The sequence below is a fragment of the Kitasatospora sp. NPDC057965 genome (genome assembly GCF_042887135.1).
Taxonomy (GTDB): domain Bacteria; phylum Actinomycetota; class Actinomycetes; order Streptomycetales; family Streptomycetaceae; genus Kitasatospora.
Map to the genome: position 1 here is coordinate 1 of NZ_JBHVPZ010000023.1, position 57,671 is coordinate 57,671.

The following is a 57,671-nucleotide window of genomic DNA, read 5'->3' on the forward strand; positions in this document are numbered from 1 at the left end:
GAAAGCTACACGGCAGGCCTGCACCTCCGCGGATCGATCATGTGGCTGAAGTCCCTGACTCCAGCCACATGATCCAAACCTTGAACAGCTCCTAGTGAGGGTCCTCGGGATGCGGCCCGGTGGCGTACGGGTTCGGCTCGCCCTCCGTGAGCACCCCCACGAACGGTTCGCCCTCCCCCGCGAAGGTGTAGGCACCGCCCTCGATCCGCCCGATCAGGCCGTGGGTCCACTCCGCCTCGCTGTCGGCCGAGTGCACCCACATGTTCATGATTTCGCCGATGTGCCCGAGCTGTTCGGGACCGTCCTGCGGCACGTAGTACTCGGTGACCTCGGCCCGCCACCGTTCGAGCCCCGCGATCCGCTCCTTGAGGAGTGCGACGGCCTCGGCCCGCGGCAGGTCGACGATGAACCCGAGGGCGGCCGAGAGCATGTCCCGCTTCTGGTCGTACGAGGTCAGGGCCTCGCGCAGCAGACCGAGGTACTCCGCGGTGCCCGCGTCGGTGATCTCGTACTCGACCCGGGGCGGGCCGCCGACGGCGCTCGGGGCGACCTCGTGCGCGACGAGGAGTCCCTGCTTCGCCATCTGCTTGAGCGCGTGGTAGATCGAGCCCGGTTTGGCGGTGGACCACTCGTGGGCTCCCCAGTACTCCAGGTCGTTGCGCACCTGGTAGCCGTGCGCGCGTCCGTGCTGACGGACCGCACCGAGAACCAGTAGCCGGATCGCGGACATGAGCGGCTCCTTCCTCATCCTGCTCGTGGGAGCCCAGGCTAATCAAATTTGACCAGTCATGCGAAACAGGCTACCTTCCCCGAGCTAGTCAAGTTTGATTACTGGCGGAGGGGAACGCTTTGACCGACCACTCGACCGACCACTCGGCCGACCACGACCCGACGATCGTGGTCGAGGGACTGCGGAAGAGGTACGGCGACAAGCAGGCACTCGACGGTCTCGATCTCACCGTCCACGGGGGAACCGTCCAGGGGATCCTCGGGCCGAACGGCGCCGGCAAGACCACGGCCGTCCGCATCATGTCCACGCTGCTGCGCCCCGACGAGGGCCGGGTGGAGGTGGCGGGGATCGACGCCGTGACCCGCCCCGACGAGGTCCGTGCGCGGATCGGACTGCTGGGCCAGTACGCCGCCGTCGACGAGGAGCTGAGCGGCCGGCAGAACCTGGAGATGTTCGGCCGCCTCCACCACCTGGGCGCGCGCCGCGCGACCGCCCGGGCCGAGGAGCTGCTCACCCGGTTCGGGCTCACCGACACCGGAACGAAGGCCGTCAAGCGGTACAGCGGCGGGATGCGGCGGCGGCTCGACCTGGCCGCCTCCCTCATCTCCGAGCCGCGGGTGCTCTTCCTGGACGAGCCCACCACCGGGCTCGACCCGCGCGGCCGCACGGAGGTGTGGAACGCGGTGCGCTCGCTGGTCGACGGCGGCACGACCGTACTGCTGACCACGCAGTACCTGGAGGAGGCCGATCAGCTGGCCGACCGGATCGCGGTGATCGACCGCGGGAAGGTCATCGCCCAGGGCACGGCGGACGAGCTGAAGACCAGGACGGGCGGCGACCGGATCGACGTCGTCCTGCACGACGCCGGCCAGCTCGCCAGGGCGGCCTCGCTGCTGCCCGGGGAGGCGAGCGTGGACGAGGACCGCCGGCTGGTCAGCGCCCCGGTCGGCGACCGGATGGCGGCGCTGACGGAGACCGTACGGGCCCTGGAGTCGGCCGGAATCGTGGCGGAGGACATCGCGGTGCGGCGGCCGACGCTCGACGAGGTCTTCCTGCACCTGACGGGCCCGACAGACCTGACGAAGGCGGAGGTGGAGGCGGAATGAGCACGGTCCGGACCATGAAGGCGCCGCACCGCACGGCGACCGCCGGCGGCACGGGCGCGGGTCTGCGCCGGGCCGCCGCCGACTCCTGGACGATGACCAGGCGCGAGCTGGCCCACTGGGCGCGGCAGCCCGTGCAGGTGGTCGTCGGGCTGGTCTTCCCGGTGATGATGCTGCTGATGTTCCGCTACCTGATCGGCGGCGGCCGGGGCGTCGAGGGGGACTTCAAGGACTACCTGGTGCCCGGCATGCTCACCATGACGATGGCCTTCGGCCTGGAGGCCACGATGCTCTCCGTCACCCAGGACCTGGGCAAGGGGATCGTCGACCGGTTCCGCTCGATGCCGATGGCGTCCGGTGCGGTCCTGGTCGGGCGCAGCGTCGCGGACATGCTGCAGTCGACGGTCGGGCTGATCGCGATGATCGCGGTCGGCTACGCGATCGGCTGGCGCTGGCACGGCGGTTTCGCCTCCTTCCTGGGCGCGGTGGGACTGCTGTTGCTGCTGCGGTTCGCGATGGTGTGGATCGGCATCCACCTGGCCATGGTCGCGGGCCGGCCGGAGCTGGTGCAGGCGGTGCAGATCCTGGTCTGGCCGGTCGGCTTCCTCTCGAACGCCATCGCCTCCCCGGAGTCGATGCCGTCGTGGCTGGGCGCGGTCGTGGAGTGGAACCCGATGTCGGCGACGGCCACAGCGGTGCGCGGCCTGTTCGGCAACCCGGGCGCGACCGGTGACTCCTGGGCCGCGACAAACGCGGAACTGCTCGCGGTGGCGTGGCCGACGGCCCTGGTCGCGACCTTCCTCCCGCTCGCGGTCAGCCGCTTCAGGGGCCTCAGCCGCTAGCGGAGGCTCCCTCGATCCGCGGTGCGGCCGGCTTCCCGGCCCACCGCGGACCGGGCGGGCGAGCACGGAGCGCCACGCCCTGAGGTTGACTTGCGCCGATCACAAGTTGAAGAATTCTTCACATTTGCAGATACCGCATTCTTCTATCAAGAGGTTCGGTGCGACCGGCCGCCGCGGCGGCCGCCCCGGGGAGGGCGACGATGAGCGACGTGTTCGACGAGGAACTGCGTGAGCAGCTGGCCGAGGCCCGCCAACTGCGGGACCAGGCAAGGGAGTCGGGCGACGAGGACGGCTTCCAGGCGTACGCGGGGCGGGTGGCGCACCTGCTGCGGATCGCCTCCCAGCACGACATCACCGTGGAGCACGGCGCGGACGAGGCGGAAGGGGACTGGACCGGAAGGGCTACCGACGCCCCCTCGTGACGGGATCACCCGCCCCGGCGTCGGCTCCGGGGCGGGCGATCGGCGGCAGGCGCTTCCGGCTACCCGTCGCATTGCAGATCTTAGCAGTTGCTAATATTGGAAAGTAAGGCACGGGACCGGAGTGGAAGGGGTGGCGGTGGGCATGCAGTGGGACCTCGAACGCGCCGGTGACATCGGCATCATGAAGCTGTCCGGGTTCCTCGGCGAGAACGTGGTGCACCGCTTCACCGGCGCCGTCGACTGGACCGGCGCGCGCTGCTCCGGGGCCGTCGTCATCGACCTCGCCGCGCTCCAGGGCTGGAACGGCGACGGTGAGGCCGCGATCGTCAACGCCGCCGGCCGCCTCGGCCCCGACCACGGCCTGCTGGCCGTGTGCGGCCTCGGCGAGCGGGCCGCACCCCTGCTCGCCACCGCCCACGGCCTGGGCCTGCTGCGGCTGTTCCCCGACACCGACACCGCGCTGGCCGCCCTCACCCCGCGCTGACCAGGCGGTTCGCGGCATTGCTACAGTCTGGAGCGATGATGCCCAGCCCAGCCGACACCCGACGCGGGCGGTGAATCCGATGACCGCCGACACCCCTCGCCGGCCCTCCGTCACGGCCGCACCGCTCTACCAGCACAAGGCCGAGTTCTTCAAGACCCTCGGCCACCCCGTGCGCATCCGCGTCCTGGAACTGCTCAGCGAACGCGAGCACGCCGTCGCCGAACTGCTCCCGGAGGTCGGCGTCGAGGCGGCGCACCTCTCCCAGCAGCTCGCCATCCTGCGCCGCACCGGCGTCGTGGCCTCCCGACGCGAGGGCACCTCCGTCGTCTACCGGCTCACCAGCCCCGAGATCGGCGAACTCCTGACCGTCGCCAGGTCCATCCTCGCCACCCTGCTGACCGACCGCGCCGAACTCCTCGACGACCTGCGCCCGGACACCGGTCCCGCGTCCGACGGCTGACCCCGTCGGCGGGCCGCCCGGCAGGTCGGACGTGCCGTCGGCCAGGTTGCCGGGCGGCCGAGCCGCCACGCCCTCCTCGGGGGACGGCACCCCTGGCGACGCGTCACCGCACTCCCGGACGGCGGTCGGTCATGCCCGGCACACCCAGTCCTCACCAATCAACGATCCTTCAAACAGCAGGAGAACAACCCGTCGCGGCTGGGAATTGGCGAGCGATGTTCAAAGGTTGATGTAGAATCATAGGCGTAAGGAGGCCTTGGGGCTGATGCTGAAGGCGTCGGCGGCCTCCCACCGGCAGGGGGAAAGACCGTCATGAACTACCACCTCGACACCGCGCGGGCCATCATCAACGAGCGGATGCGGGAGGCCGAGCAGCACCGCCTCGCCCACGCGCTCTACCTGAAGAACCGCGCCGAGGCCAAGTCCCGTCGGGCGCGTCTGCTCCTCGCCCGCCTCGGCGGCTGAGCACCGCGACCGCAGGCCGTCGACCCGGAAGCCGCACCACCGCGACCGCCGCTCTCCCCGGGGAGCACCGGCAGGTCAGCCGGGGTAGCCGTCGATCCGGTCGACGTGGGAGAGCACAGCACCGGCACCGTCCTCGGCCGCCATCAGCGCACCGACGGCGGCCGCGCTTCGGCGGACCGGCTCCGCCAGCGCCGCCGTGATCGCGGCGGCGAGGCGCTCGGCGGTGAGATCGGCGAACGGCACGGGCTCCGGGGCGACTCCCAACCGGTGCAGCCGTTCCGCCCAGAACGGCTGGTCGACCATGACCGGCACCGGCACGGCGGGAACGCCGGCCCGTAGCGCGGCGCCCGTGGTACCCGCTCCGGCGTGATGCACGACGGCGGCCGTCCGCGGGAACAGCCAGTCGTGCGGCAGGTCCCCGACGGACAGGACGTCGTCACCCGCCGCCTTCAGCCCGGCCCACCCGGCCTGGACCACCGCGCGCACGCCCGCCCGACGCACCGCCTCCGTCACCAGCTCACCGAGCCGCTCACCCTCCCCCGGCGCCATGCTGCCGAAACCGACGAACACCGGTGCCGGACCGGCCTGGAGGAAGTCGACCAGTTCAGCGGGAGGCTGCCAGTCCAGCGGCCGGGCGGGCCACCAGAAGCCCGCCACCTCGACCGGGGCCGGCCAGTCCGCCGGGCGCGGCAGCAGCAGCGGACTGTAACCGTGGACGACCGGACGGGTGTGTCCGAGCGGTTCCGGCGGCGTCGTGCCGGGCAGGCCGAGACGCTCGCGCATCCGGGCCACCGCGCCCGAGAACAGCCCTTCCGCACTCCGGAGCCGCTCCCGGCCGACCGCCAGGTTCTCCTCCGGCCCGAGGTCCCCGGCGACGCCGGGGCCGGGCAGCGGGAACTCCGTGGTGGCGAAGGCCGGCGTGAGGTACGTGCCGAGGACGGGCACGCCGTGGGCCTCCCCCGCCGTCCGGCTGAGCGACGACGGGGCGAAGGCGGTGAGCAGCAGGTCCGCCCCGCCCGCCACGGCGTCCGCCACACCGTCGGCGAGCCCGTCCACGAAGGCGGTCATCAGCGCGCGGGTCTCCTCCCGCGACGTCGCGCGGGCCCTGGCGCGGATCAGCTCCTCCGGGTCCCCCGGCAGCGGCCGGTACTCCAGCCCGCAGCCCTCGATCAGCGTCTCGAAGGTCGGATGGGCGACGACGGCGACCCGGTGCCCGGCGTCCGCCAGGCATCGGCCCAGGCCCGTGAACGGCGCGACGTCCCCGCGGGAACCGGTGGTGACGATCAGGATCCGCATGGGGGTGATTCTCCATGCCGGGCCGGTGCGTCGGGAACCCGGGCCGGCGGCCGGCAGGGGCGCGGCCCGCGCGGCCGGGGGCGCGTCGCGGACGCGGGCCGATCCACGCGACGCGCCCCAGGACAACGGAGCCGTCCCACGGGACGATGGAAGCACCCCCGGGCTCCGGCGGGAACGGCCGTGGGCGCGGGTCCGACGACGGACCCCGGTGGGCGCGGGAGCGGCCGAGCGGGGACGACGGGAGTGAGTGCGATGTCCGATGGCGCAGACGCCGGCCACCGCGCGCTGGTCGACGAGCTCGCCGCGCTGGTGGGACTGGCGCACACCGCGCTCGGCGGTGTGACGGCCGTCCTCATGGAGCCGGACGACGGCGAGGACGGGATCGAAATCGCGGAGACGGCCCTGGGCGAGCTGCTGGCCCGGGTCGAGGAGGACGCCGCCGCGACGCCCGGCGGGCGGGCCGGGGTCGTCGTGGGCGTCCACGTGGGGTGCGAGGTCGAGGCGCTCGCCCAGCTGACCCGGCGGTTGCTGGAGGCGGCGTGGGCCCGCCAGGAGCGGGGGGCGTTCGTCGAGCGGCTGCGGGACCCGCTGCGCGGGCTCGCCGGTGCGGCGCTGGACCTGGTCGCACGGTCCGCCGGCGTCCTGCGGTCCGGGGCGGCCGAGGGCGTCGCGGACGTGCTGAGCGAGCTGCACCAGGTCGGACAGCGGCAGCGGCTGCTGTACGGACTACTGCTGCGCGAGGACGTCCGCGAGGACTCCCGAGCGGAGGCGACGGACCCGGTCGACGTCACCGACCTCGTCCTGCTGGCCTGCTGCTACCAGCAGTGCGCCGACCGTGCCGGGGCGATCGCCCGCCACGCCGTGCTCTTCGCGCAGGCCGGGCCCTGAGGCCCGGGTGCCGCTCCCGGCCGGTTCCGTTTGCCCCGGCCGTTCACCCGGCCGGATACTCGTGCGCGGGGCCACTCGCGCACGGAACGCCGCACGGCAGGGCGGAGGGAACCGGTCATGGCAGCCAGGGGCTGGCAGTTCTGGGTGGACCGGGGCGGGACCTTCACCGACGTGGTCGCGCTGGCGCCGGACGGCCGTCTGCTCACCCACAAGCTGCTCTCCCACGACCCGGCGCTCGACCGCGACCCCGCCGTGGCCGGGATCCGGGCCCTCCTGCCGCCCGGGGCGGACATCGACTCGGTCCGGATGGGCACCACGGTGGCCACCAACGCCCTGCTGGAGCGCACCGGCGAGCCGACCGTCCTGGTCATCACGCGCGGCTTCGCGGACGCGCTGCGGATCGGCTACCAGAACCGGCCGCTGATCTTCGCCCGTGAGATCGTGCTGCCCGAGCCGCTGTACAGCCGCGTGGTCGAGGTGGACGAGCGGATCGCCGCCGACGGCCGGGTGCTGCGCCCGCCCGACCTCGACCGGCTCGCGGAGGAACTGCGCGACTGCCGGCGCGCGGGCCTGCGCTCCGTCGCCGTGGTCTGCCTGCACAGCTGTCTGCACCCCGCCCACGAGCGCGAGATCGGCCGGCTCGCCGAGCGGCTCGGCTTCGACCAGGTGTCACTGTCCAGCGAGGCGAGCCCGCTGATGAAACTGGTGCCGCGCGGGGACACCGCGGTGGTCGACGCCTACCTCGACCCGGGGCTGCGCCGCTACGTGCGCCAGGTGGCGGACCAACTGGCCGGTGTCCGGCTGATGTTCATGCAGTCCAACGGCGGGCTCGCCGAGGCCGGCCACTTCCGGGGCAAGGACGCGATCCTGTCCGGCCCGGCCGGCGGCATCATCGGCATGGTGCGGATGTCGGAACTCGCCGGCCACGGGCGGGTGATCGGCTTCGACATGGGCGGCACCTCCACCGATGTCTCGCACTTCGCGGGCGAGTACGAGCGGGTGGTGACCACCCAGGTCGCCGGGGTGCGGCTGCGGGCCCCGATGCTGGCGATCCACACCGTCGCCGCGGGCGGCGGCTCGGTGCTCCGCTTCGACGGTGAACGCCTGCGGGTCGGCCCGGACTCGGCCGGTGCCTTCCCCGGCCCCGCTTGCTACCGCAACGGCGGGCCGCTGACCGTCACCGACGCCAACCTGCTGCTCGGCCGGATCCAGGCCGAGCACTTCCCCCGGGTCTTCGGACCGGACGGCGACCGGCCGCTCGACCGCGGCCCGACCGAACGCCGGTTCGCCGAACTGGCCGGGGAGATCGGCGACCGCACCGCCGAGGAGGTGGCCGACGGGTTCCTGCGGATCGCGGTCGGCAACATCGCCAATGCGATCAAGCGCATCTCCGTCCAGCAGGGCCACGACATCACCCGGTACACGCTGACCACCTTCGGCGGCGCGGGCGGCCAGGTCGCCTGTCCGGTGGCCGAGGCACTGGGCGTGCGCACCGTGCTCGTCCCGCCGATGGCCGGGGTGCTGTCCGCCCTCGGCATCGGCCTGGCCGACACCACCGTCCTGCGCGAGCGGGCCGTCGAACGGCCCCTGGCCGAGGAGGAGATGGGCGCCGTACGGGCCCTCGCCGACGAGCTGGCGCGCGCGGCCCTCGACGAACTGCTCGACCAGGGCGTGCCCCGGGAGCGGATCCGGCTGACCCACCGGATCCGGCTGCGCTACCAGGGCACCGACAGCACCATCGGCGTCCCGCTGGGCGAACCGGCCGGCATGCGGGCCGAGTTCGAGGAGCGGCACCGGGCCACCTACTCCTTCCTGATGGACCGCCCGCTCACCGTCGAGGCCCTCGCCGTCGAAGGCACCGGCCTGACCGAGCGGCCCGTGCTCGACACCCTCTCCCCCGCGCCGGCCCCGGCGGGGCCCGTCACCGTCGCCCTGTACACCGGCGGCCGCTGGCACCGGGTCCCGCTGCTGGAGCGCGAGTCGATGCGGGCGCAGGACACCGTCACCGGCCCGGCGGTGATCGCCGAGGCCAACGCCACCACCGTGGTGGACGCCGGGTGGCGGGCGACCGTCACCGCGGCCGGGCACCTGCTGGTCGAACAGGTCGGGGCCACCGCCGAGGAGAGCGTCCCGACCCGCGCCGACCCGGTCCTGCTGGAGGTCTTCAACAACCTCTTCATGGCCATCGCCCAGCAGATGGGCGCCCGGCTGGAGTCCACCGCGCAGTCGGTCAACATCAAGGAGCGGCTGGACTTCTCCTGCGCGCTCTTCGACCCGGACGGCAACCTCGTCGCCAACGCCCCGCACATCCCGGTCCACCTCGGCTCGATGGGCACCACCGTCAAGGAGGTCCTCCGCCGGCAGGGTCCCCGGATGCGCCCGGGCGACGCCTACGCCGTCAACGACCCGTACCACGGCGGCACCCACCTGCCCGACGTCACCGTGGTGACCCCGGTCTTCGACCCGGACGGCCGCGACATCCTGTTCCTCGTCGCCTCCCGCGGCCACCACGCCGAGATCGGCGGCATCTCCCCCGGCTCGATGCCCGCCGACAGCCGTGAGATCCACGAGGAGGGCGTGCTCTTCGACAACTGGCCACTGGTGGTGGACGGACGACTGCGCGAGCGGGAGACCCGGCGGCTGCTCACCGACCCGCCGCACCCCTCCCGCGACCCGGACACCAACCTCGCCGACCTGCGCGCCCAGATCGCCGCCAACCGCAAGGGCGTCGACGAGGTCAACGCGATGATCGAGCACTTCGGCCTCGACGTCGTCCAGGCCTACATGCGGCACGTCCAGGACAACGCCGAGCAGGCGGTGCGGCGCGCCGTCGACGGCCTCACCGACGGCAGCTGCCGCTACCGGACCGACTCCGGCGCCGTGATCGCCGTCTCGGTGCGCGTCGACCGCCGGGAGCGCCGCGCCACCATCGACTTCGCCGGGACGTCCCCCCAGCTCGCGGGCAACCTCAACGCGCCCTCCGCCGTCGTCACCGCCGCCGTGCTCTACGTCTTCCGCACCCTCGTCGCCGACGACATCCCGCTCAACGACGGCTGCCTGCGCCCGCTGCGGATCCTCGTGCCGCCCGGCTCGATGCTCGCCCCCGCGTACCCGGCCGCCGTCGCCGCCGGCAACGTCGAGACCTCGCAGGCCATCGTCGGCGCGCTCTACGGCGCGCTCGGCGTCCAGGCCGAGGGCTCCGGCACGATGAACAATCTGACCTTCGGCAACGCGGAGCACCAGTACTACGAGACCATCGCCTCCGGCTCCGGCGCCGGGCCGGCCTTCGACGGGGCGGACGCCGTCCAGACCCACATGACCAACTCCCGCCTCACCGACCCGGAGGTCCTGGAGTGGCGGTACCCCGTTCTCGTCGAGGAGTTCGCCGTACGCCCCGGCAGCGGCGGGGGCGGGCGCCGGCACGGCGGCAACGGCGTGCTCCGGCGGCTGAGGTTCCGCGAGGCGATGACGATCAGCGTCCTCTCCGGCCACCGCCGCGTCCCGCCGTACGGCCTCGCCGGCGGCCTTCCCGGCGCGCTCGGCGCCAACCGCGTGCTGCGCCACGACGGAACCGTGGAGGAGGTGCCCGGCTGCGGCAGCGCCGAGCTCGCGGCCGGTGACGCCGTGGAGATCCTCACCCCCGGCGGCGGCGGGTTCGGGCCGCTCCCCGGACCGCACGACGGGCCGCACGACGGGGGCCGGACCACCGGGACCGGTGAGGCCGCACCCCGGGGAACGGGCGCAGGCGACCGGAGACGGCCATGACCACGGCCGGCGCGGTCCCGGCGGACACTCCGCCGGCGTGGGAACTCCCCCGTCACCTCACCGCCGCTGGGTCCAGAGCGGTTCCACCCGCTCCCAGGCGGGCTCCCAGCTCCGCTCCGCCCGCCGGTCCAGGGCGCGGTGGCACACCGTGTAGCCGATCAGGACGAAGGAGCCGAGAGCGAGCGCGGCGCCGAGACCGAGGAGTCCGGCCTCCGTGGCGATCGCGGTGGTGTCGCGGGCCCCGGCGGCCGGGACGCCGGCGTCGTCCAGGTAGATGGGCACCGCCGTTCCGGCGGCCGTCCCGACGGTCACCTGGATGGTGCCCTCGCCCGGTCCGTCGGGGTGGCTCCACCGGGCGAGGGCGTGCGCCCTGGCGTTGCCGGACCAGAGGTAGTCCGACACCGCCGGCCCGGTGGTCGTCGCCACGACGGCGTGCCGGTGGCGCGCCGTCTCCCGCTCGGCGCGGGCCTCGACCCGGTACACCAGCGCGGAGAGCGCCGCGCTCAGGACGAGCAGCACGGCGAGGACGGGCGGCAGCGCGAGGACCAGACGGCTGCGGGCCCGGTCGACCGGGCGGCGCAGCGGGTTGTGGTCCCGCCCGGAGGCGCGGCGGAGCCGGGTGCGGAGCGGCGGGTGCACGGCCGGGTGCTGCTGCGCGGTCATGGCGCGCCTCCTCGGGGCGGGGTGTGCGGTTCGTCGGCGTCGCCCCCAGTCTTTCGGCGCGGCGGGCGCGGTCCCAGGGTCCGCCGGGCCCGCCGCCCGGGCCCTCCGGCCCCTGCGCGGAGGGACCGATGGTGGTGCCATGGAAGTGCGGACGCGATCGGGACCCGCGACGACCGGGGACCGCGGCGTCGTCCGCCGACGAGAGGTGACAGCCATGCACACCGTGATCGTGTACGAGAGCATGTACGGCAACACCCGCGAGGTCGCCGAGGCCATCGCCGAGGGCGTGCACGGCGCCGCCCCCGCCGCGGCCGTCGACTGCCTCCCAGTGGCCGAGGCCACCGCCGAGCTGACCCGGTCCGCCGACCTGCTCGTGGTCGGCGGACCGACCCACATGCACGGCATGTCCTCCGGACTGAGCCGCCGGATGGCCGCCGCGGCGGAGGCGAGGAAGGAGGGCCACGAGGAGACCGCCCGGGAGGCCCGCGAGACCGCCGACGGCGAGGGCCTGCGTTCCTGGTTCCGCCATCTGCCCGACACCGAGCACGGCACCCACGCGGCGGCCTTCGACACCCGGGGCGCCGGCTCGGGCAGCGGCGGCGCCGCCCCCGGCATCGCCCACCGTCTCGAACACCACCACTACGACGTCGTCGCCGAGCCCGAGGGCTTCGTCGTCGAAGGCGTCGACGGCCCGCTCCGGGCGGGCGAACTGGACCGCGCCCGCGCCTGGGGCGCCGCCCTCGTCCAGCGACGAACCGTGTTCGAAAGGACGGAACCGCGATGAGCACGCACACCACCACGACACCGCTGCGCACCAAGCGCTGGACCCTGCGGCTCGACCTCTTCGAGGAGGGCGACGTCACCAACGTCCATGCCGTGCTCGACACCGGTGACAACACCCTGCACAGCCGTACCACCGCCCACCGCAACCCGCACGACCCGCCGGTTCCGGAGATCGGCGACGAGTACGCGGCCGCCCGGGCCCTGATCGACCTCGGGCAGCAGCTGCTGCGCGCCGGCCGCACCGACGCCGCGGCCAACGAGCACGACGCCGGCTGACCCCGCGCTCCCCGCCACCCGCCGGACCCGTCCGGGCGGCCCGGGACCACCGGCCCTACGGCGGGGGCCCATCGGTTCTTCCGGACGCGGCGCGGCAGTTGGTTGACTCCGGTACGGGCACGGCACCGCGCCGACCGGAGGACCGGTCGCGCCCGGGCCGCGAGACGACGGAACTCCCAGGAGGTTGTGGTGGGCGCGACGGCAACAGCGGTCGGGCACGGCGTGGTCCGATCGGTCACCCGCGATCCGCGGGCCCGCACCACGGTGGTGCGGCTGAGCGGCGAACTGGACATGCTCACCGCATCCGGCCTCGTCCCGGAACTCCTGGGACTCGCGGACGAGAACGACCGGGAGCTCGTGCTGGACCTGTCCGGCGTCAGCTTCTGCGACAGCTCGGGGGCGAACGCCTTCCTGCAGCTGAACCGGCGTCTGTCGAAGGGCACCCGGCTGTTCCTGCGCGGCGTCTCCCGGCAGCCCGCGAAGGTGCTGCGGCTGCTCGGCCTGTACCGGTCCGTGCCCTGCGAGTTCGCGCAGCCCGCCCACCCCTGAGCCCGCCTGCCCCGTCCGGCCTTCCCGCTACGGCACTCCGGACTCCGGCTGCCTGCCGCCCACGCTCGCCCATGGCCTCCGGACAGGAGCAGCGGGCGCGATGGGCCGCCACGACCGGACCGGGCCGAAGAGGCCCGTGAGCTCGCCGAGGAGCCGGAGGCCGACCCGCTCCAGGCCCACCTGCGCGACGAGCTCGGCCAGCGCGAACAGACCGCCGCCGAACTGACCGGCGCGGGGGCCGAGACCGCTACGGTGTCCCGGCGGCTGACGAACGAACGGGCGCCACCCCGCTTGCCGCGGGGTGGCGCCCGTGTCGTCGCCGCGTCGGCGCCGCGTCGTGCGCGGTCACCGGCTCCGGTGGTTACAGGATGACCTCGAAGAACGACGTCCAGCCGGTGCCCACCAGGGTGCGGCCGCTCGGGATGAAGTCGTACAGGTCACCGGTCTTGGTGATGCCGACCGCCTCCGCCGCGCCGTCGTTGTTGAAGTCGCTGACGAACGGGTTCCACTCCCCGGGCCAGAAGCCGTTGCCCCAGAAGTAGCGCGGGCCGAAGCTGGTGCTCTGGGCGTCACTGGTGTTCGGGAAGATGTAGAGGTCGCCGCCGTCGGTGCGGCCGATGATGTCGGGCTTGAAGTCGCCGTTGACGTCCGCCACCCGGATGGTGATCCAGTTGGCAGGCCACCAGCCGTTGCCGATGAAGAAGCGGTTGCCGAGGGTGGAGGTGCCGGTGCCGCCGGTACCGGGGTAGACCCAGAGCTCGCCACCGCCGTCGCGGGCGATGACGTCGGTCTTCCCGTCGCCGGTGACGTCGCCGAACGCCAGCGTGGTGTAGCCGCCCCAGCCGGTGCCGATCAGCGTCCGGGCGCCGACCGTGCTGGTGCCGGAGTTGCCGGTCCCCGCGTACAGCCACATGTCGCCCTCGCGGGTGATGCCGATGATGTCGGTGTGGCCGTCGTTGTTGAGGTCGGTGGCGTAGACGCCGGTCCAGTACTCGCGCCACCAACCGTTGCCGGCGAAGTACCGGCCGCCGAAGGTGGACATGCCGGAGCCGCCACTGCCGGGGTAGACCCAGACGTCACCGTTGGCGTCGCGGGTGAGGATGTCGGTCTTGCCGTCCGCGTTGAAGTCGGGGCGGCCCTGGGTGTTGCTGGTCCACTGGCCCTGGCCGACGGCGTTGTAGATCACCAGGACGCCGTGTTCGAGCAGCATCGCGTAGGAGTTGGGCTTGCCGTGAGTGCGGGAGCTCCAGAGCGCCTTGGAGCCGTCGGCGCTGTAGACGACCAGGTTGCCGTCGGCCTGCATCCGGGCGAACGCGTTGGGGTTGCCACCGGTGTTGGAGGCCCAGAAGAGCTTGCCGGCCTTGGTCAGCACGAGGTTGCCGTCGGCCTGCATGGTGAGCTTGGCGGTTCCGGTGGCGTACTCCTGGCCGGAGGTCAGATTGGTACCGGAGGGGATCCGGGCGCCGACCACGCCGTCGATGGCCCAGCCTCCGGAGAACGTCCAGACGACCCCGGCCGAGGCCTGGCCCCACCAGGCGAACAGGGTGTTGTCGGCCTTGCGCGCCCACAGGTCGGGGACGCCGTCGCCGCTGATGTCGCCGACCGAGCCGACGGTGGGCCAGAGCTCCTTGGTGACGCCGTAGCCGACCTTGACGCGGTCCTTGGTGCCCCAGGTGGCCAGGTCGATGACGCCGTTGGCGTCCTTGCTGCCGAAGGTGCGCAGGATGTCGCCGTTGGTCTCGTCGCGCAGCCAGAGGTCCGGGACACCGTCCCCGTTGAGGTCACCGGGGGCGATCACGGTGAACTTGTCCCAGTCGTCACCGCCGACCAGGACCGGGTCGGAGTTGTCCAGGTAGTCGTCGCGCGAACCGTAGTAGGCCCAGAGCAGCTTGCCGTCGCGCACCAGCAGGTCGGGGATCTTGTCGCCGTTGAGGTCCCCGGGCGACAGGATCTGGGCATTGGCGTTCTGCCAGTGGTCGTTGCCGGACGGACAGGTGCCCTCGGGATCGGCGACCGGGCAGTAGACCTTGAGCTCCTGCTTCCTCTTGCCGAAGTTGACGGTCGCGGTGCCCAGGCCGTTGTTGGGGTAGGTCCACAGCTTGCGGCGCTTGTCGACGCTGTCGTACTCCAGGGTGACGAGGTCGTTGTAGCCGTCCTCGCCCCAGTCGCCGGAGTAGGTGATCCGCGGGTCGGTGAAGGACAGGCCGCCGTTGGTGGCGGAGGAGAACTGGCCGTTGCCCTGGCCCGCGTAGGTGAGCAGGGTGCCGTTGGAGTCGACGCTCCAGATGTCCTTGTGGCCGTCGCCGTTGAGGTCGTACGGCTCGTCGCGGTCCTGCGAGCGGCCGGCGTAGAAGAGGTAGGTCGCGGTGTCGGAGCGGTTGCCGGCGGCGTCCTGGCTGAAGGCGTGCACGAAGTGCGGGCCCACGCCGGAGGGCTTGAGCGAGATCTTCGCGGTGCCGCCGGCGGCGGGGGCGTCCACCGTCTTCACCGACTGGTCCCAGTCGGTGAAGTAGCCGTACCGCACGACGTCGTCGACGCCGTTGGAGGCGATGGTGAAGTCACCGGGGTTGCGGGCTTTGCCGGTGCCGGCGGGCCAGCCGTTGTCGCCGTTGGGGAAGGCCGAGGAGTCGATCTTCGGGGCCCTGGCGGGGCGGGTGCGGTCGACGGTGAAGCGGCAGGTGGTGCTCCAGCCGGAGTACTCGCTCTGGTCGTAGGCCCGGACCTGCCAGGTGTAGTCGCCGGTGGGCAGTTCGGCGTCGGGGACGACCAGGGTGGAGACGCGGCCCTTGAGCGCGGGGATCCACTTGTCGGCGACCAGGGAGCCGCCGCGGAAGATCTGGAACTGGGCGGAGAGGTTGCCCGCGTTGGGGTCGTCGACGAGCGCGTAGAGGCTGACCGTGGTGTTGCCGATCAGGCCGCCGGTGGCGCAGTCGGTGCGCGGGTTGGTGCCCAGGCCCGAGGGGGTCAGCGGCGGGTCGTTGTACTTGGTCTCCAGGTACGCCGACTTGGAGTCGAACTTCTTCCAGCCGAAGGTGTCGCCCTCGTTCTCCGCGTACAGGCCGAGGGTGATGTTGGGGTCACCGGCGGCGGCGACCCGCTGCATCTTCCAGGTGACGTCCCATTCGAGGTTCCCGCCCGGGCAGCTGCCGGAGTTCCAGCCCTTGGCGTCGTTGACGGTCCCCAGCCAGTCGATCTTGCCGGGCTGCTTCTCCCAGGTGGTGTCCTTGTCGATGCCGCCGGTGTGCCACAGCTGGACCGGGCGGGCCTGGCAGGACCAGGACCAGACGTTGTTGATCCGGAAGGTGGAGCTGATCACCTTGCGGCCCTTGATGTTGCTGGTGTCCAGCTGGAAGAACGACCGGGACAGGCCGTTGGTCTCGTTCTCGTAGCCGACCCGGGCCACCTCGTTGGCGTTCCAGAAGCTCATCCTCGGGTACTTCTTGTAGACCCGGGTCCAGTTCTGGCGCCCGCCCCACGCCCAGGACGGGTCGATGTACACCGGGTACTTGGTGTCCGCGGCCGTCAGCAGCGCCTGGTCCGGCGTGATCTGCAGGGTGTTGCCGCTGACCGAGGTCGGCATGACCGCGTCCTTGGCACCGACTGGCTGCTCGAACCCGGCCGCCGGGTCACCCGCACCGCCGCCGACCGCCGGGGCGAAGCCCTCCGCGCCCGGGGCGGCGGCGGACCTGGCGGGCCCGGTGGCGGGCGGGGCGCTGCTGATGGTGGTGGAGTCCCACATCATCGGCGGGGGGCTGGTGAACACCGGACGCCCCGCCGGGTCGGTGGCCCGCACCGCGCCGGTGGCCGCGTCGGTGGCCACCGTCACCCCGACCGTCGACATCGTGTACTTCAGCGTCGCCAGCTCCGGGTTGGCCGCCGCCTGCGCGGTCTTGACGACCACCAGCTGGGAGAAGCCCTCGACCTCCGCCTTCAGCTGCACGTCGACACCCGGCAGCACCTCGGCGTAGGTGGCGACATTGCCGGCCAGGGTGGGCTTGGGCAGCGGCTTCGGCCAGGACAGCGACAGCGTGCGCCCGTCCTTCACACCGGTCAGCAGCGGGCCGGTGCCGCCGCCGGAGAACGCCACGGTCACCGACGCGGCCTTCGGCCTGACCGAACCGTCGGCCGCGAACTGCAGCGTCGGGTCGGTGGCCACCCAGGCGCCGCCGCGCAGCACGCGCACCGGGGTCCCGTAGTGACGCACCGAGAAGGTGCCGTCGGGGTTGGCCCAGGTGTCCGAGCGCTCGGTCCGGGCGGTGACGAGCTCGGCGGGGGCGTTGGTGGACTTGGCCTGCTGGAGGGCCTTCTCCTCGGGGCTGACCGAACCGTCGTCGTCGGACGGGTTCACGGCGACGCCGGGAGCAGCCGGGGCGGTCGGGGCGGTCGGGCCGGCCGGCAGGGCTCGGGCGACGGAGGGCGGCACGACGGCGAGGCCGACCGTGAGCCCTCCCACCAGGCCCAGGGCTATCGCCCCGGTCGGACGCAAACCACTGCGCCCGTTCCTACGGGAAAGGATGGTCACACTGCTTCCTTCACGATGAGTGCTTTTACCGAAAGCGGTAGGACTCTATACCCCGCCGCGAAGCACCCCCTCGGCTCTTTCACATCGCCTTCATCTTCGTGATGCAAAGTCAACTTCACTCCACTCCAGCCGCACTGACGGCCAGATGGGGAACGCACCACGGATCCTGACGAATGATCGCACACGGGACATTACGCCCATCATTTTCCCAGGTGAGCCCAAGAAATCCGCGGTGAGGCCTTGTTAGCCTTCGTCGACTCATTCAGAATCATCGGAGGGACGAGTGAGGCATTTCGTCGTCCGTTGGCTGGCGACCGCAGTCGTGGCCACGGCATTGACATCGGCGCTGCCAGGTGCAGCGTCAGCCGCTGAGAAGAGCGGCAGGGGGCCGGATCTGCCGGCCCTTCAGCAGATCCGGCCGGTGCCCGTGAAGACGGCACCGGTCGGCGGGGAAAAGCGGGCCGGTCTGGCCTCGACCGCCACGGAGAAGACCCCCGAGACGGTATGGCCCGGCCCCGGTGCGATATCCGTCGAATCGGCATCCGGTTCGGACAAGTCGCTTGCGGCAAACGTTGATTCGCGCGCGAAGGCACTACTTTCGGGACAGCCGAAGAGCGTCGAGGTCACCGTCGCCGACCGGCAGCACACCCGTGCCGCCGGAATCGACGGCGTGCTGTTCTCGCTCACGGCGGCGGACCGGGCGCCCGAGGGCGACAAGGTCAAGGTCACGCTCGACTACTCGGCCTTCGCCAAGGCCTACGGCGGTGACTGGGCGTCACGACTGAGGCTGGTCCGGCTCCCCGAGTGCGCCCTCACCACCCCGGACAGCCCGGAGTGCCGTACGCCGGTCCCGCTGGAGTCGGTCAACGAGCCCGCCAGGGGCGCCGTCTCGGCGAGCGTGGACGCCCCCGCCGCCCGGCCGGCCGAGGCGAAGGGCTTCTCGCTCGCCGCCGCCTCCGCCCCGGCCGGTGGCGCGACGGTGCTCGCGGCGCTCGCCGACGCCGCCGGTCCCACCGGCGACTACAAGGCCACCCAGCTCCAGGCCTCCGGCTCCTGGTCGGCCGGCGGCTCCACCGGAACCTTCACCTGGGCCTACCCGATGGCGGCGCCCCCGGTGCCCGGCGGCCTGCAGCCCGCCGTCTCGCTCGGCTACTCCTCGCAGGCCGTCGACGGGCGCAGCAGCGCCTCCAACAACCAGGCCGGCTGGCTGGGTGACGGCTGGTCGTACGAGCCGGGCTTCATCGAGCGGCGCTACAAGCCGTGCGACGACGACAAGACCGGCGGCACCAACACCGCCAAGGTCGGCGACCTGTGCTGGTTCAACGACAACGCCGTCCTCAACCTCGGCGGCAAGAACACCGAGCTGGTGTACGAGGCCGGCAAGGGTTGGCACCCGGCCGCGGACAGCGGCGAGAAGGTCGAGAAGCTGACCGGCGCCGCCAACGGCGACAACGACGGCGAGCACTGGAAGATCACCTCGACCGACGGCACCCAGTACTTCTTCGGTCTGAACCGCCTGCCGGGCTTCCAGCCGGGATCGGCGGAGACCAGGTCGACCTGGACGGTGCCGGTGTTCGGCAACCAGTCCGGCGAGCCCTGCTACAACGCGTCCTTCGCCAATGCCTGGTGCCAGCAGGCCTGGCGCTGGCAGCTGGACTACGTGGTCGACGCGCGCGGCAACGCGATGGCGTACTACTGGAACACCGAGACCAACAACTACGCCCGCAACTGGAGCACGACGACCGGCAAGGGCACCGCGACCCCGTACGTGCGCGGCGGCTGGCTCGACCGTGTCGAGTACGGCCTGCGCGCGGACACCGTGTACTCCGCCAAGCCGATGGGCGTCGTCAAGTTCGACGTCGACGAGCGCTGCCTGGCCGACTGCGGCACCTTCGACGAGGCCCACGCCAAGAACTGGCCGGACGTCCCGTTCGACCTGTACTGCGCGGACGGCGCGGACTGCAAGTCCAACGCCTCCCCCACCTTCTGGTCCCGCAAGCGCCTGGTCACCGTCACCGCCAGGGCCCTGACCGGCGGCACCCACAAGGACGTCGACAGCTGGAGCCTGAAGCAGGGCTTCCCGCCCTCCGGTGACGGCCTCTCCACCCCGATGTGGCTCTCCTCCGTCACCCGCACCGGCTGGACCGGCGGCAAGCTGGAGCTGCCCCCGGTCACCTTCGACGGCGAGCAGATGGCCAACCGGGTCGACCGGACCGGCGACGGCCTCGCGCCCTTCGTCCGGCTGCGGATGTCGCAGATCACCAGCGAGACCGGCGGCACCACCGGCGTCTACTACTCCCAGCCCGGCTGCACCGCGACCAGCCTGCCGGCCGCGAACGGCTCGAACACCAGCCGCTGCTACCCCGTCAAACGACGCGAGGGCAGCACGGTGAAGGACGACTGGTTCAACAGCTACGTGGTCGAGAAGGTCGTCGAGGGCGACAACCTCGCCGAGACCCCGGACAAGGTCACCGAGTACTCCTACCCCGACGGCGCCGCCTGGGCGATGAACGAGGACGAGCTCACCAACGCCGACGAGCGCACCTTCTCCGTCGCCCGCGGCTACGGCCGCGTCCAGACCCGTACCGGCGCGGGCTACGACGCCCGGACCCTCACCGAGACCCGCTACTTCCGCGGCATCGACGGGGCGGCGGTCAAGGACTCGGCCGGCGAGGCCGTCACCGACCGTCCCGAGTTCGCCGGCCAGCTGCGCGAGCGGGCCGTCTACAACGGGGACGGCGGCGCGCTGGTCTCGGCGACCTCGTACACGCCGTGGATCTCCACCGCCACCGCGACCCGCAACCGCGCCGGGCTGCCGGCGCTCACCGCCCGCTTCAGCGGCGTCCAGAAGGAGCAGACCCGCACCGCGGTCACCGGCGGCGAGCGCCGCACCTCGCTGTCGCGCACCTTCGACGAGTACGGCCTGCTGTCCACCCTCAGCGAGCTCGGCGACGAGTCCAAGAGCGGTGACGAGCGGTGCACCACGACGACGTACGCCCGCAACACGGGCACCTGGACGCTGAACAAGCCGAGCCGGGTGGAGCTCGTCGGCGCGGCCTGCGGCTCGCCGGTCAACCGGCCGGCGGACGTCATCACCGACACCCAGACCCTCTACGACAACACCACCACCGTCGGCGCCGCGCCCACCGCCGGCCTGGCCACCGAGAGCCGCGGCATCAACGGGGCGGGCAACGGCTACGACACCCTCTCCCGCACCGGCTACGACGCCTACGGCCGCGTCGTCTCGGCCACCGACACCTACGGCAGGACCACGACGACCGCCTACACCCCGGCCGCCGGGGAGGTCGCGGCCTCCTCCGTGGTCACCAACCCGCTCGGCCACACGACCACCACCGGCTACGAGCCGCTGCGCGGCCAGGCGCTGACGATCTCGGACCCCAACGCCAAGGTGACCACCAGCCGCTTCGACGCGCTCGGCCGGCTCACCGGCGTCTGGCTGCCCACCCGCTCGGCCGCCACCTACCCCGACTCGCCGAACTACGGGTTCGACTACCAGGTGCGCAACAACGGCCCGGTCGTGGTGACCACCCGCACCCTGCAGTTCGACTCCACCTACGAGACCTCGTACGCGATCTACGACGGCCTGATGCGCTCCCGCCAGACCCAGCGCACCTCGCCCGACCGCACGGGACGCCTCGTCACCGAGCAGTTCTACGACAGCCGCGGCCTGGCCTGGCGCGACTCCGGCTCGTACTACGCCGACGGCGCCGCCGAGGGCGTGCTGGTGACCGGGCAGGAGCTGAAGTACCCGTCCTCGACCGACACCCTCTACGACGGCGCCGCCCGGCCGACCGCCGTCATCGGCAAGCGGTTCGGCGACGAGACCAAGCGCACCACGACCACCTACCACGGTGACGGCATCACGGTCGTCCCGCCCAAGGGCGGCACCGCCAAGACCAACCTCGCCGACGCCCGCGGCAACGTGGTCGAGATGAAGGAGTACACCAACGAGGAGCGCACCGCGAGCCAGTCGGTGCTCTACCGCTACGACAAGCGCGGCCAGGTCGTCGAGATGACCGACCCGGTCGGCAACGTCTGGCGCTACGGCTACGACAGCCGCGGCCGGCAGGTCCGGGTCGAGGACCCGGACAAGGGCACCTCCGAGCTGACCGTCGACGTCGGCGGCCGTGTCACCGACGTGAAGGACGCCCGCGGCGTGGTGCTGCACACCGACTACGACGCGCTCGGCCGCACCACCGCCGTCAAGCAGGGTGCCACCAAGCTCGCCGAGTGGACGTACGACACCGCGGCCAAGGGCAAGCCCGACACCAGCACCCGCTACGTGAACGGCGCCGCCTACGTCTCGGCGGTGACCTCGTACAACGCCCTCTACCAGCCGGTCAACACCCAGCTGACCGTCCCGTCCGCGGAGGGCCAGCTCGCCAACACCTACAAGTGGACGACGTCCTACTACCCCAACACCGGCCAGCCGATGTGGACCCAGCAGCCCGCGCTCGGCGGACTGCCGGCGGAGCGGGTCGTCCACTCCTACACCCCGACCACCGGACTGCCCGTCAGCACGTACGCCGGCGGCGCCCCGATCGTCTCGGTCAGCACCTACGACCACTACGGCCGGACCCTGCGCGACGAGTACGGCGCGTTCGGTTCGCACCTGTGGGCCTCGTACGAGTACGACGAGCACACCGGTAGCCTGCTGCGCGCCGTGAGCGACCGCGAGGCCGCCCCGCAGCGCATCGACGACACCCACTACACCTACGACGCCGTCGGCAACGTGACCAGCACCTCGACCCGTTCCGGTCAGGACGCGCCGGTCGCGACCGACACCCAGTGCGTCATCACCGACTCGCTGCGCCGGATCACCCAGGCCTGGACCGCGACCGACAACTGCGCCGCCGCGCCGTCGGCGAGCACGGTCGGCGGCCCGGACGCCTACTGGACCAGCTTCGGCTACGACGGCGTCGGCAACCGCCGCAGCGAGACCCGGCACGGCCTCGGCGGCGCCGCGGACACCGTGCGCACCTACACCCCGGTCCAGGGCAAGCCCAACGCCCTCGCCGAGGTCACCCAGACCGGCCCCGGCGGCACCGTCAAGGAGAGCTACTCCTACGACGTCACCGGCAACACCACCGGCCGCACGATCGGCTCCGCCCCCGCCCAGACCCTGGAGTGGGACCAGCAGGGCCACCTGGCCAAGCTGACCGGCACCGGGACGGACAACACGTACGTCTACGACGCCGACGGCAACCGCCTGGTCCGCAGGGACTCCACCGGCACCACGCTCTACCTGCCCGGCGGCAACGAGCTGAAGCTCGCGCCCGGCGCCACCACGCCGGTCGGCACCCGCTACTACAGCCACGGCGGCAGGACCGCGGCCGTGCGCACCGCGGGCAAGCTGTCCTTCGTGCTCGCGGACCAGCACGGCACCGCGACCGTCCACGTCGACTCGGCCACCCAGGCCGTCACCCGGCGCAAGACGACCCTGTTCGGCGCCGAGCGCGGCACCGCACCCGGCAGCGGCTGGCTCGGCGACCACGGCTTCCTGGGCGGCACCCGGGACGGCGACACCGGCCTCACCCACCTCGGGGCCCGCGAGTACGACCCCAACACCGGCCGGTTCATCAGCGTCGACCCGCAGATGGACACCACCGCCTCCCAGGAGATGGGCGCCTACACCTACGCCAACAACAACCCGCTGACCACCAGCGACCCGTCCGGCGAGGCGCTGCCCGAGTGCTACTCCGGCCAGTACACCTGCACCAACAAGGGCACCCAGCCGGTCGACTACGGCAGCAACTACCTCAACATCACCCGCAACGAGGGCGGCACCCCGGCCCCCGAGTACTGCGCCACCCACGACTGCTCCCCGCCGCCGCCGACCCCGCCGACGCCGCGCAGCAACTCCAAGGGCAACCTGACCAAGGACGAGCGCAAGGCGCGGGCCAACCACCTCGGCGACCAGGACCAGAAGAAGGTCGAGTACCGGGCGGTGACGGAGGAGCAGCGCAAGGAGATGAACCGCTCCTTCAGCTTCACTATGAACGACGCGGAGCTGTCGCTCTGCTGGGACAACAAGTCCGACTGCACCGTCTACGTCGCCGAGAGCATGTGGGCCATGAGGGAGAACCAGTACAAGGAAGGCGGCCAGGGCGGAGCCGAGGCGAACGCCTACCGGCACGTGCTGTGGCAGGCGAGTCTCACCGCGCGGCTCGGCCGGGAGAAGGCGGAGAAGTGGGCGGCCGCCCACGAGGCCTACTACCCGCCGGAGGAGGAGACGGACCACCGGGTCGACCTGCTGAACAACGAGTTCGCCCAGGCACTCGGTGAACGCGCGGCCCGCGAGGCGAACGGCAACAAGGCCGTGACCGTCCTCCTCATCAAACGCGGTGCCCGCGAGTACCTGGAGTCCGACTCGTACGCCCGCAAGAGCGACCTGGAGTAGCATCCGCCGCGGTGGACCACACCGCCGCTTGTTCGACCGGGGTGCCCGCCGGAAACGCCACGAGGCCGGCCCGGCGGGCACCTCCCTTCGCCCGAGATTCCCCGGAGACTTCGTTCATGACCGCATCACTCACGCCGCGCCGGGACGACCCGGGACCCACCGCCTGGCGGCTGCGCATCTGGGGGCGGCTGATCTGCGCGGGCCTGGCCGTCGGGGGCGGCTGGGGCGCCGTGATCACCGTCCTCGGTTACAGCTTCGTGCTCATCCCGATCGGCGCCGTGCTGGGAGCCGCCGTGACCACCTCCATCGCCATCCTGACGGCGATGCTGCTGGCCTGGCTCCCCGACCGCGCCGCGCTCAGCTCCTGGAGCGCGCCGCTCACCGGTGCGGCCCTCGCCTGCGCCGCGCAGTTCTACATCATCGGCATCGTCATCGACGAGCCGCAGGCCTTCCTGGACCCGCGGATCGCGGCGATCACGGCGACCACCGCCGCACTGGTCGCGGCCGGCTTCCTCTGGGCCGTGCGCGGCGCCCGCCGCTGAGGGCCCGGTCCGGCGATCGGGCGCCGTCACCACGCAGGTCGACGGCCCAACGGCGACTACGCCCTCGGCCGTTGGTCGGGCTGGATGGACACCGAGGCCCCGGGGGCGGCCGGCCCGATCGACCCGGCCACCACCCTGGCGGTGGCCGGCATCCGAACCGGCTCCGGACGTGCCGCCGCCCCCGACGAGCGTCTTTCGTCGGGGGCGGCGCACACCTCGGCGGGCACCCGGCGGGGAAGCACGCCCGGCACGCGCCGACGCCGGCCGCCACCGTCCGCTACGGCTCGCCGGTGAGGTCGCGGACCAGGGTGCTGCTGACCTGGGGCAGCTCGCCGTACTCGGGGTCGTCGCCGTCGACCGGGAGCTGATGGATCACGGCCGCGATGCGGGGCGGCAGCCGCACGTCGAGGCCGTGGTGGCAGCGGGCCAGTATGTCGGCGAGCACCCTGGTCGGCAGCAGGGCGCGCGGGGCGTCCAGCACCCGCTGCGGGGGGCGGGGCAGGGTGGCCATCGCCTCCGCCTGCTGGCGCCAGACCTCGGCGTCCAGGAACTCCCCCAGGCTGCGGTGCAGCAGGCTCAGGAAGGACGCCGCGGTGTAGGAGCCGCCGCCGGCCGCGAACTGCCACCAGAACTGGGCGCCGTCGCGGTGGTCCGCGACGTACAGCAGCGCGCCGAGCACCAGGGCGCCCTCGGGCTGGATCCGCTCACCGTTGACCAGCAGGCTCAGGGAGGCCGCGGCGGAGGGCATCGCCAGGACCAGGGAGGCGGCGAGGTCGAGTTCGTGGGCCGCCTGCTTGTGCTCGGAGGACATCGGGCTCGGAGCGGTCAGCAGCCGTTCCCAGGAGACCCCGGCACCCCCCGGCTGCGGCCGCGGGGCCCTTGCGGGCGTGTGGACGCCGGTCGCGTTCGGGTGCAGGGCCCGGTCGTGCTCGGTGCTCACCGACCCTCCCCGCGCCGGCCGCCGAGCGCCGCGGCCAGCCGGTCGAGGGCCTGGCGCACGGTCGAGCGGACGCTGGCCTCGGTCGTCCCCAGGTAGCTGGCGATCTGGTCGTCCGGCAGGCCGAGCAGGTAGCGCAGCACGATCACGTCGTGGCGCCGCTCGGACAGCCGGCGCAGCGCGGCGTACAGCTGTTCGTGGCTGCCCTCGGTCTCCAGCAGGTGCTGCGCCCGCTCGGCGGCGGTCCGCACCGACTGGACCCACCCGGGGACGTGCGTCTGGGTGGGCAGCGGCTCGCCGTTCATCATCAGCTCCGCCAGACAGGCCCCGATCTCCTCCTTGAGGATCGCCCAGGCGTGGAAGGGCGGGATCTGCTCGCGCAGGATGCGGGGCCACTCCTGCCACACCCGGGCCTTGGCGATCTCCACCACCGTGTGCGCGACGGCGTCGTCGCGCAGACGCGCGCGGGCGAACCCGGTCCAGGCCCTGCCGTGCGTGTCGCAGAACGCGTCGAACGTCAGGCGGTCCCGGTCGCCGACCACCCAGTCGCTCTCGGTCAAGTCCCAATCCTCCCCTGCGGCACCCCGGCCGGACGGCGCCCGGTGCGGGCCGCCGGCCTCGGGTGAAACCCTACGGGCCTTCGCGGTGACAGCGGGAACTCGCTTCCCCGGTAGGCACATTAAGGCGTATTGGGTGGCGAGATGTTAAATCGCAACAAGAGGTTTGAAGATCAGACATATGGTGAGGCGACCGCGGGGCGAACGTCGCGCGAACATACCCGGAGCGAACCGCTGCGCGACCCGATTCGGTTATCCTGCTCCACACTTGTGGCACCGTCGACGCCCCGTGCGGGGGCGCTCCGACGACCTGGCAGGGGGAGCGCATGACCGACGGCACGGCCCGGACCGACGACGTGGAGGTCAGCCTCGACATCCATCTGGCGCACTCCGCGCGGATGTACGACTACTACCTCGGCGGAACGACCAACTTCCCCGCCGACCGGGAGGCCGCCGGCCGGGCGCTGGCGGTCTTCCCCTACGCCCGCTCCGCCGCCCGCGCCAACCGCGCCTTCATGCGCCGCTCGACCCGGCTGCTCGCCGAGGCCGGCATCCGCCAGTTCCTCGACATCGGCACCGGCATCCCGACCTCTCCGAACCTGCACGAGGTCGCGCAGGCGGTCTCGCCGGACGCCAAGGTCGTGTACGCCGACAACGACCCGATCGTGCTGCTGCACGCCCAGGCCCTGCTGCGCGGCACCGAGCAGGGCGTCACCGCCTACGTCCAGGCGGACGTGCGCGAGCCCGGCGCGCTGCTGGACTCGGCCCGGGAGGTCCTGGACTTCACCCGGCCGATAGCGCTCAGCATGAACGCCCTGCTGCACTTCGTCCCGTCCGAGGCCCACCGGATCACCGAGGGCCTCAAGGAGCAGCTGCCCGGCGGCTCGGCGCTGGTGATCAGCCACCTCACCCAGGACTTCGCGGCCGAGGAGACCGAGCGGCTGATCCAGGTCTACACGGCGGCCGGCACCGCGGTCGCGGCCCTGACCCGGAACGAGTTCGGCGAGTTCTTCACCGGCTGGGACCTCATGACGCCGGGTGTCGTCGCCACCCAGCGCTGGCACCCGACGCCCGAGGACGAGGCCGAGCCCGTCACGGACGCCGAGGCCTCCTGCTACGGGGCCGTCGCGATACGCCCCTGAGCCGCGCTCCCCCGACTGCCGCGCTTCCCCGGCCATCGCGGTGCTCAGCCCGCCGCGGGCGCGGGGGTGGGATCAGCGGTGGGTGTCGGCCCAGGCGCGGATCCGGTCCGCGATCGCCCCGGAGTCCCGGACCCAGCGGAAGTGGTCCGGCCGCCGGCCCGCGTCACCGGTGTGGTGGTCCCGGTCCAGCCGGGCGGACGGGATCTTCGCGCAGAGCCGGTCCACGGCCGGCACCGGAGCCAGGTCGTCGCCCGCCACCGAGAGCGCCAGCACCGGCAGGCTGAGCTCCGCCAGCAGGGTCTCGTAGTCCCGGTCGGCCCCGGCGGGCTCGAACCGGCCGGTGCGGCAGATCCGGGCCCAGTCGCGCATCAGGACCGCCGACTGGCGCCCGGCGAAGCCCAGCCGGTCCCCCGGCCAGTGGCCGACCGCGGCGGCCACCGCCGCGGTGAGGTGGGTGGCGGCCAGGACGCGCGGGCCGTGCAGGCCGGGGAAGCCGCGGCGGTCGACCGAGCCCGTCGCGACCAGCGCCACACCGGCGACCGCCTCCGGGTGGGCCGCCGCGTGCAGCAGCGAGACCTGCCCGCCGAGGCTGTGGCCGACCGAGTACACCGGCAGCGCGCCGAACCGGGTGCGGGCGGCACGCAGCACGGCGGGCCAGTCGAGGGTGGCGAGTTCGTGGTAGCCGTGCCGCGCCGAGCGGTCGGCCCGGGGCCCGCTCGCGCCCTGCCCGCGCAGGTCGGCGCAGACCACGCCGAATCCGGTGCGGGCGAGTTCGGCGCAGAACGCCTCGTAGTGGGCGGCCCGCACGCCGAGCGCGGGCCACAGCACGGCCACCGCGCTCGGCGCCCGGTCGGGCACGGTGACGGTCGCGGCCAGGATGGCGGGCCGGCCGGGGACCGGGACCGTCAGCCGCTCGACCGTGGTCATCCGGCGGCTCCGAGCAGCATGTGCTCCAGCCGGGACTGCCGGGTCTCGTGCGACCAGCTCTCGGCGGTGGCCAGCCGCTCCTGCGGGGTGGTGTCCAGCAGCAGCCGGTCCTGCCAGACCTGGTACCCGGCGGCCAGGGCCGCGTGCTCCTCCATCCCCCGCTGGAAGAGCGTCTCGCGGCGCATCAGCATCTCCTGCATCGGCAGCCGCCGCCACAGCTCGTAGCCGCGGCCGATCACGTCGAGCAGCCGCTGCCGCTCCCCCGGGTGCTCGGTCAGCAGCCGGCGGATCACGGCGCTGCCCACGGTGAGGTGGCGGATCTCGTCGACGTTGGCGGCCCGTTCGATCAGCGCGGCGGCCGGGTCGAAGCAGCGCCACTTGCGTTCGCTCAGCTCCGCCGCCGGGGCGAGCACACCCTCCACCAGCACGGTGAGCACCAGGACACCGCCGTAGAAGTCCGCGTTGTCGCGGAGCACGCCGAGGCCGAACTCCTCCAGCGGGTCGAGCACGGCCGCGCCGTCCGCTCCGGCGACCCGCTGGACGGTGGCGGCGAGTTCGCCGGCCGGCACGCCGAGGCGCAGCAGGTGGTCGCGGAAGGCGCGGGAGTGCCGGGCCTCGTCGATGAGCTGGGTGGAGAAGAACTCCAGGCAGCTCTCGTCGGGGGCGTGGAAGACCAGCTGGGTCAGCGCCCTGGTCGCCTTGGACTCGGCGAGGTGGCGGAAGGCGAACTCCGCGACCAGGGCGTCGCGCAGCGGCCCGGGGGTGAGCACCGCGGGGGTCGGCCCGGGGTCGGGGACGGTGCCGTCGCGCAGCTGGCGCAGCATGCCGCCGGCGACGTGGTCGAACCAGTACCGCAGGTCGCACTGCTCCGGGGTGAGTTCGAGGTCGCGGGCGCCTTCGAGGACGCCGGGGGCGGACCTGAGGTCGACCTCCGCGGGGAGGTCCGGGATCGTTTCGGTGGTCATGGTGGCTCCAGGTCAGGTCAGCATGAGGAGAGTTGACTTCGCGTCAGATGGCGCGGGTGGCCCGCATCAGGTTCCACACCGCGGTGGGTGAGACGCCGCCCTCGAAGGCCGCGTACTCCGGTTCGATCACCTGCGGGTCCCACTTGAGCTTGAAGGCCTCCTGGCTGCGCGCCGGGTAGACCGCCCGGCCGTGCTCCGCCAGCAGGCGAACGACGCGGGCCAGGGTGCGGCCGGCCGCCGGGGGGTCGTGCTCGGCCGCGAGGCCGGCGAACGGGGTGAGGCCGAGGTGCAGCCAGCCGGCGCCCTCGGACTGGAACCGGGTGAGCGCGGTGAGGTTGATCAGCTCGACCGTGCCCACCGGGCTGTCGGGCCGGCGCCGGGTGAGGTCGTAGAGCCAGCCGGGGCGGGCGCCGTACGCCGGGGAGTAGCTGATGTACCCGAGGGTGCGCCCCTCGCGCCGGGCGACGAAGGTGCGCCGCCAGGGCGCTCCGGGGCCGCCCCGTTCGCCGATCAGGAACCGCAGTTCCTTGACGTGCCGCCCCTTGTCCCGCAGCCAGGCGGCGTCGATGGCGGACAGCTCCGGGTCCTCGCCCTCGCCCTGGGCCAGCTCGGTGACGGTCACGCCCTCCCGGCGGGCCCGGGCGGTGTTCTGCCGGACCTTGGCGAGCGCCCGGCCCCGGGTGGTGAAGGCGCCCAGGTCGATCGCGTAGGTGCTGCCGATCTGGTTCACGGCGAAGCCCTGTCCGGCGTACAACGGGATGTCGACGGCCCGGAGTTGGGCGACGGTCAGCCGGGCCGGGACGGCCGCCCGGAACTCGGCGAGCAGCGCCGCCCGGTGCTGCGGCGGCGCGTACGGGCCGCCGAACTGGATGGCGTGCCGGCCTCGGAGGGTGTAGGCGATGAGGCCCCGGTCGCCGCCGCCGTGGTGGTGCCGGGTGCCGGAGTTCAGGGCGAGGAAGCCGCTGGGGTGGTCGGCGTGGCGGCGCAGGGTCTCGGCAGCGTCGGCCCGGGGGACGGCCGGGGTGGTCACACCCGCTCCTTCGGCCTGGACGGCCGGTCGAACCTCCGGGGGCTGCCGGCGAGTTGATCGTCGAACTCGACGAAGGCCGGGTGCGGGGAGGGCTCGAACGGCACGCTGAACGGCTTGAGGAAGTTGCCGAGCAGCCCGCGGTCGCCGCAGAGGTGGAGCGGGATGGCGAGCAGGGCCCACTCCGGCTCGACCAGCCAGGCCCAGAGCGCGGCGACGGCGCCGGCGGTGAGGGCGCTGTGCATGGTGTTGTACAGCACGTAGTAGGCGCGGTGGATCCGTCCGCCCTTGGCCCGGTGGTGGGCGAGCGCCCCGGGCAGGTAGCCGATGAGGTCGATGTAGCCGAACAGCGCGAGGGCGGGCAGCCAGCGCACCTCGTCCCAGTGGTAGAGCAGCAGCCCGGCGCAGATCAGCAGGCCGGTGAGGTACTCCGCGCGCAGCAGCCGGTAGGTGACCCGCGACTCGAAGCGGTTGGCGGCGTCCATCAGGCCTCCGTCCGGGCCGGACCGGCGCCGAGCAGGCCCTCCAGGATGCCCAGGATGTTCTCCCGCAGCACCCGTTCGGCGACCGGGTCGATGATGCCGGCCAAGCTGGGGAGTCCGAAGTCGAACTCGGCGCTGAAGCGGACCGCGCAGCCCTCGCCCTCCTCCCGCACCTGCCACTGGCCGGTGAAGGTGTCGAAGTCCCCGGTGGTCTGCTCGAAGGAGATCAGCCGGCGCGCGTCGTCGAAGGTGTCGGCCTCCGACCAGCTGAGCACGCCGTTGCGGAAGTCCACCTCCCAGTCGCTGTGCAGCGGTTCGGTCCGCGGCCCGGGGTGGACGGTCACCTGCCGGACGGCCTCGACGAGCGAGGGGTAGCGGGCGAAGTCACCGATCCGGGCGTACGCGTCGTCGGGTGCCACGCTGTCGTAGCGGACGTCCAGGTCCACGGTTCTCATGGGTCGTCACCTTCACTTCTCTGGGGAGGGCTACCGCGCGGAGGACTACTGCACGGAGGACTACTGCGCGGAGGGGCGGGACGGGTCGGGCAGCCGGGTGGCGAGCGCGCGGGCGGCGGCGGTGACGGCGGCCTCCAGCCGCTCCAGCTCGTGCTCCTCCAGCACGGCGGGCGGGGTGAAGCGGGCCACCGTGTGGGCGTTCAGGGAGTGGTTGACCACCACCCCCTGGTCCAGCAGTTCGAGGATGAACTCCCCCACCAGGCCGGCGTCGTGGAACTCGACGCCGATCAGCAGCCCGCGGCCGCGGATGTCGGCGACCAGGTGCGGGCAGTGCTCGCCGAGCACCCGGGTCAGCATGGTGAGCAGCCGGCCGCCGAGCGTGTGCGAGCGGCCGACCAGGTCCTCCTCCTCGATCAGTTCGACCGCGGCACGGGCGGCGGCCATCGCGATCGGGGCGGCGGAGAAGGTCGAGGTGTGCAGGAAGGGGTCGCGGTCGAAGGCGGCGAACGCCGCGGGGGTGGCGATGGCGGCCGCGACCGGGACGACGCCGCCGCTGAGCGCCTTGCCGACCAGCAGGACGTCGGGCACGACCTGCTCGCGGTCGGCGCCCCACATGGTGCCGAGCCGGCCCAGGCCGGTCATCACCTCGTCCAGGACGAGGAAGGCGCCGGTCCGGCGGCACAGCCGCTCGACCTGCTTGAGGTAGCCGTCCGGCGGGATCACCACGCCCGCCTCGCCCTGCACCGGTTCGAGGATCACGCAGGCATCGGAGGCGTCCGGGCCGAGGGCTGCGGCCAGCGCGTCGATGTCGCCGTACGGGACGTGGGCGGTGTCCGGCAGCAGCGGCCGGAACGGGTCCTGGTAGAGCGGCTTCGCGGTGGCGGAGAGGGCGCCGAGCGTCTTGCCGTGGAAGCCGTCGACCATCGAGACCAGCCTCCGGTGGCCGGCGCTGCGGGCCAACTTGATGCCGGTCTCCACCGCCTCGGCGCCGGAGCCGCAGAAGTGCACCCGCTCCAGGCCGGGCGGTGCGACCCGGGCCAGGGCGGCGGCGGCGTGGGCGGCGGAGGGCTCCAGCAGCAGCCGGGTGGACAGCGGATGGGTGCGCAGCTGGTGCTCGACGGCGGCGACCACCTTCGGGTGGCAGGCGCCGGCCAGGAAGACGCCGTAGCCGCCGCAGTTGAGGTACGCGCGGCCGTCCGTGGTGCGGACCACGGAGCCGGAGGAGGACGCCTCGACCTGGCCGCCGAACATCTCGCCGAGCTTGCCGCGGCCCCGGCTGAGGTGGGCCCGGTAGAGCGCGGCGATGCCGGCCGGGTCGTGCGGGGCCGGTGCCGTGGTTTCGAGCGCCTGGGTCACTGCCCGGGTCCTTCCTGGGGTCGGGGGGGGTGGCGACGTGCGCCCGGCCGGTCGACGGGGGATGCGCCGACCGGGCGCACGTGCCGATCTGGGTCAGGACAGCAGCAGCGGCTGTCCCGCGTGGTGGTCCAGCAGGGCCTGTGCGCTGCTGGACCGGGAGGGCGGGTGGAAGGCCAGGGCCCGGCTGACCGCGAGCAGGTAGCCGACCTCCGAGGAGCCGATGTAGGCCATGCCGCCGAGCAGTTCGGCGGCCCGGTCGGCGGCCTCGACCAGCAGGTCCTGGGCGGCGTAGCGGGCGGTGAGCACGGCGGCCAGCTCGTCGTGGCCGACCTCGCCGGACTCGGCGGCCCGGGCCTGGTTCTCCACCACCGCGATGGCGGCCTCCAGCTTGGTGGCCAGGGCCGCCCGGTCGGTGGTGCTGCCCCGGCCCTCGTCCAGCGCCCGCTCGACCAGCCGGGCGACCGCGCCGGTGTAGGCCGCGGTCACCAGCAGCTCGAACCAGACGAAGCCGACGGTCTGCAGGGTGTCGAGTCCGCCGCCCAGCTCCTGCTTGGGCTTGAGCATCAGCTCGGGTGCCACCTCGACGTCCACCAGCCGGACCTCGTCGCTCTCGGCCCCGGCCAGGAAGCCGCTGGACCAGAACGGGTGCCGGGTGATCCCGGGCGAGGTGGCCGGGATCAGCGCGACGCCCAGTTCGGTGCCGCCGTCCGGCAGCGGGACCGCCACGCTCGCGGTGAGCAGGTCCATCGAACGGGACAGGCTGCACGGCTTCTTGGCGCCGGTGACCAGGTAGCCGGCCTCGACCTGACGGGCCGTCATGGTCGCGCTGAGGATGCCCTGTCCGGCGCGCCCCTCGGCGAAGCCGGAGGCCACCAGCAGCCGGTCCCGGGCGATGCCCTCGATCAGCAGCCACTCCAGACCGGTCGCGTCCGCCGAACCGAGCAGCGCGACCAGGCTGGCCACCGAGAAGTTGTGCATGGTCGCGGCCACCGCGAGCGAGGGCGACAGCGCCCCGATCGCCCGGGTCGCCCGGACCGCCTCCAGCGGGCCGGCGCCGCCGCCGCTGTAGTCGGTCGGCACCAGCAGGCCCGGGCCGCCGGCCCGGCGGAAGGCGTCCAGGCCGGGGCTCTCGGCCGACTCCAGGACCTCCAGCGGGACGTCGGCGAGCGCGTCGCGCAGTCCGGGCAGGAACGTGTCGCAGGCCTCGCGGGCCAGCTCCATCGAGCGGATCATTCGGCCGCCTCCCGGGCCGGAACGAGCGCCTCGAACGCGGCCTCGACCGGCCGGATCCCGTCGGCCACGCTGACACCCTGCAGGCGCGAGGTGCGCAGGATCGGGAAGTTGGCCTCGCCGCCGGGCCCGCCGGTCAGGCCGTTGCCGCCGTGGGTGGGCAGCAGCGGCAGGAAGCCGATGTGCGAGTCGTTCACCTTGATCAGGCCTCCGTTGGTGACGCCGGCGACGAACCGGTCCACCACCCGCGCGTCCCGGGCCCAGAGCGAGTTGCGCAGCCCGTAGGCATTGGCGTTGGTGAACTCGATGACGGACTCCAGCAGTTCGTCGTCCGGGGCGTCCTCGGGGACGACCACGGGCAGCAACGGGAAGAAGGTCTCGTGCCGGACGGCGTCCAGGTCGTTCGCCGCCTTCAGCCCGTCCACCCGCAGCAGGGTGGGTTCCAGGAACAGCCCGATCGGGTCGGGCCGGCCGTCGACGTCCACCCGCTCGCCGCCGCACAGCAGTCGGGCGCCGCCGGCCACGGCCTGCTCCAGCACCTCGAAGAAGGAGTCGGCGCGCAGCACCGGCGAGAGCAGCACCCCCTCGTCCTCGGGGAAGCCGGGCCGGATCTCGGCCACCCGGGCCCGCAGCCGTTCGATCAGCCGGTCGGCGATCCGCGGGTGGACCACCGCGCGGTTGGGCACCATGCAGATCTGGCCGGAGCCGTAGAAGGCCTCGGCGAGCGCCTCGGCGGCCAGGTCCGGGTCGGCGTCGTGCCAGACCACGGCGGTGTCGTTGCCGGCCAGCTCCAGCACCGGCTTCTTGCCGCGGGCCACGCACTCGGCGCCGAACGCGATGCCCTTCTCGCTGCCGCCGAAGTACATGATGTCGTCGACCAGGGGGCTGTCCAGCCAGTGCCGCAGGGTCTGCCGGGCGTCGGCGCAGACCGCGTTGAGCACTCCGGCCGGCGCGCCGACGCGCTCCAGCGCGGGGACCACCAGCCGGTGCAGCGCGTGCAGCACGCCGAGCGGCGCGCTCACCGGCGCCCGGACCACCAGGGCGTTGCCGGCGGCCAGGGCCCAGACCCCGAGCATCGAGTTGGCCACCGAGGCGTTCTGCGGCGGGTTGAGGCAGACCACGCCGTCCGCGACCCGTCGGACGGTCATCCGGCGGGGCCCGATGACGGCCTGGTGCTCCATCTGGCCCCGGCACCACTCCCGGGTCTCCTCGCCGGTGTTGGCCAGCCAGCCGGTCAGCTCCCAGCGGGCCAGCGTGCGCGGGTGGCCCTCGGCGACCATCAGGTCGACGATCTCGTCGAAGTGCTCCACGACCAGGGCGCGGAACTCCTCGACCAGCCGCATCCGGGCGGCCAGCGGGAAGGCCCGCCACTCGCGGGCCGCCGTCGAGGCGGCGACCAGCGCGGCGTCCAGGTCGTGGCCGTCGGCGAGCGAGCAGCGGCCCACCACCTGCTCGGGGGCGTCGGCCGGGGCGATCCGGCCCTTCTCCAGGCCGCGCTTGAGCGCCAGCGACCCGAAGAAGTCGCGCACCATCGCGGAGGACCGCAGGGTGTACACCCAGTCGGTGCCAGGGCGGTCCTGCCCCGCGATGTAGGAACCGTAACTCAGCATCGCGTCACTCCTGTTCTTCGTCGCTTTTTTCTTCGTCGCTATTTCCGTCGACTCCGGCCGCGGCAGGACTGTGCCGGACAACCGTGGACTCCCTGCGCGGGGGGCCTCCGGACGCTCCGGTCCGGGCGGGCCGCGGGGACACCGCGCCGTTCGGATCGGGAGGCCGATTCCTCCAGAACGATCCGTCTCGTCCTACGGTAGAGTCTGCCTGTCCCCCCGTCAACAACCCGCATGTCAGGGAGGTTTGCGTGAACCGACAGTGGTCGGTCGAGGAAAGCATGCTGATCGGGGCCCGCCCCGAAGTGGTCTACCGGGCCGTCAGCGACATCCGCCGGATGGGTGAGTGGAGCCCCGAGTGCAAGGCGGTGCTGGCCCGGCGCGGGCCGGCCGCCGCGGGCTCGCCGTTCATCGGGTTCAACCGGCGCGGCGTGGCGGTGTGGTTCACCACCTGCCGGGTCACCCGGGCCGAGGAGGGCCGGGAGTTCGCCTTCCGGGTCGGCGTATTCGGCCTGCCGGTGGCCAGTTGGGGGTACCGGTTCGAGCCGGCCCCGGACGGCGGCACGACGGTCACCGAGTACTGGCGGGACTTGAGGAAGGGGCCCGGCGCCCGGCTCACCGAGCTGCTCGGGCTGGTCTTCACCGCCACCCGCCCGATCGACCGGGCGCGGATCAACCGCCAGGGCATGCGCACCACGCTGGAGCGGCTCAAGCGCGCGGTCGAGCGCGGCTAGGAGGGTTCCGGGAACGGGCCGCGCCGTACTGGACGGCGCGGCCCGGGTGTCACTCGGAGCGCAGGTAGGGCGAGTTCAGCGTGCCGTCGACCAGCCGCTCGACGTCCGCCTCGGAGAAGGTCTCGTCGAAGAACAGGCAGCGGAACAGCATCACGCCCGCCCAGCTGTCGAGCACCAGCGAGACGTCCGTGTCCGGCGGCAGGTCGCCGCGCTCGATCGCCCGCTCCAGGGCCTGCGTCGAGCGGTTCTTGCGCTCGCCGACGAGGTTGTCCCGCAGCACGTTCTCGAACTCGGAGCTGGCCGCCGTGTCGGCGATCAGACCGGGCAGCACCGCACGGACCTCACGCAGGCCGAACAGCCTGGCCAGCGTGTTGGCCGCGGCGAGCATCTCCGCCCGGCTGTCGCCCAGGTCGGCCGTCGGCACCTCGGGGAAGGAGTCGCGCAGGGCGTCCAGCACCAGCGACGGCTTGTTGGGCCAGGTGCGGTAGATCGTCGCCTTGCCGACCCCGGCGTTGGCGGCCACCCCGCCGATCGTCAGCTTGGCGTAGCCCTGGGCGACGAGCATCTGGTGGGTGACGGACAGGATCCGCCGACGCGCCTCCAGGTCCCGCATGGCCGCCCCGGAGGCGCCGTCCACGCGTGTCAGCGTGCGCTTGGTACCCACTGCTTCTCAATCCCCTGGCGTCGGAAGTGACTTGCGGCGTACGGACGTGGCCGGTATCAGATAAGAACGAGTCGGACCGTTCTATCACGACTGCGCCGCGCCGGGCCACCTCGTCCGCCGGCGCGACGGGGTGCGCCGGGGTGCGGCGGGGTGCGCGCACCGCCGTGCCCGCACCCCACCGCGCCGGCCCCGGGCGCCGGCCTCAGGCGCCGCGCCCGTCCAGCACCGCCTGGAAGGCGGCGGCCAGCCTCGGCACCAGCGCCAGGTCGGTGAACATGGTGTAGTGGTTGCCGGGCACCGGGACGACCGACATCTCGCCGTCGACGTGGGAGCGCCAGTAGTCCTTGCTCAGCAGCTTGATCCGCAGCACCGCCACCTCCTCCTCCGGGTGCGGCTGCTCGGCGTCGAAGACCACCACCGGTCCGCTGACCTTCCCGTCCGGGTAGTACCCCTTGAGGGCCTCGTGGTTGCGGCGCCAGATCCGCACGAACCGCAGGAACTCCTCCTCCCCGGCGGGCAGCCAGTCGGGACGGGTCCTGAGCACCTCGGCCACCTCGGCCATGCTGCGCGGCGGAGCGGCGTCGCGCCGGATGCCGGCGTCCGGCATCACCGAGGCGATCATCTGCGGCAGCGCGACCAGGAACTCCTGCTCGGTCAGGGACTCGCCGACGTACGCCTCCGGCGGGTGGGCGTCGAACAGGTACAGCCCGGAGACCCCCTCGCCGGCCCGCTGCAGCTGCAGGGCGACCTCGAAGGCGAGGTTGCCGCCGAAGGAGTAGCCCGCGAGCCGGTACGGCCCGTGCGGCTGCACCGCCCGCATCCGCTCGATGTACAGCGCGGCCAGCTGCCGGATGGTGACCGGTCCGTCGCCGAGCTCGCGGGGATAGGCGAACGCGGTCAGCGGGCCGTCGAAGTCCAGGTGCTCGGCCAGCCGGAAGTAGCAGAAGTTGGTGCCGCCGGCCGGGTAGATCAGGAACAGGTGCGGGCCCTCGCCCTCGCGCACCCGGACCATGGCGGAGTACTCGGCCGTGCCGTGGACCAGCTCCGTGAGGTACTCGGCGATCCCGCCGGGGGTGCGGCGGTCCGCGAACGCCTCGAAGTCGACCTCCACGTGGTAGCGCTGCGACAGCAGGCTGGCCGCGTCGACGGCGGTGAGCGAGTCGCCGCCGAGGTCGAAGAAGTCGTCGTCGGGGCCGATCCCGTCGATGCCCAGCAGCTGCTGCAGCACGGCGACGACCTCCGCCAGCAGCTCCCCGGTGTCGGCCCCCGGCGCGGCCGGCGCCGCGGCCGGGGCCGGAGCCGGGGCGGCCTCGCGGGGCGCCGGCTCGATCCAGTGGCTGCGCGGTTCGAGCGGGTAGCCCGGCAGGACGGTCTTCACCGCCGCGCCGAGGTCGCCGAGCAGCTCCGGCGCGACGCTGCCGCCGGCCACGAAGTCCCTGGCCGCCGGGTGGTCGCCGGCCCGCCCGCCGCCGGCCAGGAACGCGTCCAGTCCGGCCAGCGCCTCGTCCAGGGAACCGGCGACCAGCGCCAGGCGCTCCGTCCAGTGGGTGCGGCCGGTGCCGAGCGTGAGGGCGAGGTCGTCCAGGCGCGGCCGGGCCTGCTCCAGGTGGCCGCGCAGCCGCTCGGCCTGGCGGACCAGCGCCTCGGGGCCGCGGGCGGACAGCAGCAGCAGGTACGGCTCCCCCGCCGGCTCGCGGCGGCGCTCCGCCGCGACGTGCCGGCCCAGGACGCAGTGCCCGTTGGTGCCGCCGAGTCCGAACGAGCTGACCGCGGCGGCCGTGATCGGCTCGGCCGGCAGGTGCTTGTCGGTGTGCACCACGTAGCGCGAACGCTCCAGCGGGATCAGCGGGTTGACCGCGGAGAAGTTGATCTGCGGGGGCACCGTCTGATGGTGCAGCACCAGCGCGGTCTTGATCAGGCCCACGATGCCGGCCGCCGCGTCCAGGTGCCCGAGGTTGGCCTTGACGCTGCCCAGCGCGCACTCCCGGGTGCCGTCGTGCGCCATCGACAGCGCCCGGATCTCGATCGGGTCGCCGATCGCGGTACCGGTGCCGTGCGCCTCGACGTAGCCGATCTCGTCCGCCGGGGTTCCGGCCGCGGCCAGTGCGGCGCTGACGGCGCGGGCCTGGCCGCGCACGCCCGGCGCGGTGAAGCCGATCTTGTCCGAGCCGTCGTTGGTCACCGCGCTGCCGCGGACCACCGCGTAGATCCGGTCCCGGTCGGCGAGGGCGTCCGCGAGCCGCTTGAGCACGACCACACCGGCCCCGTTGCCCCGCACGGTGCCGCCCGCCGCCGCGTCGAACGGCCGGCAGTGGCCGTCGGGGGAGGCGATGCCGCCCTCCTTGTGCAGGTAGCCGGAGTGCTGCGGCACGGTGATGCTCACCCCGCCGGCCAGCGCGACGTCGCACTCGCCGCCGCGCAGCGCGGCCGCCGCCTGGTGCAGCGCCACCAGCGAGCTGGAGCAGGCGGACTGGACGGTCTGGCTGGGCCCGGTGAGCCCCAGCTTGTAGGACACCCGGGTGGCCAGGAAGTCCTTGTCGTTGCCGATCAGCACGGGGTAGCTGAGCTCGGTCGGCGCACTGTTCGGGGCGCCCTCCTGCTCGTCGCGCAGGATGTTGTTGAGCAGGTAGGTGCTCATGCTGGAGGAGGCGAACACCCCGATCGTGGCGTCGCCGGAGCGCGGCACCGTCCCGGCGTCCTCCAGGGCGCGCCAGCAGGTCTCCAGGAAGACGCGGTGCTGCGGGTCGGTCACCCGCGCCTCCTGCGGGGTGTAGCCGAAGAAGTCCGCGTCGAAGCGGTCGACGCCCTCCAGCGGGACGCCCCGGGCCACGTAGCCCGGCTGGGCCCGCAGCCGCTCGTCGACGCCGGCCGCGGCCAACTCCTCGTCGGTGAAATCGCGCACGGCGCTGACGCCGTCCACCAGGTTCTGCCAGAACTCGTCCACCGTGCGCGCACCGGGCAGGCGCACCGCCATGCCGACGATGGCCACGGGCTCCGCGGGATTGGCGGCAGTCATGTCGTTGCTACGCTCCTTGGTCATGCCGCACCACCGGCGGCGAGGGTCAACAGCTCCAGGTGGGAGGCCAGTTCACGCACGGTCGTGTGCATGAACAGGTCGATCATCTCCAGGCCCGGCACGTCCTGGGCGAGCCGGCGGTGCACCTGGAGCACCTGTACCGAGCTGCCCCCGACGTCGAAGAACCGGTCGTCGGCGGTGAATTCGGAGAAGCCGAGGACCTCCCGCCAGACCCGGGCGACCCGGACGATCGCGGGGGTCGCCGCGCCGTCCGCCTCGGCGAAGGACAGCCGGGTGTCCGGCTCGGGCTCGGACCACGGCAGCGCGGCCGCGTCGACCTTGCCGTTGACGGTCAGCGGCAGCGCCGCCAGCTCGACGTAGCGCGCGGGCAGCATGTAGCCCGGCACCAGGTCCTTCATCGCCGCGCGGATCCGCTGGTCGTCCGCCTCCGGCCGGCGCACCACGAACCCGACCAGCTGCGGCTCCGCCGCCCGCTCGTCCAGCAGGACGGCGCAGTCGGTGACGCCGGGCACCGCGCGCAGCGCCGTCTCGACCTCGCCCAGCTCGATCCGGTACCCGCGCAGCTGGACCTGCTGGTCCATCCGGCCCAGGTAGACCAGGTTGCCGTCGGCGAGCACCCGGCCGAGGTCGCCCGAGCGGTAGAACCGCCCTTGCTCGCCGGGGAGTTCGACGAAGCGCTCGGCGGTGAGCTCCGGCTGTCCGAGGTAGCCCAGCGACACCCCGGCGCCGGACACCAGGATCTCGCCGGGGACGCCGACCGGGACCGGCGCCAGGTGCTGGTCGACCACCCGGATCGCCAGGTCCGCCAGCGGCTTGCCGATGATGCTGGGGCGGCGCTCGGCGATGTCCTCGGGCGTCACCCGGTAGGACGTCACATGGACCGTGGTCTCGGTGATGCCGTACATGTTCACCAGCTCCGCCCGCGGGCCCAGCAGCTCGACCCAGCGCGCCAGGCTGTCGAACTGCAGCGCCTCGCCGCCGAAGACCACGTAGCGGACCCGGATCCGGTCCACGTGGCGCTCGTCCAGCGCCCCGCTGAGCCGGCGGAAGGCGGAGGGCGTCTGGTTGAGCACCGTGACGCCGGTCTCCGCGAGGAAGTCGGCGAACCGGTCGGGCGACTTCCGTTCGGCCTCGGAGGGGACGACCAGGCGGCCGCCGTAGAGCAGCGCGCCGTACATCTCCCAGACCGCGAAGTCGAAGGCGTACGAGTGGAAGAGGCACCAGGTGTCGTCGGCCGTGAAGCGGAACTCCCGGTCGGCGGCGCCGAACAGCCGCAGTACGTTGGCGTGGGTGACCTGGACGCCCTTGGGCTTGCCGGTCGACCCCGAGGTGAAGATCACGTAGGCGGGCCGCTGCCGCAGGTCGAGCGCCGGCAGCGCCGTCCCCGGCAGGTCCGCGGCGGCGCGCAGCAGTTCGTCCAGCGGGATCCGGGCGTCGTGGCCGATCCCGCTGAAGACCTCCGGACCGCAGATCAGCGGCAGCCGCGCGAACCGGCCGATGATGTGGCGCACCCGCGCCTCGGGCGCCGCCGGGTCGAGCGGCACGTACGTCTTGCCGGCCTTCAGCACGCCGAGCAGCACCGCGATCAGGTCGCAGCCGCGGTCCATCGCGACGGCCACGTGGTCGGCGGGCACGGTCGCCCGCAGCCGGCGGGCGATCCGGTTGGCCCGCTCGTCCAGTTCGCGGTAGCTCAGCCGCTCGGCGCCGTACTCGACCGCGGTGCGGTCCGGGTACTGGGCGGCCCGCTGCTCGAAGACGGCCTGGAGGGAGGGCGCGGTCGGGACCGGGAGGTGCCGGTTGACCAGGGCGTCGATGGCCCGGGCGCGGTCCGGGGAGACGCCGCGCACCTCGGCGAGGTCGACGTCCCGGCCGACGGCCACCGAGTCCAGCAGGGTCAGCAGGGTGGCCGTCGGGTCGCCGGCCGCCAGGGCGTCGGTGTGCGCGAGGTGGTAGCCGTAGCCGTCGCCGAGGTCCTCGACCCGGGCGACGAGCGGGTAGACCAGGTCGCGGCGGTGCAGTTCGAGGCTCTCGGCCGTCCAGTCGGCGATCTGGAAGGCCAGCGCCTGGCGGTAGTAGGTGAAGGAACTGCTCGGTGTGTGGCGTCCGGCCCGGACCCCGGGGATGACCTCGTCGGCGTTCGCCGTCAGGTCGAAGCCCTCGTGCCGGATCATCGAGCCCATCCGCTGCTCGACGTCCCGGCACAGGTCGCCGAAGGTGGCGTAGGCGTCGAGGTCCACCGCGAGCGGCAGGGTGTTGACGAAGTAGCCGTACGCGAGGCGCCGGCGCTCGTCCCCGCCTCTGCGGTTGCCCAGCGGGATGGCCGTGGTGACGGTGCGGCTCGCGCTCAGGGTGCCGAGCAGCAGCAGGTGCACACCGAGGAAGAAGCTGAACTTGCGCACCCCGAGCTCGGCGACCGTCTTGTCGATCGCGGCGTTCAGCTCGGCGTCCAGCGGCAGCCACAGGTGCGCGCCCTCCAGGATCCCCTCGGCGTTGCGGCCGGCCTCCAGCTCCTCCAGCGCGAGCGCGGAGAGGCCGCCCAGCATCGAGCCGAAGAACTCCTTCGCGGCGGGGTCCCGGGTGTCGCCGTCCGGGAAGTCCAGCGGGCTGAGCTCGACGCCGGCCGGCCGCGCGGAGGGGTCCCGGTAGAGGCGCTCGATCTCCGGGCCGACGTTGTAGAAGGCGAAGGCGTCGCAGATCAGGTGCGACATCCGGATGGTCAGGAAGGTGGCCTGGTCGTCCTCGACCAGCGTGTAGTCGTACAGCGGCCAGCGGTCGACGGGGATCTGCCGGCGGGCCTCCCCCGACATCCGCTCCCGGACGCGCTCGGTGGCGTCGCCCGCGCAGCGGGTGAGCGGCACCCGGTAGCGGCGCTCCGGGTCGTACACCGCCCTGACCTCGCCGTCGCGCTCCGCGAACACCGTGTTGAACGCGACGTTGGCGTTGAGGAACGCCTCGACCGCTCCGCGCAGGCGCTCGGAGTCGATGTCGCCGGTCATCCGGAAGGCGAACGTCAGATCGTACGAGGTGTCGCGGGGATGAACTTTTCCGTGCAGATAGAGCTTTCGCTGAGCGGCCGTGAGAGCGCGTACCGTCTCGGGCATTTCTGACATCCCCCATGAGTGGCTTGCTGATTGCCGCGGAGGCTCGGTCCCGGCGATCTGGATATGCCGAACAAGGCATTGACGAAAATCTCGCGACACGGCGGCCGATTGCCCGCTGTGCGGGTGCCGTGACTCTCCGCAGACACCGCTGTCGGGGTTCGGCGCCCGCCACCCCGTCCAGCAGTGGAGAAGAACCTGCAGGTCGGGCGCGATGCCGCCGGGCGGCGGAGCTTTCCAGAACGGATCGACTCGACCCACAGTAGGCCCGGCCCGGGTGCCCGTCAAGGAACCGCCGCCTCCGTTTACGCATCCCTGATAACCCGAATCACGTTCTTCGGCCAGTTTCTGAGGCCTCGTCGGGCGCGGCATCCGGAACCCTTGAAATGGCCTGCCCGCTGACTACCATTGGGCGGCGACGCACCAGAATCAAGGGGGATCGGTGAAGGTCCGACAGCAGGAATCCGCCAGGTCTTCTCGCGCAGGGGAGAACGGGGGGGAGCGGTCCGGCGGGGACGACCGGCCCGGGCTCTCCGCCGTGGAACTCGTACCGGTGGGCGCACTGCTGCCCGCCGATTCACCGCGCAGCGCCGGCGAGGACCCGCACCACACCCAACTGCTCGCCCAGTCCGGGGCGGTGCTGCCGCCGATCACCGTGCACCGCGGCTCGATGCGCGTGGTGGACGGCATGCACCGCCTGCGCGCGACCGTCGCGCGCGGCGAGGACCTGATCCGGGTGCGCTTCTTCGAGGGGACCGCGTGCGAGGCCTTCCTGCTCGCCGTGCGCGAGAACACGGCGCACGGCCTGCCGCTGTCCCTGAGCGACCGCGCGGCCGCCGCGTCCCGCATCATCCGCTCGCACGGGACCTGGGCGGACCGGGCGATCGCCGAGACGACCGGCCTGTCCGCCAGGACGGTGCGGGAGATCCGCCGGGTCACGCTCGACGAGGCCGACCAGCCGGCCGTACGGCTGGGCCGGGACGGGCGGACCCGCCCGCTCAACAGCGCCCGGGGGCGGGTGCTCGCCGGTCGGCTGATCGCCGAGATGCCCACCGCCTCACTGCGGCAGATCGCGGAGCTGGCCGGCATCTCCCCCGGCACCGTCCGGGACGTCCGCGCCCGCATCGACCGCGGCGAGGATCCGGTGCCGCCGTCGATGACCGGAAGCACTCGCAGGAGCAGCGGCGCTGACTCGTCGTCAGCGCCGCACGCGGCCGAACGGGACGCGCATCGCGGGCCCGCCGGCCGGGCCGAACGGGAGCCCGAGCGGGAGCCCGGGCGCGAGCACCCGCCGATCGCGGAGCATCGGCAGGTCGGGGAGCAGCGGCCACCCGCGGAGCAGCCGCCGGCCGCCGAGCCGGCCCGCGACCAGGGAGCGCTGCTCGCCCTGCTGGCGAAGGACCCCTCGCTCAAGTATGCGGAGAACGGCCGTCTCCTGCTACGCCTGCTCAGCGCCACCTCGCTGCCCCCGCAGTACTGGCGGGAGCTGATGAACGCCGTCCCCGGCCACTCCCTCCCGCTGGTCAGCCAGGCCGCCAGGGCCTGCGCCGAGACCTGGGCGGAGTTCGCCGACCGGCTCGACGGCCGGAACTGAGCGACCGTCACCGGCCACCGCCGTGCAACTGCCGCAGAACCCGCGGTTGCACAGCGCGCGGGCCGAGGGTGCGCGGCGCGCGGTCGGGCGGCTATCGTCACCAGTGCCTTCACCGCACCGCGGGTCAGCGGGCTTCCACACCCCTGAAGCGACCCGGTCCGGGAGGCTCGTTCGGCGCCGCGCGGCAGGACCCAGGGTCCTCCGGACCGTGGTCGACCACCCTGCCCGCCCGCCGCCGACGCATTCCTGCCGGCGGTCCGCACCTGCCCGACGCCACTGCCTCGGGGACGAAGCCCGTCACGGACCGTCGTCGACCACGACGGTCCCGGGCGCGCCGCGGCCACCCTTCGCGGCGCCCCGTCCCCGGCCTCCCATCCCACAGAAATCGGGGAACCCGACATGAACCTTCTGGAATCCACAGCGCCGGTGACCACACGGACCGGACTGACCCACCCGGTCGGCATCCTCGGCACCGGCCTGCACGTGCCGCGGACCGTGGTCACCAACGAGGACCTCACCCGCACCCTGGACACCTCCGACGAGTGGATCACCTCCCGCACCGGCATCAGGGAGCGGCGCTTCCTGGAGGAGGGCCGCGTCACCTCCGACATGGCCATCGAGGCCGGCCGCCAGGCGCTCGCCCGGGCCGGGGTCGACGCCTCGGAGCTGGACGCCATCGTGGTCGCCACGTTCACGCCCGACCAGCCGCTGCCCTCCACCGCGATGATCATCGGGGAGGCGCTCGGCGCCCGCCGCGCGATGCCGCTCGACCTCACCCAGTCGGCCTGCTCCGGCGGCATCTACGCCCTGCTCACCGCCGCGCACCTGCTGCAGAACACCAACTACCGGTACGTCCTGGTCATCGGCGCCGACGCCGGCTCGCGCGGCACCGACCCGCAGGAGCGCACCACCCGGGTCTTCCTCGGCGACGCCGCGGGCGCCGCCCTGCTCGGCCGCACACCGGCCGGGTTCGGCCTGCTGGGCTGGGACACCGACGGCGAGCTGTCCTACGAGGTGGAGATCACCGCCGGCGGCTCGCGGCTGCCCACCAGCCCGGAGACCGTCGAGGCGCGCTCCCAGTACCTCAAGATGAACGGCAAGGCCGTGTGGAACATGGCCACCGAGAAGCTCCCGGAGAGCATCCGCCGCACCGCCCTCCACGCCGGGGTCGAGCTGGACGAGGTCCAGCACATCCTGCTGCACCAGGCCAACCTCAACATCATCAACGAAGCCGCCAAGGCCCTCGGGGTCTCCGCCGACCGGGTGCCGACCACCGTCCAGCGGTTCGGCAACACCGCCGCCGCCAGCGTGTTCACCGTGCTGCACGAGACCATCGAGAACCGGGCGCGCCACGGCGACCTGCTGATCATGTCCGCGATCGGCGCGGGCTTCCTCTGGGGCTCGGCCTGCTTCCGGCACTTCGACCCGTTCGGTGAGGCGTAACGTGCTCGCGGTGGTCGCCAAGAGCGCCGACCGGGCCGACCCGCTGGCCGGACTGCACGTCGGCGACTGGCCGGCGCCCCGGGCGGAGGGCGACTGGACGACCGTCACGGTCCGCGCCGCCTCGCTCAACCAGCACGACCTGTGGACGCTGCGCGGCGTGGGCCCGGGTGCCCGGCAACTGCCCGTCGTCCTGGGGTCCGACGCGGCCGGCGTCGACGAGGACGGCAACGAGGTGATCATCCACCCGGTGGTCGGCGACCCCGCCGCCGGCCACGGGGACGAGACGCTCGACCCGGCCCGGACCCTGCTCGGCGACGAGCACGACGGCACCTTCGCCGAGCGGGTGGCCGTACCGCGCCGCAATCTCGTCCCCAAGCCGGCGGGCCTGTCGTTCGAGGAGGCCGCCTGCCTTCCCGGTGCCTGGCTGACCGCGTACCGGATGCTCTTCAAGCGGTCCGGGGTCCGGCCGGGCGGGACGGTGCTGGTGCAGGGTGCCGGCGGCGGGGTGTCGACGGCGCTGATCGCGCTCGGCTCCGCCGCCGGCTACCGGATGTGGGTGACCGGGCGGAGCGAGGAACGCCGTGAGCGCGCGCTGCGGCTCGGCGCCGAGGGCGCCTTCGCGGCCGGAGCCCGCCTGCCCGACCGGGTCGACGCGGTGATGGAGACGGTGGGCGAGGCCACCTGGGCCCACTCGCTGCGCAGCGTGCGCCCCGGCGGCCGGGTGGTGGTCAGCGGCGCGACGACCGGGGCGATGCCGCCCGCCGATCTGGCGCACGTCTTCTTCCGGCAGCTGACGATCGTCGGCTCCACCCTGGGCACCCGCGAGGAACTGGTGGAACTGGCCGCGTTCTGCACCGCGCACCGGCTGGCCCCGGTGGTCGACCGGGTGCTGCCGCTGAGCCGGGCCCGGGAGGGCTTCCAGGCGCTGGCGGACGGCGCGGTGTTCGGCAAGGTCGTCTTCGATGCGTCCCGATGACCGGCCACCCCTGCCCTGGGCCGACTGATCGTCAGTCTGTGCTGCCGTTGGAGGATTCGAGGAGCCGTGCCCGGCCGGAAGCGTCCGGGCACGGCTCCCCCTTCTCAGCGCGGGCCCATCCGCATGGCGCCGTCGATCCTGATGGTCTCGCCGTTGAGCATCGGGTTCGCCACGATGTGCAGCGCCAGGGCCGCGAACTCGTCCGGGTCGCCGAGCCGCGCGGGATGCGGGACCTGGTCGCCGACCGAGGACTTCGCCTCCGCGGACAGCGCGCTGAGCATGGGGGTGTCGAACACCCCCGGCGCGACGGTGACCACCCGGATCTTCAGCGGCGCGAGGTCCCGGGCGGCCGGCAGGGTCAGGCCCACCAGCCCGCTCTTGGCGGCGGCGTACCCGGCCTGGCCCACCTGCCCGTCGAATGCCGCGATCGAGGCGGTATTGACGACGACCCCGCGTTCCCCGTCCGATTCCGCGTTCCGGGACATCCGGTCGGCGGCCAGCCGGAGCAGATTGAACGCGCCCACCAGATTGACCGTGACCATCCGCTGGAACTCCGCGAGCGGATAGGGGCCGCTTTTCCCGACGATTTTCACGGCATTCGTCGCACCCGCGCAATTCACCACCACCCGCAGCGGGCCGAGCGCCTCGGCGACGTCCAGCGCGCCCGCCAGCTCCGCCTCGCCGGTGATGTCGGCCGCCGCGAAGACCGCCCGATCGCCCAGTTCACGGGCCACCTGCGGGCCCCGCGCACCGGGCCGGCCGACGATGACCACCCGGGCGCCGGCCGCCACCAGCCGCCGGGCCGTGGCCAGCCCCAGGCCCGAAGTGCCCCCGGCGACCAGGGCGACGCTCTCTGCGATCTGCACGCTGCTGCTTCCTCTCCCGAATTCCGGTTCGCACGCTCTCGTGACGCGACGACCTGACGGCGCGTCGGTGTCCGATGGTAATTGCGAATCCGGCCGGAATCCCTTTGCACAGCGTTTGATCAATCCGTCCGAATCGACCGGAGCGGTCGCATCCGGACCCGTCCCCACTCCCCCGAAGGAAAGGTGCCTCATGTTCCGTCAGACCCGCGAGCCCGGCCTCTGGACCGCCGGCCCCGACGACGGCCGCCCGCTGGTGCTCGTGCACGGCATCCGGCTGTCCGCGCACATGTGGCTGCCGGTCGCCGGCCGGCTGGCCGACCGGTACCGGATCACCGCGTGCGACCTGCCGGGCCACGGCGCCCTGGACGACCGCCCGTTCACCCTCGAAGGAACGGTCGAGCGGATCGCGGCCGCCGTCGCCGAGGCGACCCGCTCCACCGGCCGCCGTCCGGTCGTCGCCGGCAGCTCGCTCGGCGGCTTCGCCGCCCTCGCCTACGGCGCCTCGGAACACGGCGGCGCGGTGGGCCTGTTCGCGCACGGCGCCACGCTCCGGACCGACGGTCCGCTGCTGCTCCCGCACCGGGCCGCCGCCCTGGCCCAGCGCGGGCTCGGCGAACGGTGGTCGCTCCGGCTCAACCGGGCCGCCCTGCGGCGCCGACTGCCCGCGGAGAGCTACCGGGCGATCATGGCGGGCGGGCTGTCGGAGCGCGGGTTCGGCGAGGCGATCGCCGTGATCTCCCGCACGGACATGCTGTCGACGATCTCCCGCGTCCGCACTCCGCTGATCCTCGCCAACGGCCTCGGCGACCCGCTGTTCCGGCTCCAGGAGCGGCGCTTCCTGGACCGCGTCCGGGGTGCCGGCACGCCGGCGCGGCTGGTGCACGTCCCGGGGCCGCACCTGCTCCCGCTGACCGACCCCGACGTGTTCGGCCGCGTCCTCGACCGCGGGTGCGCCGAGCTGGCGGCGGCGGAGGAGCCGGGCGCGTGAACCCGGCTCAGGCCCCGCTCACGCCTCGGTCGCGCCGCCCGCGCCGTCCACGCCGGCGATGTAGGCCGCGATGTCGGCGATGTCCCGGGCGGCGACCGGCACCGGTACGGAGGGGGCCATGATGTGACTGATCGTCAGCCGGACGGCGGCGTCGACCATCAGCCGCCGCCGCTCCGGAGCCACCTGCGGCCACGCCCGGTCGACGTAGCCGGCGATCAGCGCGTAGGTGCAGTCGAAGACGCTCTCGGAGCGCGTCGTGAGCGGCGTCAGCAGCGCCCGGTCCCCGCCGACCGCGCTGCTGACCGCCCCGTTCAGCAGCGGGTTCCCGGCCGCGAACCGCAGGGCGAACCCGACCCCCTCGGCGGCGCTCTCCCGCAGGTCGTCCGGGTGCTTGCTCAACTCGTCGACGATGCCGCCCAGGAAGCGCTCGATCTCCCGCGCGACGAGTTCCTCCCCCACCGCGTCCAGGGAGGGGAAGTGGTCGTGCACCACCGCCCGGCCGACCTCGGCCGCCTTGGCGATGTGCGTCAACCGCAGCTTGGCCCAGCCGTGTTCGACCACCAGGTCGTAGGCCGCGTCGAGCAGCTGATTCCGAAGCGGCGAGCGGGCGGTGTCAGTCACGTCTTCCATAGCGCCCTCACGCTAAGGCATGGGCCACGGCCGTGACGACTCCACCCGGTCACGAGCGCACGACAACGGCAAGTGCGCCGGAGCGAAGGGCGCATGTGCCCGGCGCGGGCGGCCCGGCCGAGGATTTGCGGAGCAGGCAATTCCACAATCCCAGATAATAAGCAAAGTAATACAATTACCCTCCCCCATAAAAGCCTTGACGAATAGCCCGCCCCCTATGAAACTGGGCCTGCCGTCAACGCACCAGGAACGCCCGGGGCGCCATTTTCCCCGAGCCTCTTGATGCACGAAGGGAACGGAGGGGGAATTGCCGACGACACCGACCTACCCCGGCGTCTACATCGAAGAGCTTCCCAGTGGCGTCCGCACCATTGCCGCGGTGAGCACCTCGGTGACCGCCTTCGTCGGGGCCACCCGGCGCGGCCCGCTCGACCAGCCCGTCACCGTCACGAGCTTCGCGGACTTCGAGCGCCGTTTCGGCGGGCTCGCGAGCCAGAGCCCGGTCAGCTACGCCGTCCAGCAGTTCTTCCTCAACGGCGGCTCGATCGGGGTCGTGGTGCGGGTCGCGGCGGCCGGCACCGGCGGCGCGGCGGGCGTCACGCTCGGCTCGACGCAGACCTCCACCGCCACCCCGGCCCTGGAGGTCACGGCCGTCGAACCGGGCGCCTGGGGCGCGGCGCTGCGGGTCGCCGTGGACTACCGGACGCCGACCCCGGCCGACACCTTCAACCTCCAGGTCCTGGACACCTCCGGCGCCGTCCAGGAGTCCTTCGCGGACCTGTCGGTCCGGGCCGCCGACCCCCGGTTCGCCGAGACGGTGGTGAACGACGGCTCGGCGGTCGTCCGGGTCAAGGTCCTGGCGGAGAGCCGGCCGGACCCGGTGGGCACCGTCTCCAAGCCCTTCGCGGCCACCCTGCCGGACCTCACCCACCCGATCCAGGTCAAGATCGGCGACGTCTCGCGCACCGTCACCATCCACGACCCGGCCGCGGACGGCCCCGCACCCACCAGCGTCACCGAACTCGCCCTGCTGCTGGAGCGCAAGCTTCGCGCCCTGCCCGACGCCCCGGGCCGGCGGGCCTTCGCGGGCACCCGGGTGAGCGTGTTCGGCCGGCGGCTCCAGGTCGTCGCCGGCTCCACCGACCCGGCCGACGTGGTCCGCTTCCTCGGCGAGGCCGCCAACAACCTGGGGCTGGAGGGCTCGGTCAGCCCGCCGGTCCTCGCCCTCACCGGCGGGCTGGACGGCGCACCCCCCGGCCTGACCGACCTGATCGGCAGCGAGGCCGCCAAGACCGGCATCCAGGCCCTGCGCGACGTCCAGGACGTCAACCTGCTGGTACTGCCGGAACTCGCCGGGTACGCCGACGTGGACGACGCGGTCACGGTCGTCTCGGCCGCCCAGGCGCTCTGCGTGGAGAAGCGGATGTTCCTGATCGTCGACTCCCCGCAGGCGTGGACGACGCTGGACGCCGCCCGGGCCGGGCTGTCCGCCTTCGACTCGGTGCGCAGCGACCACGCGGCGCTGTACTTCCCGCACCTGGAGCTGGTCGATCCGCTCACCGGCCGGCTGCGCGCCTTCCCGCCCTCGGGCACCATCGCCGGTGTGATGGCGCGCACCGACGGCCAGCGGGGAGTGTGGAAGGCCCCGGCGGGCACCGAGGCCGGTCTGCCCGGGGTGCGCGCGCTGACCGTCCCGCTCACCGACCGGGAGAACGGCCTGCTGAACCCGCTCGCGGTGAACTGCCTGCGGACCTTCCCGGTGGTGGGCCCGGTGGCGTGGGGCGCCCGGACGATGGCCGGGGCCGACGTGCTCGGCTCGCAGTGGAAGTACGTCCCGGTGCGGCGCCTCGCGCTGATGCTGGAGGAGAGCCTCTACCGGGGCACCAAGTGGGTGGTGTTCGAACCCAACGACGAGCGGCTGTGGGCCCAGATCCGGCTGAACGTGGGCGCGTTCCTGCACTCGCTGTTCCAGCAGGGCGCGTTCCAGGGCACGTCCGCGCGCTCGGCCTATTTCGTCAAGTGCGACCGGGACACCACCACGCAGGACGACATCAATCGCGGTGTGGTGAACGTCGTGGTCGGATTCGCGCCGCTCAAACCCGCGGAATTCGTGATCGTCAAGATCGAGCAGCTCGCCGGACAGTTCGAGGTTTAGGATCTCCATGGTCGAGTTCACCGTCAATCCGCATCGCTTCGATCCGTACAAGAACTTCAAATTCCTGGTCGTGTGGGACGGCCGGATCGTCGCCGGCATCAGCAAGGTCAGTCCGCTCAAGCGCACCACCGAGGTGGTGAAGCACCGCAGCGGGGGCGATTCGAGCGCGCCGCGGAAGTCGCCGGGCCGCACCGACTTCGAGGCGGTCACCCTGGAACGCGGTGTCACCCACGACCCGGAGTTCGACCGCTGGGCCAACAAGGTCTGGATGGTCGGCGCGGGCCGCGGGGCGGAGGTCTCGCTGCGGGACTTCCGCAAGGACCTGGTGATCCAGGTGCTCAACGAGGCCGGTCAGGTGGCGGTCGCCCACAAGCTGTACCGCGCCTGGCCGAGCGAGTACCAGGTGCTCGGCGAACTCGACGCCAACGCCAACGCGGTGGCGATCCAGAGCCTCAAGCTGGAGGTGGAGGGCTGGGAGCGGGACGAGGAGACGCCCGAACCGGAAGAGCCGTCGTTCCAGCAACCGGCCTGAGCGGCGGTCCGGCTCATGGAACTCATCGGGCAGGCGGCCCTGTTGGCCGCCTGGGAGGCCGGGCAGACGGTCGGCCGCACCGGGCGGGCCCTGCTGCTGCACACCGTCGCCCGGCCCGGCGCCGGGGCGGAGGAACTGCTGGCCGTACCGCTCGGCGAGCGGGACGCCGAACTGTTCGGACTGCGCACCGAGCTGTTCGGCGACCAGCTCACCATGCGGCTCGGCTGCCCGGGCTGCTCGGAGGAGATGGAGTTCACCTTCGACGCCGGATGGGTGGCCGGTGCCGCGCGGCCGGCGCCCGGGCCGCTGCGGGTGGAGCTGGACGGCTGGCGGGTCGGCTTCCGGCCGGCCACCCCCGCCGACCTGGCCGCCGCCGAGCAGGCCCCGGCCGGCCGGGCCAGGGCCGTGCTGCTGGAGCGGTGCGTGCTGACCGCCGAGCACGGCGGGGAGCCGGTGGCGGCGCGGCAGCTCCCCGAGCCGGTGCAGCGGCGGATGGCCGAGGCCGCTGCCGCCGCCGACCCCTGCGCGGACGTGCGGCTGAACCTCGGCTGCCCCGAGTGCGGGCGGCAGACCCTCGCCGAGCTGGACATCGCCTCCTACCTCTGGGAGGAGCTGGACGACTGGGCCCGGGCCACCCTGCTCGACGTCCATCTGCTGGCCACCGCCTACGGCTGGAGCGAGCCGGAGATCCTCGCGCTCAGCCCGCTGCGGCGCCGCTACTACCTGGAGCTGTGTGCAGATGCCTGACCACTTCGACCGCCTGGTGGCCAAGGGCGCCCCGGGCCGGGACCACGCCGGGGCCGAGGCTGGAGCCGGGGCCGGAGCCGGCGTGCGGGTACGGCCGCGCCTGCTGGGGCCTTACGAACGGATCGAGACGCTCGGACCGGCGCTGCCGGGCGCGGACGGGGAGCCGGTCGCCCCGGGCCTGCCGGACGGCCGGCCCGCCCCCGCGCCGCTCCCCCGGTCCGCGACACCGCGTCCGACGCCGGTCGGGGAAACGCCCACGGCAGCGGTCGGCGCCGACCGCCCGGCCGCCGCGCCCGCCCTTCCGCTGCCGCGCACACCGCTGCTGCTCGCGCCGCCGATCGCCCCCGCCACCGCGCGGGCCGACGGGCCACCGCCACGCGCGGAGGCCGCCCGCCCGGCGGCCCCGGCAGCGGTCACCGCGGTGCCCGTCGCCGCACCGCACCGCGCAGTCGCGGCCGAGCCGCCGGCCGGGGCGCCGCCCGCACCCGGACGGCCCGCCGTCGCGCCGGCGTCCGGACGGCGGGCCGCCGCGGTCGCCGCCCCGGGACACGCGTCCGGGAACGGAGCCGGGGCCCGCCCTCGGCCGCGGCCGGTCGAACGGGTGGTGCGGGTGCGGATCGGGCGGGTCGAGGTCAGGGCCGCCGAACGCGCCCAGGCCGCACCGCGCAAGCCGGCCACGGCCCGCCCGGCCCCGGCCCTCGGCCTGGACACCTACCTCACCCGGGAGCCCTCATGACCGAGCGGGCGGGCCCATGAGCAACCACCTCGCCATCGCCACCGTGAGCGAGGCGCTGCGGCTGCTCATCATCCGCGCGCTCTCGCCTGACATCCCGTTCGCGGTCGAGGTCGGCACCCGCAAACCGCCGAGCGAGCCGCCGACCGACCCGGCCATCACTGTCTTCCTCTACCAGGTCACGCCCAACGCCTCACTGCGCAACCTCGACGCCCCCACCCGCACGACGGACGGCACCCTGCTGACCCGGCCGACCGCCGCCCTCGACCTGCACTACCTGATCAGCTGCTACGGCGAGGAGTCCCAGCTGGTCGGCCAGCGGCTGCTCGGCTGCGTGGTCCGGGCGCTGACCGAACAGCCGGTGCTGTCCCGGCAGTTGATCGACGAGGCGGCCGCCCAGCCGTACCTGGTGGGAGCGGACCTGGCCGCTTCGCCGCAGCGGGTGCGCTTCACGGCCGCGTCGATGGACGTCGACGAGCTGTCCAAGCTGTGGACCGCGCTGTTCCAGACGCCGTTCGCACTGTCCGTCGCCTACCAGGCCACCGCCGTCCTGGTGGAGGGCAGGACCGATCCGGTGGCCGGCAAGCCCGTGCTGCGCCGTACCGTGCGGGCCGTGCCGTCCCGCGGGCCGGTCGTCGAGCGGGTGCTCTCCCGGCCGGCCGGGTCCCGGGGCACTCCTGAGGAGGGACCGGTGACCAAGGACCGGGAGCTGGTGGTGGACGGCTCCGGCCTGCGCGCGGACCTGGTGGTGGTCCGGCTGGGCGAGCGACGGGTGACGGTCGACCCGGGCGCCGTCCGGGACGACCGGCTGGTGCTGGCCGTCCCGGACGGCCTGCCGCCCGGCGTCCACCAGGTGCAGGTGCTGCACGGGCTGGCGCTGGACGGCCGGCCCGCCACCGAGCACCTCGCCGTGGAGTCCAACGCGCAGACCTTCGCCCGGCAGCCGCGGATCCTGGCGCCGATCGGCACGGCGGACCGCGTCGGCGGACCGGCCGGGGTCTCGGCCCGGCTGGACGTCCGGCTGGACCTGCCGCTCCGGGACGACCAGCACGTCCTGCTGCTGCTGGACGAGCTGCACCCACCCGCCGGGCGGGCCGGGGCGAGCCACCAGTTCCGCGCGCCCGCGCCGCCGGGGCCGCGCACCGACCCGTTCGAGGTCCGGGTGCCGGTCACCGGCCTCCGCCCCACGGTGTACCTGGCCCGGGTGCAGGTGGACGGCGTGCCCAGCGAATTGACGGTGGACGGGGACGGGTCCTTCACCGGACCCGTCGTGGATCTGACGCACTGACCGGGGGACGGGGGGACACGATGAGCACGCGCCGAGGACAGGGCCACGACGGCCCGGCGGACGAGCCGCACCGGCGGTCGCTGTCGGCCGCGGTCGCGGCCGTGCTGGAACGGGTCGACGCGCACGCGGCGGGCAGCACCGGCCGGCGGCCGAGCGGTACGGCCGGGGCAGACAGGGCGGGCGGAGCGGCGAGGGCCACCGGTGCGGCCGGGGCGGCCGACGGCCACCGCGGCGGGCAGCCACCGCCCATCACGGCCCTGGACGCGCTCACCGCCTCCTTCGGCCTCACCCCGTTCGAACGCGACCTCCTCGTCCTGGCCGCCGCCCCCGCGATCGACCCCACCGCCGCCGCCCGGTGCGCCGCGGCGAGCGGCGACCCCGGGCGCGCGTACCCGACCTTCTCGCTCGCCCTGGCCGCCCTGGACCGACCGCACTGGAGCGCGCTCACCCCGGTCGGCCCGCTGCGCCGCTTCCGGCTGGCCGAGCCGGAGGACGAGACGGCGCTCACCACCTCCCGGCTGCGGATCGACGAGCGGGTGCTGCACTTCCTGGTCGGTGTGCCCTACCTGGACGTGCGGTTGCACGGACTGCTCACCCGGGTCGGCCCGCCCGGCCAACTGCCCGGCCCGCACGACCGGTGCGCCGCCGAACTGGCGCGGACGTGGACCGCGGCCGGGCCGGACGGGCCGCACGGACCGCCGCACGGCGAACTGACCGGCGCCGACCGCCGCACCCGCTGGGAGATCGCGGCGGCGGCGGCCCACCGCGCCGGGCTCGGCCTCTACGCCGCGCACCGCGAGGACCTGCCCACCGAGCCCGCCGAACGCGAGCGACTCGCCCGACTGTGGCAGCGGGAGGCGATCCTGATCCCGGCCGCCCTGCTGGTGGAGGGTGCGGAGCCGGGCCGGGAACGCCCGCACAGCCCGAACGGCGTGGAGTCCTTCCTCGCGGGCCTCACCGTTCCGCTGGTCGTGTCCGGCGACGAGCCCCCGTCCGCCGGGGCCTCCGACCGTCCCCGGCTGACCGTGCCCCCGCTCGGCCCCGAGGACCAGCTGGCGATCTGGACCACCGCCCTGGACGGCGCGCCGGGGATCACCGAGGGCGAACTCCGATCGTTGGCCGCCCAGTTCTCACTGCCCGGCCATGTGATCCGCTCCGCCGCGGCGACGGCCCGGCGGGCGGCCGGCAGCGGCCGGGACATCAGCCCGCTGGCGTGGCACGCCGGACTGGTGGAAGCCCGGATGTCCCTCGACGGGCTGGGCCGACGGGTCGAGCCGCACGCCGGCTGGGAGGACCTGGTACTGGAGGAGTGCCGGCGCGCGACACTGCGCGAGATCGTCGCCCATGTCCGCCGACGCGGCACGGTCTACCAGGAGTGGGGCTTCGAAGCGGTGCTGCGCCACGGCCTCGGCGTCACCGCGCTGTTCGCCGGCGGGTCGGGCACCGGAAAGACGCTGGCGGCCGAGGTGGTGGCCGGGCAGCTCGGGGTGGACCTGTTCGTCATCGACCTCTCCCAGGTCGTCAGCAAGTACATCGGCGAGACCGAGAAGAACCTCCGACGGGTCTTCGACGCGGCCGAACGCGGCGGCGCGCTGCTGCTGTTCGACGAGGCCGACGCGCTGTTCGGCAAGCGCAGCGAGGTCAGGGACAGCCATGACCGCTACGCCAACCTGGAGGTCAGCTACCTGCTGATGCGGATGGAGGCCTACCGGGGCCTGGCGGTGCTCACCACCAACATGAAGAAGGCGCTGGACCCGGCGTTCATGAGACGGATCAGGTTCGTGGTCGACTTCCCGTTCCCCGGGGTGCCGGAGCGCGCCGAGATCTGGCGGCGGGTCATCCCCCCGCGGACCCCCAGCCAGGGCGTGGACCCTGAGCTGCTCGCCCAGCTCACCGTGACCGGCGGTTCCATCCGCAACATCGCGCTGTCCGCCGCCTTCCAGGCCGCCGACGAGGACTGTCCGCTCCAGATGCGGCACCTGCTGGCCGCCGCGCGCACCGAGTACCTGAAGCTGGAGCGCCCGTTGACGCCCTCGGAGGTCGGCGGATGGATCTGACCGAGGGGCGACGGGAGCGCGGCACCGGGCGCGGAAGTGCCGGACGTGACAGCGCCCGACGTGACAACACTGGGCGCGACAGCACCGGGCGCGGGACCGCCGGACGGATCGAGGTCGAGATCGGCGAGCTGGTCCTGGACGGCTTCGCGGGAATCGACCACGACCGGCTGACGACGGCGTTCCGGAGCGAACTGGCCCGTCTGGTCGCAGCCCGCGGCGTGCCGCTCGCGGCCGGCGGTGACCGCGCGCTGGACCGGCTCGCCGGGCTGCCGCCGCTGCCCGCGGGCGTCTGCGCGCGACGGCTCGGCGAGGCGCTCGCCCGTGCCGTGCACAGCGGACTGTCGGGCGGCGGCCGGCCCATGGGACGGGGGCGGCCATGACACGACCCGCCGCGACGGCAGCCACCGCCGCCACCTCGAAGAACTCCGAGCGCGGAACGGAGCGGAAGCGGACGCGGACGCCGAACTCCCGGACGCCGGAGCCGAAGGAGATCGTCTCCGGCGCCGGCCAGCCGCTCGACCCGGGCCTGCGCCGGGAACTGGAGGCGCGGCTCGGACACGACCTCAGCCGGGTCCGGGTGCACACCGACCGGGACTCCGCCGCGCTGACCGAACTGCTCGGCGCGGACGCCGTCGCCGTCGGCCAGGACCTCTTCTTCGGCGAGGGCAAGTACCGGCCGGCCGCCGAGGACGGCCGACGGCTGCTCACCCATGAGCTGCTGCACACCGTCCAGGCCCCGAACCCGCTCGGCGCGCTGCGGGCCGGCCGCGACCTGGGCGCGGTCAGTCTGCCGCAGGACCCGATCGAACGGGAGGCGGAGCACGGCGCGCGCGACGACCGGCCGACGGCGGCCACGCCGGGTGCCACACCGGGCGCCACGCCGGGCTGGCTCCGCTACGCGACCGTCGACGCCGACCGGTTCCGCACCGAGCGGCTCGATCCGGCGACCCTCGTCGACCGGCTGGCGGCCGGCATCCTGCGCTCGCTGCGCGGCGACCCGACCGACTCCTCCGGCCGGGTCAGGCTGCAACTCGCGCGCTTCGCACCCGAGTTGCAGGCCTCGGTACTCGACCGGCTGGCGGACCGGATGCCCTCCTCCGACTACACCCGGGTGCTGGAGCTGGTCGAGGCCGCCGAGCACCGCCCGGCCGAGGTGGACGGCGCGCAGACGCCCGCGCCGGTCACCGAGGCCACCGAGCCGACCAGCGAGACGACCGAGGCGACCGAGCCGAC

The 57,671-nt window shown here is 73.3% G+C and carries 47 protein-coding genes (1 of these 47 running past the window's edge); 27 read left to right on the forward strand and 20 right to left on the reverse strand.

The features are described 5' to 3' along the window. Positions 1–91: 91 nt before the first annotated feature. Entirely contained in the window at positions 92–730 is a 639-nt protein-coding gene (locus tag ACFVVU_RS27045) for a PadR family transcriptional regulator (RefSeq protein ID WP_380687394.1), read from the reverse strand. A gap of 119 nt (positions 731–849) precedes the next feature. On the opposite strand from ACFVVU_RS27045, the gene ACFVVU_RS27050 reads away from it, so the two are divergent. From ACFVVU_RS27050 to ACFVVU_RS27075, 6 genes are all read left to right on the forward strand, one after another. Next, positions 850–1,836 (forward strand): ATP-binding cassette domain-containing protein, encoded by a 987-nt coding sequence (locus ACFVVU_RS27050; protein ID WP_387792775.1) that lies wholly within the window; start codon positions 850–852, stop codon positions 1,834–1,836. A gap of 14 nt (positions 1,837–1,850) precedes the next feature. Further along, positions 1,851–2,675: an ABC transporter permease gene (locus ACFVVU_RS27055; protein ID WP_387792916.1), complete on the forward strand. Its 825-nt coding sequence runs from the start codon at positions 1,851–1,853 to the stop codon at positions 2,673–2,675. Between the two features lie 200 nt (positions 2,676–2,875). Then, complete coding sequence (locus tag ACFVVU_RS27060) at positions 2,876–3,097, forward strand: hypothetical protein (protein WP_380687389.1); 222 nt, start codon at positions 2,876–2,878, stop codon at positions 3,095–3,097. 136 nt (positions 3,098–3,233) lie between these two features. Then, entirely contained in the window at positions 3,234–3,581 is a 348-nt protein-coding gene (locus tag ACFVVU_RS27065; protein WP_387792777.1) for a hypothetical protein, read from the forward strand. 79 nt (positions 3,582–3,660) lie between these two features. Beyond that, positions 3,661–4,041, forward strand: coding sequence for an ArsR/SmtB family transcription factor (locus tag ACFVVU_RS27070; protein WP_387792779.1), 381 nt, complete (start codon positions 3,661–3,663; stop codon positions 4,039–4,041). Positions 4,042–4,353: 312 nt separating this feature from the next. After that, a complete protein-coding gene (locus ACFVVU_RS27075; RefSeq protein ID WP_350550125.1) occupies positions 4,354–4,506 on the forward strand; it encodes a hypothetical protein in 153 nt (50 codons plus the stop codon). A 75-nt stretch (positions 4,507–4,581) separates the two neighbouring features. Here ACFVVU_RS27075 and ACFVVU_RS27080 read toward each other — a convergent pair whose 3' ends face one another. Next, positions 4,582–5,802, reverse strand: a complete 1,221-nt coding sequence (locus tag ACFVVU_RS27080) for a glycosyltransferase (protein ID WP_387792781.1) — start codon at positions 5,800–5,802, stop codon at positions 4,582–4,584. A 252-nt stretch (positions 5,803–6,054) separates the two neighbouring features. Here ACFVVU_RS27080 and ACFVVU_RS27085 point away from each other — a divergent pair, with 252 nt between their 5' ends. Further along, complete coding sequence (locus tag ACFVVU_RS27085) at positions 6,055–6,690, forward strand: hypothetical protein (RefSeq protein ID WP_387792783.1); 636 nt, start codon at positions 6,055–6,057, stop codon at positions 6,688–6,690. A 117-nt stretch (positions 6,691–6,807) separates the two neighbouring features. Beyond that, on the forward strand, positions 6,808–10,455 hold the full coding sequence (locus ACFVVU_RS27090) for a hydantoinase B/oxoprolinase family protein (protein WP_387792785.1): 3,648 nt from the start codon (positions 6,808–6,810) through the stop codon (positions 10,453–10,455). Positions 10,456–10,512: 57 nt separating this feature from the next. Here the strand turns inward: ACFVVU_RS27090 and ACFVVU_RS27095 are convergent, their stop codons facing one another. Beyond that, on the reverse strand, positions 10,513–11,118 hold the full coding sequence (locus ACFVVU_RS27095; RefSeq protein WP_387792787.1) for a hypothetical protein: 606 nt from the start codon (positions 11,116–11,118) through the stop codon (positions 10,513–10,515). Between the two features lie 214 nt (positions 11,119–11,332). Between ACFVVU_RS27095 and ACFVVU_RS27100 the strand changes: the two genes are divergently transcribed. The 3 genes from ACFVVU_RS27100 (at position 11,333) to ACFVVU_RS27110 (ending at position 12,726) form a co-directional block, all read left to right on the forward strand. Next, positions 11,333–11,902 (forward strand): flavodoxin family protein, encoded by a 570-nt coding sequence (locus ACFVVU_RS27100; protein ID WP_387792789.1) that lies wholly within the window; start codon positions 11,333–11,335, stop codon positions 11,900–11,902. Continuing rightward, positions 11,899–12,177: a dsRBD fold-containing protein gene (locus ACFVVU_RS27105; protein WP_387792791.1), complete on the forward strand. Its 279-nt coding sequence runs from the start codon at positions 11,899–11,901 to the stop codon at positions 12,175–12,177. Before ACFVVU_RS27100 ends, ACFVVU_RS27105 begins: the two co-directional genes overlap by 4 nt. A gap of 189 nt (positions 12,178–12,366) precedes the next feature. Then, on the forward strand, positions 12,367–12,726 hold the full coding sequence (locus ACFVVU_RS27110; protein WP_380682689.1) for an STAS domain-containing protein: 360 nt from the start codon (positions 12,367–12,369) through the stop codon (positions 12,724–12,726). Between the two features lie 361 nt (positions 12,727–13,087). Here ACFVVU_RS27110 and ACFVVU_RS27115 read toward each other — a convergent pair whose 3' ends face one another. After that, the gene (locus ACFVVU_RS27115) at positions 13,088–17,248 is read right to left on the reverse strand and encodes an FG-GAP-like repeat-containing protein (protein WP_387792794.1); all 4,161 of its coding nucleotides are present in this window, start codon (positions 17,246–17,248) and stop codon (positions 13,088–13,090) included. A 405-nt stretch (positions 17,249–17,653) separates the two neighbouring features. Next, on the reverse strand, positions 17,654–17,935 hold the full coding sequence (locus ACFVVU_RS27120) for a hypothetical protein (RefSeq protein WP_387792796.1): 282 nt from the start codon (positions 17,933–17,935) through the stop codon (positions 17,654–17,656). Between ACFVVU_RS27120 and ACFVVU_RS27125 the strand changes: the two genes are divergently transcribed. Beyond that, positions 17,919–23,669: an RHS repeat domain-containing protein gene (locus ACFVVU_RS27125; RefSeq protein WP_387792798.1), complete on the forward strand. Its 5,751-nt coding sequence runs from the start codon at positions 17,919–17,921 to the stop codon at positions 23,667–23,669. The genes ACFVVU_RS27120 and ACFVVU_RS27125 overlap by 17 nt on opposite strands. 116 nt (positions 23,670–23,785) lie before the next feature. Further along, a complete protein-coding gene (locus tag ACFVVU_RS27130) occupies positions 23,786–24,211 on the forward strand; it encodes a hypothetical protein (protein WP_387792800.1) in 426 nt (141 codons plus the stop codon). A 277-nt stretch (positions 24,212–24,488) separates the two neighbouring features. Here the strand turns inward: ACFVVU_RS27130 and ACFVVU_RS27135 are convergent, their stop codons facing one another. After that, a complete protein-coding gene (locus ACFVVU_RS27135) occupies positions 24,489–25,151 on the reverse strand; it encodes a hypothetical protein (RefSeq protein WP_380684953.1) in 663 nt (220 codons plus the stop codon). Beyond that, positions 25,148–25,708, reverse strand: a complete 561-nt coding sequence (locus ACFVVU_RS27140) for an RNA polymerase sigma factor (RefSeq protein WP_380684954.1) — start codon at positions 25,706–25,708, stop codon at positions 25,148–25,150. Before ACFVVU_RS27140 ends, ACFVVU_RS27135 begins: the two co-directional genes overlap by 4 nt. A gap of 323 nt (positions 25,709–26,031) precedes the next feature. On the opposite strand from ACFVVU_RS27140, the gene ACFVVU_RS27145 reads away from it, so the two are divergent. Beyond that, on the forward strand, positions 26,032–26,847 hold the full coding sequence (locus ACFVVU_RS27145) for an SAM-dependent methyltransferase (RefSeq protein WP_387792803.1): 816 nt from the start codon (positions 26,032–26,034) through the stop codon (positions 26,845–26,847). Between the two features lie 72 nt (positions 26,848–26,919). Here ACFVVU_RS27145 and ACFVVU_RS27150 read toward each other — a convergent pair whose 3' ends face one another. From ACFVVU_RS27150 to ACFVVU_RS27185, 8 genes are all read right to left on the reverse strand, one after another. After that, positions 26,920–27,774 (reverse strand): alpha/beta fold hydrolase, encoded by an 855-nt coding sequence (locus ACFVVU_RS27150; protein ID WP_387792805.1) that lies wholly within the window; start codon positions 27,772–27,774, stop codon positions 26,920–26,922. Further along, positions 27,771–28,739: a VlmB-like protein gene (locus ACFVVU_RS27155; protein WP_387792807.1), complete on the reverse strand. Its 969-nt coding sequence runs from the start codon at positions 28,737–28,739 to the stop codon at positions 27,771–27,773. Before ACFVVU_RS27155 ends, ACFVVU_RS27150 begins: the two co-directional genes overlap by 4 nt. A gap of 43 nt (positions 28,740–28,782) precedes the next feature. Further along, on the reverse strand, positions 28,783–29,769 hold the full coding sequence (locus tag ACFVVU_RS27160; protein ID WP_387792808.1) for a bifunctional lysylphosphatidylglycerol flippase/synthetase MprF: 987 nt from the start codon (positions 29,767–29,769) through the stop codon (positions 28,783–28,785). Beyond that, on the reverse strand, positions 29,766–30,251 hold the full coding sequence (locus ACFVVU_RS27165) for a hypothetical protein (RefSeq protein WP_387792810.1): 486 nt from the start codon (positions 30,249–30,251) through the stop codon (positions 29,766–29,768). The genes ACFVVU_RS27160 and ACFVVU_RS27165 overlap by 4 nt, the downstream gene beginning before the upstream one ends. Continuing rightward, positions 30,251–30,703, reverse strand: coding sequence for a type II toxin-antitoxin system RatA family toxin (locus ACFVVU_RS27170; protein ID WP_387792812.1), 453 nt, complete (start codon positions 30,701–30,703; stop codon positions 30,251–30,253). The genes ACFVVU_RS27165 and ACFVVU_RS27170 overlap by 1 nt, the downstream gene beginning before the upstream one ends. Before the next feature lie 60 nt (positions 30,704–30,763). Further along, entirely contained in the window at positions 30,764–32,059 is a 1,296-nt protein-coding gene (locus ACFVVU_RS27175; RefSeq protein WP_380684961.1) for an aspartate aminotransferase family protein, read from the reverse strand. A 93-nt stretch (positions 32,060–32,152) separates the two neighbouring features. Beyond that, positions 32,153–33,292 (reverse strand): acyl-CoA dehydrogenase family protein, encoded by a 1,140-nt coding sequence (locus ACFVVU_RS27180; RefSeq protein WP_380684962.1) that lies wholly within the window; start codon positions 33,290–33,292, stop codon positions 32,153–32,155. Then, positions 33,289–34,899, reverse strand: coding sequence for an aldehyde dehydrogenase family protein (locus ACFVVU_RS27185; RefSeq protein ID WP_380684963.1), 1,611 nt, complete (start codon positions 34,897–34,899; stop codon positions 33,289–33,291). Before ACFVVU_RS27185 ends, ACFVVU_RS27180 begins: the two co-directional genes overlap by 4 nt. Before the next feature lie 248 nt (positions 34,900–35,147). On the opposite strand from ACFVVU_RS27185, the gene ACFVVU_RS27190 reads away from it, so the two are divergent. Beyond that, positions 35,148–35,630, forward strand: coding sequence for an SRPBCC family protein (locus ACFVVU_RS27190; RefSeq protein WP_380684964.1), 483 nt, complete (start codon positions 35,148–35,150; stop codon positions 35,628–35,630). Between the two features lie 49 nt (positions 35,631–35,679). Here ACFVVU_RS27190 and ACFVVU_RS27195 read toward each other — a convergent pair whose 3' ends face one another. From ACFVVU_RS27195 to ACFVVU_RS27205, 3 genes are all read right to left on the reverse strand, one after another. Next, the gene (locus tag ACFVVU_RS27195; protein ID WP_355363277.1) at positions 35,680–36,267 is read right to left on the reverse strand and encodes a TetR/AcrR family transcriptional regulator; all 588 of its coding nucleotides are present in this window, start codon (positions 36,265–36,267) and stop codon (positions 35,680–35,682) included. A 229-nt stretch (positions 36,268–36,496) separates the two neighbouring features. Then, the gene (locus tag ACFVVU_RS27200; protein ID WP_387792816.1) at positions 36,497–39,334 is read right to left on the reverse strand and encodes a beta-ketoacyl synthase N-terminal-like domain-containing protein; all 2,838 of its coding nucleotides are present in this window, start codon (positions 39,332–39,334) and stop codon (positions 36,497–36,499) included. Further along, positions 39,331–42,432, reverse strand: a complete 3,102-nt coding sequence (locus ACFVVU_RS27205; RefSeq protein WP_387792818.1) for an amino acid adenylation domain-containing protein — start codon at positions 42,430–42,432, stop codon at positions 39,331–39,333. Before ACFVVU_RS27205 ends, ACFVVU_RS27200 begins: the two co-directional genes overlap by 4 nt. A gap of 535 nt (positions 42,433–42,967) precedes the next feature. Between ACFVVU_RS27205 and ACFVVU_RS27210 the strand changes: the two genes are divergently transcribed. From ACFVVU_RS27210 to ACFVVU_RS27220, 3 genes are all read left to right on the forward strand, one after another. Continuing rightward, entirely contained in the window at positions 42,968–44,023 is a 1,056-nt protein-coding gene (locus tag ACFVVU_RS27210) for a hypothetical protein (RefSeq protein ID WP_387792820.1), read from the forward strand. Positions 44,024–44,422: 399 nt separating this feature from the next. Then, positions 44,423–45,466 (forward strand): 3-oxoacyl-ACP synthase III family protein, encoded by a 1,044-nt coding sequence (locus ACFVVU_RS27215; protein WP_380685097.1) that lies wholly within the window; start codon positions 44,423–44,425, stop codon positions 45,464–45,466. Between the two features lies 1 nt (position 45,467). Then, positions 45,468–46,442, forward strand: coding sequence for a zinc-binding dehydrogenase (locus ACFVVU_RS27220; protein WP_380685101.1), 975 nt, complete (start codon positions 45,468–45,470; stop codon positions 46,440–46,442). A 104-nt stretch (positions 46,443–46,546) separates the two neighbouring features. Here ACFVVU_RS27220 and ACFVVU_RS27225 read toward each other — a convergent pair whose 3' ends face one another. Next, entirely contained in the window at positions 46,547–47,308 is a 762-nt protein-coding gene (locus tag ACFVVU_RS27225) for an SDR family NAD(P)-dependent oxidoreductase (RefSeq protein WP_380687867.1), read from the reverse strand. A gap of 190 nt (positions 47,309–47,498) precedes the next feature. Between ACFVVU_RS27225 and ACFVVU_RS27230 the strand changes: the two genes are divergently transcribed. Then, positions 47,499–48,296 carry an alpha/beta fold hydrolase gene (locus tag ACFVVU_RS27230; RefSeq protein WP_387792822.1) on the forward strand — a complete coding sequence of 266 codons (798 nt, stop codon included), beginning with the start codon at positions 47,499–47,501 and terminating at the stop codon, positions 48,294–48,296. An 18-nt stretch (positions 48,297–48,314) separates the two neighbouring features. Here ACFVVU_RS27230 and ACFVVU_RS27235 read toward each other — a convergent pair whose 3' ends face one another. Beyond that, positions 48,315–48,917 (reverse strand): TetR family transcriptional regulator, encoded by a 603-nt coding sequence (locus ACFVVU_RS27235; RefSeq protein ID WP_387792824.1) that lies wholly within the window; start codon positions 48,915–48,917, stop codon positions 48,315–48,317. A gap of 316 nt (positions 48,918–49,233) precedes the next feature. Here ACFVVU_RS27235 and ACFVVU_RS27240 point away from each other — a divergent pair, with 316 nt between their 5' ends. The 8 genes in view from ACFVVU_RS27240 to ACFVVU_RS27275 are tightly spaced (at most 20 nt apart) and all read left to right on the forward strand, a layout consistent with a single transcriptional unit that may run on beyond the window. Then, positions 49,234–51,081, forward strand: a complete 1,848-nt coding sequence (locus ACFVVU_RS27240) for a phage tail sheath family protein (RefSeq protein WP_387792826.1) — start codon at positions 49,234–49,236, stop codon at positions 51,079–51,081. 7 nt (positions 51,082–51,088) lie between these two features. After that, complete coding sequence (locus ACFVVU_RS27245; protein ID WP_355363257.1) at positions 51,089–51,613, forward strand: phage tail protein; 525 nt, start codon at positions 51,089–51,091, stop codon at positions 51,611–51,613. 15 nt (positions 51,614–51,628) lie between these two features. Next, the gene (locus ACFVVU_RS27250) at positions 51,629–52,360 is read left to right on the forward strand and encodes a hypothetical protein (RefSeq protein ID WP_380687875.1); all 732 of its coding nucleotides are present in this window, start codon (positions 51,629–51,631) and stop codon (positions 52,358–52,360) included. Then, the gene (locus ACFVVU_RS27255; protein WP_387792828.1) at positions 52,353–53,096 is read left to right on the forward strand and encodes a hypothetical protein; all 744 of its coding nucleotides are present in this window, start codon (positions 52,353–52,355) and stop codon (positions 53,094–53,096) included. Before ACFVVU_RS27250 ends, ACFVVU_RS27255 begins: the two co-directional genes overlap by 8 nt. Positions 53,097–53,112: 16 nt before the next feature. Then, entirely contained in the window at positions 53,113–54,381 is a 1,269-nt protein-coding gene (locus ACFVVU_RS27260; RefSeq protein WP_380688594.1) for a DUF4255 domain-containing protein, read from the forward strand. A 20-nt stretch (positions 54,382–54,401) separates the two neighbouring features. Next, positions 54,402–56,438: an ATP-binding protein gene (locus ACFVVU_RS27265; protein ID WP_387792830.1), complete on the forward strand. Its 2,037-nt coding sequence runs from the start codon at positions 54,402–54,404 to the stop codon at positions 56,436–56,438. Further along, complete coding sequence (locus ACFVVU_RS27270; protein ID WP_387792832.1) at positions 56,429–56,818, forward strand: hypothetical protein; 390 nt, start codon at positions 56,429–56,431, stop codon at positions 56,816–56,818. The genes ACFVVU_RS27265 and ACFVVU_RS27270 overlap by 10 nt, the downstream gene beginning before the upstream one ends. Beyond that, positions 56,815–57,671, forward strand: the beginning of a protein-coding gene (locus ACFVVU_RS27275; protein WP_387792834.1) for a DUF4157 domain-containing protein. The gene runs 5,113 nt beyond the window's last position; the window shows 857 of its 5,970 coding nt (coding positions 1–857); its start codon is at positions 56,815–56,817; its stop codon lies off the right edge, out of view. The genes ACFVVU_RS27270 and ACFVVU_RS27275 overlap by 4 nt, the downstream gene beginning before the upstream one ends.

Coding starts and splice junctions, on each gene's coding strand:
- ACFVVU_RS27255 (WP_387792828.1), top strand. CDS start 52,353: ATGCCTGACCACTTCGACCGCCTGGTGGCCAAGGGCGCCCCGGGCCGG.
- ACFVVU_RS27250 (WP_380687875.1), top strand. CDS start 51,629: ATGGAACTCATCGGGCAGGCGGCCCTGTTGGCCGCCTGGGAGGCCGGG.
- ACFVVU_RS27055 (WP_387792916.1), top strand. CDS start 1,851: ATGAAGGCGCCGCACCGCACGGCGACCGCCGGCGGCACGGGCGCGGGT.
- ACFVVU_RS27185 (WP_380684963.1), bottom strand. CDS start 34,899: ATGCTGAGTTACGGTTCCTACATCGCGGGGCAGGACCGCCCTGGCACC.
- ACFVVU_RS27060 (WP_380687389.1), top strand. CDS start 2,876: ATGAGCGACGTGTTCGACGAGGAACTGCGTGAGCAGCTGGCCGAGGCC.
- ACFVVU_RS27270 (WP_387792832.1), top strand. CDS start 56,429: ATGGATCTGACCGAGGGGCGACGGGAGCGCGGCACCGGGCGCGGAAGT.
- ACFVVU_RS27105 (WP_387792791.1), top strand. CDS start 11,899: ATGAGCACGCACACCACCACGACACCGCTGCGCACCAAGCGCTGGACC.
- ACFVVU_RS27260 (WP_380688594.1), top strand. CDS start 53,113: ATGAGCAACCACCTCGCCATCGCCACCGTGAGCGAGGCGCTGCGGCTG.
- ACFVVU_RS27090 (WP_387792785.1), top strand. CDS start 6,808: ATGGCAGCCAGGGGCTGGCAGTTCTGGGTGGACCGGGGCGGGACCTTC.
- ACFVVU_RS27130 (WP_387792800.1), top strand. CDS start 23,786: ATGACCGCATCACTCACGCCGCGCCGGGACGACCCGGGACCCACCGCC.
- ACFVVU_RS27150 (WP_387792805.1), bottom strand. CDS start 27,774: ATGACCACGGTCGAGCGGCTGACGGTCCCGGTCCCCGGCCGGCCCGCC.
- ACFVVU_RS27200 (WP_387792816.1), bottom strand. CDS start 39,334: ATGACCAAGGAGCGTAGCAACGACATGACTGCCGCCAATCCCGCGGAG.
- ACFVVU_RS27080 (WP_387792781.1), bottom strand. CDS start 5,802: ATGCGGATCCTGATCGTCACCACCGGTTCCCGCGGGGACGTCGCGCCG.
- ACFVVU_RS27205 (WP_387792818.1), bottom strand. CDS start 42,432: ATGCCCGAGACGGTACGCGCTCTCACGGCCGCTCAGCGAAAGCTCTAT.
- ACFVVU_RS27100 (WP_387792789.1), top strand. CDS start 11,333: ATGCACACCGTGATCGTGTACGAGAGCATGTACGGCAACACCCGCGAG.
- ACFVVU_RS27165 (WP_387792810.1), bottom strand. CDS start 30,251: ATGGACGCCGCCAACCGCTTCGAGTCGCGGGTCACCTACCGGCTGCTG.
- ACFVVU_RS27070 (WP_387792779.1), top strand. CDS start 3,661: ATGACCGCCGACACCCCTCGCCGGCCCTCCGTCACGGCCGCACCGCTC.
- ACFVVU_RS27230 (WP_387792822.1), top strand. CDS start 47,499: ATGTTCCGTCAGACCCGCGAGCCCGGCCTCTGGACCGCCGGCCCCGAC.
- ACFVVU_RS27145 (WP_387792803.1), top strand. CDS start 26,032: ATGACCGACGGCACGGCCCGGACCGACGACGTGGAGGTCAGCCTCGAC.
- ACFVVU_RS27155 (WP_387792807.1), bottom strand. CDS start 28,739: ATGACCACCGAAACGATCCCGGACCTCCCCGCGGAGGTCGACCTCAGG.
- ACFVVU_RS27170 (WP_387792812.1), bottom strand. CDS start 30,703: ATGAGAACCGTGGACCTGGACGTCCGCTACGACAGCGTGGCACCCGAC.
- ACFVVU_RS27085 (WP_387792783.1), top strand. CDS start 6,055: ATGTCCGATGGCGCAGACGCCGGCCACCGCGCGCTGGTCGACGAGCTC.
- ACFVVU_RS27095 (WP_387792787.1), bottom strand. CDS start 11,118: ATGACCGCGCAGCAGCACCCGGCCGTGCACCCGCCGCTCCGCACCCGG.
- ACFVVU_RS27075 (WP_350550125.1), top strand. CDS start 4,354: ATGAACTACCACCTCGACACCGCGCGGGCCATCATCAACGAGCGGATG.
- ACFVVU_RS27265 (WP_387792830.1), top strand. CDS start 54,402: ATGAGCACGCGCCGAGGACAGGGCCACGACGGCCCGGCGGACGAGCCG.
- ACFVVU_RS27245 (WP_355363257.1), top strand. CDS start 51,089: ATGGTCGAGTTCACCGTCAATCCGCATCGCTTCGATCCGTACAAGAAC.
- ACFVVU_RS27180 (WP_380684962.1), bottom strand. CDS start 33,292: ATGATCCGCTCGATGGAGCTGGCCCGCGAGGCCTGCGACACGTTCCTG.
- ACFVVU_RS27045 (WP_380687394.1), bottom strand. CDS start 730: ATGTCCGCGATCCGGCTACTGGTTCTCGGTGCGGTCCGTCAGCACGGA.
- ACFVVU_RS27215 (WP_380685097.1), top strand. CDS start 44,423: ATGAACCTTCTGGAATCCACAGCGCCGGTGACCACACGGACCGGACTG.